General features: G+C 53.0%; 54 protein-coding genes (2 of these 54 only partly in view). 28 read left to right on the top strand and 26 right to left on the bottom strand.

All coding sequences use genetic code 11. The annotated features are described in order from the left end of the window. Together FJM65_RS07145 and hscA are read left to right on the top strand one after the other, a co-directional pair. Positions 1–83, top strand: the final stretch of a protein-coding gene (locus FJM65_RS07145; protein ID WP_140620826.1) for an FtsB family cell division protein. It extends 217 nt beyond the left edge of the window; only the last 83 of its 300 coding nucleotides appear in the window; the start codon falls outside the window, past its left edge; it ends in the stop codon at positions 81–83. A 256-nt stretch (positions 84–339) separates the two neighbouring features. Then, a complete protein-coding gene (hscA, locus tag FJM65_RS07140; protein WP_140620825.1) occupies positions 340–2,205 on the top strand; it encodes a Fe-S protein assembly chaperone HscA in 1,866 nt (621 codons plus the stop codon). Positions 2,206–2,306: 101 nt separating this feature from the next. On the opposite strand, the gene FJM65_RS07135 is transcribed toward hscA, so the two are convergent. Both FJM65_RS07135 and FJM65_RS07130 read right to left on the bottom strand, forming a co-directional pair. Next, positions 2,307–2,654 carry a hypothetical protein gene (locus tag FJM65_RS07135; RefSeq protein WP_140620824.1) on the bottom strand — a complete coding sequence of 116 codons (348 nt, stop codon included), beginning with the start codon at positions 2,652–2,654 and terminating at the stop codon, positions 2,307–2,309. A 5-nt stretch (positions 2,655–2,659) separates the two neighbouring features. Further along, complete coding sequence (locus tag FJM65_RS07130) at positions 2,660–3,727, bottom strand: Ldh family oxidoreductase (protein ID WP_140620823.1); 1,068 nt, start codon at positions 3,725–3,727, stop codon at positions 2,660–2,662. A 213-nt stretch (positions 3,728–3,940) separates the two neighbouring features. Between FJM65_RS07130 and FJM65_RS07125 the strand changes: the two genes are divergently transcribed. Then, positions 3,941–6,319: a tetratricopeptide repeat protein gene (locus tag FJM65_RS07125; protein ID WP_140620822.1), complete on the top strand. Its 2,379-nt coding sequence runs from the start codon at positions 3,941–3,943 to the stop codon at positions 6,317–6,319. Positions 6,320–7,060: 741 nt separating this feature from the next. Here FJM65_RS07125 and FJM65_RS07120 read toward each other — a convergent pair. Genes FJM65_RS07120 through FJM65_RS07110 form a run of 3 tightly spaced genes read right to left on the bottom strand, consistent with a single transcriptional unit; the run spans position 7,061 to position 9,607 of the window. Then, positions 7,061–7,999, bottom strand: coding sequence for a Ppx/GppA phosphatase family protein (locus tag FJM65_RS07120; protein WP_140620821.1), 939 nt, complete (start codon positions 7,997–7,999; stop codon positions 7,061–7,063). Positions 8,000–8,043: 44 nt separating this feature from the next. After that, positions 8,044–8,655: a hypothetical protein gene (locus FJM65_RS21500; protein ID WP_239022867.1), complete on the bottom strand. Its 612-nt coding sequence runs from the start codon at positions 8,653–8,655 to the stop codon at positions 8,044–8,046. 58 nt (positions 8,656–8,713) lie between these two features. After that, positions 8,714–9,607 carry a class I SAM-dependent methyltransferase gene (locus tag FJM65_RS07110; RefSeq protein ID WP_140620819.1) on the bottom strand — a complete coding sequence of 298 codons (894 nt, stop codon included), beginning with the start codon at positions 9,605–9,607 and terminating at the stop codon, positions 8,714–8,716. A 107-nt stretch (positions 9,608–9,714) separates the two neighbouring features. Between FJM65_RS07110 and dapF the strand changes: the two genes are divergently transcribed. From dapF to FJM65_RS07020, 18 genes are all read left to right on the top strand, one after another. Then, a complete protein-coding gene (gene dapF / locus FJM65_RS07105; RefSeq protein WP_140620818.1) occupies positions 9,715–10,491 on the top strand; it encodes a diaminopimelate epimerase in 777 nt (258 codons plus the stop codon). Between the two features lie 377 nt (positions 10,492–10,868). Then, positions 10,869–11,384 carry a GNAT family N-acetyltransferase gene (locus FJM65_RS07100; RefSeq protein ID WP_140620817.1) on the top strand — a complete coding sequence of 172 codons (516 nt, stop codon included), beginning with the start codon at positions 10,869–10,871 and terminating at the stop codon, positions 11,382–11,384. 393 nt (positions 11,385–11,777) lie between these two features. Continuing rightward, positions 11,778–12,029, top strand: a complete 252-nt coding sequence (locus FJM65_RS07095; protein WP_140620816.1) for a hypothetical protein — start codon at positions 11,778–11,780, stop codon at positions 12,027–12,029. A gap of 270 nt (positions 12,030–12,299) precedes the next feature. Next, complete coding sequence (secA, locus tag FJM65_RS07090; RefSeq protein ID WP_140620815.1) at positions 12,300–15,674, top strand: preprotein translocase subunit SecA; 3,375 nt, start codon at positions 12,300–12,302, stop codon at positions 15,672–15,674. A gap of 123 nt (positions 15,675–15,797) precedes the next feature. Beyond that, a complete protein-coding gene (deoC, locus tag FJM65_RS07085) occupies positions 15,798–16,469 on the top strand; it encodes a deoxyribose-phosphate aldolase (protein ID WP_140620814.1) in 672 nt (223 codons plus the stop codon). Continuing rightward, on the top strand, positions 16,453–16,968 hold the full coding sequence (locus FJM65_RS07080; RefSeq protein ID WP_181163662.1) for a sporulation protein: 516 nt from the start codon (positions 16,453–16,455) through the stop codon (positions 16,966–16,968). Before deoC ends, FJM65_RS07080 begins: the two co-directional genes overlap by 17 nt. 159 nt (positions 16,969–17,127) lie before the next feature. Further along, positions 17,128–18,318: a M20 metallopeptidase family protein gene (locus tag FJM65_RS07075; RefSeq protein WP_181163661.1), complete on the top strand. Its 1,191-nt coding sequence runs from the start codon at positions 17,128–17,130 to the stop codon at positions 18,316–18,318. A gap of 107 nt (positions 18,319–18,425) precedes the next feature. After that, the gene (locus FJM65_RS07070) at positions 18,426–19,220 is read left to right on the top strand and encodes a DUF2490 domain-containing protein (protein WP_181163660.1); all 795 of its coding nucleotides are present in this window, start codon (positions 18,426–18,428) and stop codon (positions 19,218–19,220) included. Between the two features lie 153 nt (positions 19,221–19,373). Then, positions 19,374–19,874: an Hsp20/alpha crystallin family protein gene (locus FJM65_RS07065; RefSeq protein WP_140620812.1), complete on the top strand. Its 501-nt coding sequence runs from the start codon at positions 19,374–19,376 to the stop codon at positions 19,872–19,874. A 174-nt stretch (positions 19,875–20,048) separates the two neighbouring features. Continuing rightward, positions 20,049–21,542 (top strand): Do family serine endopeptidase, encoded by a 1,494-nt coding sequence (locus FJM65_RS07060; RefSeq protein WP_140620811.1) that lies wholly within the window; start codon positions 20,049–20,051, stop codon positions 21,540–21,542. Positions 21,543–21,645: 103 nt separating this feature from the next. Continuing rightward, positions 21,646–23,223, top strand: coding sequence for an L-piperidine-6-carboxylate dehydrogenase (gene amaB, locus FJM65_RS07055; RefSeq protein WP_140620810.1), 1,578 nt, complete (start codon positions 21,646–21,648; stop codon positions 23,221–23,223). A gap of 624 nt (positions 23,224–23,847) precedes the next feature. Beyond that, positions 23,848–24,405, top strand: a complete 558-nt coding sequence (locus FJM65_RS07050; protein ID WP_140620809.1) for an RNA polymerase sigma factor — start codon at positions 23,848–23,850, stop codon at positions 24,403–24,405. A 34-nt stretch (positions 24,406–24,439) separates the two neighbouring features. Beyond that, on the top strand, positions 24,440–25,102 hold the full coding sequence (locus FJM65_RS07045; RefSeq protein ID WP_140620808.1) for a hypothetical protein: 663 nt from the start codon (positions 24,440–24,442) through the stop codon (positions 25,100–25,102). Continuing rightward, positions 25,095–26,237, top strand: a complete 1,143-nt coding sequence (locus FJM65_RS07040; RefSeq protein ID WP_140620807.1) for a hypothetical protein — start codon at positions 25,095–25,097, stop codon at positions 26,235–26,237. The genes FJM65_RS07045 and FJM65_RS07040 overlap by 8 nt, the downstream gene beginning before the upstream one ends. Positions 26,238–26,350: 113 nt before the next feature. Next, positions 26,351–26,776 carry a RidA family protein gene (locus FJM65_RS07035; protein WP_140620806.1) on the top strand — a complete coding sequence of 142 codons (426 nt, stop codon included), beginning with the start codon at positions 26,351–26,353 and terminating at the stop codon, positions 26,774–26,776. A gap of 29 nt (positions 26,777–26,805) precedes the next feature. After that, the gene (locus FJM65_RS07030; RefSeq protein WP_140620805.1) at positions 26,806–28,623 is read left to right on the top strand and encodes a MutS-related protein; all 1,818 of its coding nucleotides are present in this window, start codon (positions 26,806–26,808) and stop codon (positions 28,621–28,623) included. A gap of 111 nt (positions 28,624–28,734) precedes the next feature. Then, entirely contained in the window at positions 28,735–28,977 is a 243-nt protein-coding gene (locus tag FJM65_RS07025; protein WP_140620804.1) for a hypothetical protein, read from the top strand. A 45-nt stretch (positions 28,978–29,022) separates the two neighbouring features. Next, positions 29,023–29,559, top strand: a complete 537-nt coding sequence (locus tag FJM65_RS07020; protein ID WP_140620803.1) for a hypothetical protein — start codon at positions 29,023–29,025, stop codon at positions 29,557–29,559. 106 nt (positions 29,560–29,665) lie between these two features. Here the strand turns inward: FJM65_RS07020 and tsf are convergent, their stop codons facing one another. The 6 genes from tsf to FJM65_RS06990 all read right to left on the bottom strand — a co-directional run bounded on the left by tsf (position 29,666) and on the right by FJM65_RS06990 (position 34,908). Then, positions 29,666–30,499, bottom strand: coding sequence for a translation elongation factor Ts (gene tsf / locus FJM65_RS07015; protein ID WP_140620802.1), 834 nt, complete (start codon positions 30,497–30,499; stop codon positions 29,666–29,668). A 198-nt stretch (positions 30,500–30,697) separates the two neighbouring features. After that, positions 30,698–31,465: a 30S ribosomal protein S2 gene (gene rpsB, locus FJM65_RS07010; protein ID WP_140620801.1), complete on the bottom strand. Its 768-nt coding sequence runs from the start codon at positions 31,463–31,465 to the stop codon at positions 30,698–30,700. Positions 31,466–31,486: 21 nt separating this feature from the next. Next, positions 31,487–31,873 (bottom strand): 30S ribosomal protein S9, encoded by a 387-nt coding sequence (gene rpsI, locus FJM65_RS07005; protein ID WP_140620800.1) that lies wholly within the window; start codon positions 31,871–31,873, stop codon positions 31,487–31,489. Between the two features lie 7 nt (positions 31,874–31,880). Further along, positions 31,881–32,330 carry a 50S ribosomal protein L13 gene (gene rplM / locus FJM65_RS07000; RefSeq protein ID WP_140620799.1) on the bottom strand — a complete coding sequence of 150 codons (450 nt, stop codon included), beginning with the start codon at positions 32,328–32,330 and terminating at the stop codon, positions 31,881–31,883. A 723-nt stretch (positions 32,331–33,053) separates the two neighbouring features. After that, complete coding sequence (locus tag FJM65_RS06995; protein ID WP_140620798.1) at positions 33,054–34,541, bottom strand: M56 family metallopeptidase; 1,488 nt, start codon at positions 34,539–34,541, stop codon at positions 33,054–33,056. Between the two features lies 1 nt (position 34,542). Then, positions 34,543–34,908, bottom strand: a complete 366-nt coding sequence (locus tag FJM65_RS06990; RefSeq protein WP_140620797.1) for a BlaI/MecI/CopY family transcriptional regulator — start codon at positions 34,906–34,908, stop codon at positions 34,543–34,545. 176 nt (positions 34,909–35,084) lie between these two features. On the opposite strand from FJM65_RS06990, the gene FJM65_RS06985 reads away from it, so the two are divergent. Then, the gene (locus FJM65_RS06985) at positions 35,085–36,065 is read left to right on the top strand and encodes an NAD(P)H-quinone oxidoreductase (RefSeq protein ID WP_140620796.1); all 981 of its coding nucleotides are present in this window, start codon (positions 35,085–35,087) and stop codon (positions 36,063–36,065) included. A 165-nt stretch (positions 36,066–36,230) separates the two neighbouring features. Here FJM65_RS06985 and FJM65_RS06980 read toward each other — a convergent pair whose 3' ends face one another. The 5 genes from FJM65_RS06980 to recA all read right to left on the bottom strand — a co-directional run bounded on the left by FJM65_RS06980 (position 36,231) and on the right by recA (position 41,117). Next, positions 36,231–36,941 carry an RluA family pseudouridine synthase gene (locus FJM65_RS06980; protein ID WP_140620795.1) on the bottom strand — a complete coding sequence of 237 codons (711 nt, stop codon included), beginning with the start codon at positions 36,939–36,941 and terminating at the stop codon, positions 36,231–36,233. 237 nt (positions 36,942–37,178) lie between these two features. Continuing rightward, a complete protein-coding gene (locus FJM65_RS06975) occupies positions 37,179–38,210 on the bottom strand; it encodes a sensor histidine kinase (RefSeq protein WP_140620794.1) in 1,032 nt (343 codons plus the stop codon). A 3-nt stretch (positions 38,211–38,213) separates the two neighbouring features. Further along, on the bottom strand, positions 38,214–38,903 hold the full coding sequence (locus FJM65_RS06970) for a response regulator transcription factor (RefSeq protein WP_140620793.1): 690 nt from the start codon (positions 38,901–38,903) through the stop codon (positions 38,214–38,216). A gap of 186 nt (positions 38,904–39,089) precedes the next feature. Continuing rightward, positions 39,090–39,899 carry a DUF3108 domain-containing protein gene (locus FJM65_RS06965; protein ID WP_239022866.1) on the bottom strand — a complete coding sequence of 270 codons (810 nt, stop codon included), beginning with the start codon at positions 39,897–39,899 and terminating at the stop codon, positions 39,090–39,092. A gap of 171 nt (positions 39,900–40,070) precedes the next feature. Further along, the gene (recA, locus tag FJM65_RS06960) at positions 40,071–41,117 is read right to left on the bottom strand and encodes a recombinase RecA (RefSeq protein ID WP_140620792.1); all 1,047 of its coding nucleotides are present in this window, start codon (positions 41,115–41,117) and stop codon (positions 40,071–40,073) included. A gap of 158 nt (positions 41,118–41,275) precedes the next feature. Here recA and FJM65_RS06955 point away from each other — a divergent pair, with 158 nt between their 5' ends. Then, positions 41,276–42,427 (top strand): hypothetical protein, encoded by a 1,152-nt coding sequence (locus FJM65_RS06955; protein ID WP_239022865.1) that lies wholly within the window; start codon positions 41,276–41,278, stop codon positions 42,425–42,427. 436 nt (positions 42,428–42,863) lie between these two features. Here the strand turns inward: FJM65_RS06955 and FJM65_RS06950 are convergent, their stop codons facing one another. Beyond that, complete coding sequence (locus tag FJM65_RS06950) at positions 42,864–43,490, bottom strand: GNAT family N-acetyltransferase (RefSeq protein WP_140620791.1); 627 nt, start codon at positions 43,488–43,490, stop codon at positions 42,864–42,866. Positions 43,491–43,653: 163 nt separating this feature from the next. On the opposite strand from FJM65_RS06950, the gene FJM65_RS06945 reads away from it, so the two are divergent. Beyond that, the gene (locus FJM65_RS06945) at positions 43,654–44,526 is read left to right on the top strand and encodes an SDR family NAD(P)-dependent oxidoreductase (RefSeq protein ID WP_140620790.1); all 873 of its coding nucleotides are present in this window, start codon (positions 43,654–43,656) and stop codon (positions 44,524–44,526) included. 83 nt (positions 44,527–44,609) lie between these two features. Here the strand turns inward: FJM65_RS06945 and FJM65_RS06940 are convergent, their stop codons facing one another. The 9 genes from FJM65_RS06940 to FJM65_RS06900 all read right to left on the bottom strand — a co-directional run bounded on the left by FJM65_RS06940 (position 44,610) and on the right by FJM65_RS06900 (position 55,438). Then, positions 44,610–45,038, bottom strand: coding sequence for a hypothetical protein (locus FJM65_RS06940; RefSeq protein ID WP_140620789.1), 429 nt, complete (start codon positions 45,036–45,038; stop codon positions 44,610–44,612). Positions 45,039–45,239: 201 nt separating this feature from the next. After that, the gene (locus FJM65_RS06935; protein ID WP_140620788.1) at positions 45,240–46,205 is read right to left on the bottom strand and encodes an AAA family ATPase; all 966 of its coding nucleotides are present in this window, start codon (positions 46,203–46,205) and stop codon (positions 45,240–45,242) included. An 8-nt stretch (positions 46,206–46,213) separates the two neighbouring features. After that, the gene (locus tag FJM65_RS06930; RefSeq protein ID WP_239022864.1) at positions 46,214–47,584 is read right to left on the bottom strand and encodes a peptidylprolyl isomerase; all 1,371 of its coding nucleotides are present in this window, start codon (positions 47,582–47,584) and stop codon (positions 46,214–46,216) included. Between the two features lie 92 nt (positions 47,585–47,676). Continuing rightward, entirely contained in the window at positions 47,677–49,977 is a 2,301-nt protein-coding gene (locus FJM65_RS06925; protein WP_140620787.1) for a peptidylprolyl isomerase, read from the bottom strand. Positions 49,978–50,142: 165 nt separating this feature from the next. Further along, a complete protein-coding gene (locus FJM65_RS06920; RefSeq protein ID WP_140620786.1) occupies positions 50,143–50,553 on the bottom strand; it encodes an ATP-binding protein in 411 nt (136 codons plus the stop codon). Then, the gene (locus tag FJM65_RS06915) at positions 50,546–50,884 is read right to left on the bottom strand and encodes an STAS domain-containing protein (protein ID WP_140620785.1); all 339 of its coding nucleotides are present in this window, start codon (positions 50,882–50,884) and stop codon (positions 50,546–50,548) included. The genes FJM65_RS06920 and FJM65_RS06915 overlap by 8 nt, the downstream gene beginning before the upstream one ends. 19 nt (positions 50,885–50,903) lie before the next feature. Continuing rightward, complete coding sequence (locus FJM65_RS06910; RefSeq protein WP_239022863.1) at positions 50,904–52,973, bottom strand: GAF domain-containing SpoIIE family protein phosphatase; 2,070 nt, start codon at positions 52,971–52,973, stop codon at positions 50,904–50,906. A 272-nt stretch (positions 52,974–53,245) separates the two neighbouring features. Further along, positions 53,246–54,712 (bottom strand): IMP dehydrogenase, encoded by a 1,467-nt coding sequence (guaB, locus tag FJM65_RS06905; RefSeq protein WP_140620783.1) that lies wholly within the window; start codon positions 54,710–54,712, stop codon positions 53,246–53,248. A gap of 408 nt (positions 54,713–55,120) precedes the next feature. Further along, on the bottom strand, positions 55,121–55,438 hold the full coding sequence (locus tag FJM65_RS06900; RefSeq protein WP_140620782.1) for a rhodanese-like domain-containing protein: 318 nt from the start codon (positions 55,436–55,438) through the stop codon (positions 55,121–55,123). 116 nt (positions 55,439–55,554) lie between these two features. Here FJM65_RS06900 and pnuC point away from each other — a divergent pair, with 116 nt between their 5' ends. The 4 genes from pnuC to FJM65_RS06885 all read left to right on the top strand — a co-directional run. Continuing rightward, on the top strand, positions 55,555–56,262 hold the full coding sequence (gene pnuC / locus FJM65_RS06895; protein WP_140620781.1) for a nicotinamide riboside transporter PnuC: 708 nt from the start codon (positions 55,555–55,557) through the stop codon (positions 56,260–56,262). A gap of 210 nt (positions 56,263–56,472) precedes the next feature. After that, a complete protein-coding gene (locus tag FJM65_RS21190) occupies positions 56,473–56,649 on the top strand; it encodes a hypothetical protein (RefSeq protein WP_181163659.1) in 177 nt (58 codons plus the stop codon). A 105-nt stretch (positions 56,650–56,754) separates the two neighbouring features. Further along, positions 56,755–57,279, top strand: a complete 525-nt coding sequence (locus FJM65_RS06890) for an AAA family ATPase (RefSeq protein WP_140620780.1) — start codon at positions 56,755–56,757, stop codon at positions 57,277–57,279. Positions 57,280–57,289: 10 nt separating this feature from the next. After that, positions 57,290–57,671 carry the 5' portion of an aldose 1-epimerase family protein gene (locus tag FJM65_RS06885; RefSeq protein WP_140620779.1) on the top strand. It continues 494 nt past the right edge of the window, so only the first 382 of its 876 coding nucleotides appear in the window; it begins with the start codon at positions 57,290–57,292; the stop codon falls past the right edge of the window.

The raw sequence follows: 57,671 nt of genomic DNA, 5'->3' as shown, positions 1-57,671 counted from the left end.
TGGAGAAATTCGCCCGCGAAAAATACCTGATGAAGCGGCCGAACGAGGATGTGTTCATCATTGTGCCGACGGAGGAGGAATAGGAGGTATAGTTAAGAGTTGGCATCGCTGCTCTGAAGTATAACTCAATCGATCCCCCACGATGGCGCAAGCGTCCGCTTGTGCCTTACCAGCTTATAGACACTAAAACTTAGGCAGCATCAGCTGCACATTTAATACTTCAAGTATAAACCCAACGAACCTCATCCCCCTCAAAACAAATCCCTCCCCAAATAATTTGTAACTTTGTAGTATAGCGCCGCTGCCGGTTGGCGGCGGGCTCACGTAAATACAGATACTATGGCAAAAGTTGCAATAAACCTTTCTACCGGAGCTCTTCAGCAGGAAGAGGTGATTGTAGGTATAGATTTAGGCACGACCAACAGCTTGGTGGCCTACATCCATCCTGAAGATAAAAAGCCGATCGCGATCAACGACCAGGGCCGCGGTACCATTGTGCCGTCGGTGGTGCACTTTACGCAGCAGGGCGATACCATTGTGGGCACGGAGGCGAGGGATTACCTGACCACGGATCCGGCCAATACCATCTACTCCGTAAAGCGCCTTCTGGGCAAATCTTATAGAGACCTAGGCGAGCATAAAGACTATTTCGGCTACAAGATCATCGATGATGACTCGGAAGGGCTGGTGAAAATACGGGTGAAGGACAGGTTCTATTCCCCAATAGAGCTGTCGGCGGAGATACTAAAGGAGCTGCGCGAGCGGGCGGAGCACTCTCTGAAAACCCCTGTAAACCGCGCCGTGATTACCGTGCCGGCCTACTTTAACGACTCCCAGCGGCAGGCTACCCGCGATGCTGGCAAGCTGGCCGGGCTGGAAGTACTGCGCATCGTGAATGAACCTACTGCGGCAGCCTTAGCTTATGGCATCGGTATAGACCCGAACGAGGAGAAAACGGTGGCGGTGTATGACCTGGGCGGTGGTACGTTTGATATTTCCATACTTAGCATCCACCAGGGCATTTTCGAGGTACTCTCCACCAACGGCGATACCTACCTGGGCGGCGATGACTTCGACCGAGCCATTATCAACCACTGGATTCAGAACAACGAGCTGATCGCTGATACCGTGAACCAGGACAAGCACTTGTCGCAGGAGCTGCGCCTGAAGGCGGAGGAGGCGAAGAAGGCGCTGAGTTCGCAGGAAGTATACACCAGCACCATCAACGGCAAGATTGACTGCCACCTGGAGCGCCATACCTTTGAGACGCTGATCGCGCCGATTGTGGCCCGCACGATGGAAAGCTGCCGCATGGCCATGGCCGATGCTAAGCTGCAGCCGGAGCAGATCGATGCCGTGATCATGGTAGGCGGCTCTACGCGCGTGCCGATGGTATATGAAGCGGTGTCGGAGTTCTTTGGCAAGCCAGCCAACAACCAGCTGAACCCGGATGAGGTGGTAGCCCTAGGCGCTGCCATCCAAGCCGATATACTTGCCGGTAACCGCAAAGATATCCTGTTGCTGGACGTAACCCCTCTCACGCTAGGTATTGAAACCATGGGTGGCCTCATGGACCCGATCATTCCACGCAACTCTAAAATACCAACTAAAGCCGGCCGCCAGTACACTACCTCTGTAGACGGGCAGGTGAACATGAAGATTTCGGTTTACCAGGGAGAGCGCGATGTGGTGAAGGAGAACCGTAAGCTGGCCGAGTTCGACCTGAAAGGTATACCTGCCATGCCTGCCGGTTTCCCGAAGGTGGACGTGAACTTTATACTTAACGCCGACGGCATCCTGAAAGTGGAGGCGGTTGAACTGCGCTCCGGGGTGCGCCAGGAGGTGGAGGTGAAGCCGCAGTACGGCCTGACCGACCAGCAGGTAGAGCAGATGCTGATGGACTCCATCACGCATGCCAAAGATGACGTGGCCGCACGTATGGTGATCGAGGCCCGTACAACGGCCGAGCAGATGCTGTACCAGGTGGAGCGCTTCGTGGAGAAGAATGGCCAGCACCTGACGGAGGAGGAGATCAACCTGACCCGCGAGAACGTGCAGAAACTGAAGGACGTGCTGGCAGCCGGTGGTGACAAAGACGCGATCTATGCCGCCATAGACAGGCTAGAGGAGCAGACCAGCCCGTTTGCCGAGCGTGTGATGCAGATCTCTATCAAGCAGGCCATGGCCGGTAAAAAGATAGAGTAGAAAGTATAACGTGGTCCGGGAAGTATAAACCCGGGGCTGCAGCAAGTATAAAGCAAAAGCGCTGGCTATACTTTAGCCAGCGCTTTTGCTTTCATCAAGCCTTATCTTTCTATCGCCTGCAGCACAAACTGCAGCAGGTTAAAGTTGAAGTATAGCAGCGTAACAGCCACAATCACACCCACCATCACGTTGGCGTAAGGGCTATCCTCCTCCCGCACCTGCCGCACACCCCAGTATACATAGCTAACCAGCGCCAGCAGCGCATAGAGTAGCAACAGCACCGGGATGGCCAGCAGCACCTCTACTGAGGAAAAACGCCAGAAGTAGTTCAGCCCCAGCCAGAATAGATTCAGCGCCCAGGCTACCACCAGCATCAGCAGGCTGCGCTTACCGGAGGGCAAGCCGATACTTCTGAAAAACCGTGCCGCTGCCGTGCCTCCCGCTTTCATGCCTTTTATAGTTTAATGCTAAAGCGCTGCGCCAGGCTTTCCAGGTCGCGCTCTACGGGCGGCAATAGCGGAATGCCCTGAATCATACGTATTTCCTCCGTCACGCGCTCCGGGTCGCCGGGGATGAGGACGGCTCTTTCGCCGTTCACCACGTTTGCCGCACGGAAGGCGCCGATCCAGTTATCCATGTGTTGCTTAAACTCTTTGGCCGGGCGGAAGGCATCCACACGCATCGCTCCTAAAAAGTGGCCGATACCTTCTCCGGGCAGGTTTTCGGCTACGGGCAGGAAGGCCACAAACGGCGGCACCCACGGGCCATAGTTCGCCCCGGATAGCACCGCTGAAAGTATATCCACCACAGCCGACAGCGCATAGCCCTTGTGGCTGCCATGGTCGCGGTCGGAGCCGAGCGGCAGCAGCGCACCGCCGTCTTTCAGCTCATTCGGGTTCGTAGATTCATGGCCTTCTTTCGTCTGTATCCAACCGAGCGGTGCCTTTTTCTCCTTGCGCTGCAGGATCTCCAGCTTACCGTTGGCGGCAGCGGCCGTGGCTAAGTCGGCTACAAAAGGAGGCTGGTTACCGGCGGGCACCGCCACAGCAATCGGGTTGGTGCCCAGCATGCGGTCTGTGGAGAAGGTCGGGGCCACCAGGGGCGAGGCGTTGGTCATGGCAATGCCGATCATGTCCTCTTTCAGAGCCATCATGGCGTGGTAGCCGGCAATGCCAAAGTGGTTCGAGTTCTTCACGGATACCCAGCCGGAACCTACCTGATCAGCCTTTTGCTTGGCAATGGCCATGGCACGCGGCGCTACCACCAGCCCCAGGCCAGCGTCGCCGTCAACGGTGGCGGTGCTTGGCGTTTCGTGCACCACGCGGATGTTTGGAGTAGGGTTGATGCGCCCCGCCTCCCACAGCCTTACGTAGCCGCTCAATCGGGCCACGCCATGCGAGTCTACGCCGCGCAAGTCAGCGGAAAGAAGGACCTCGGCGGCCAGGCGGGCATCCTCTGCCGGGCAGCCCATGTGCAGGAATACCTCCTGCGTAAAGTCGAAAAGATGTTGGTATGGATACATGATCGCGTCTTCTGTTAAGAGTGGCAAATTAAGAAATTATCAAACCAAAGCCTTAGCTTATACATGGCTTTGCGAATGAGTACTTCCAATCATATTACTATAATTTAGAGGCTGTTCACCCAAAATATTTCATTTTTTATATACTTTAAGGGCTGATTTCTTAAAACTGGAACAAGCTTTGCCTTGGCCACAGAAAACCAAGCACCCACTCCCATGAAAAAAGCTATACTCTTTTTTGCCGTTGCCCTCGCCAGCTTTGCCGTTGAGGCGCAGAATAAGCTAGTGTTTGAGGAGAAAACCGCCGAGGCGTATGTGCTAAAGTATGGCACCGGCTCCGGCAGCAGCCAGGCACAGCTCAACAGCATCATTAACATACTAACCCAAAACCAGGTAACCACCCGCAACGGCCGGCCGCCACGCAAACCGGAGTTTGCACTTCGCTTCGAGCAACAGGCCCAAATTACCGACACCGGCGACAAGCTGCAGCTAAAGGTGCAGGTGGCAAAGGTGCAGGTAAGCGGCAGCACCGATTACAAAGGCTTTGAAATTGGCGATGCCCTGTTGCCGGACAAGTATAAAGCCAAGGTGCAGCTGTTGAATGCCCAGGACAAGGTAGTGCAGGTATACGACCGTACCGTGACTATAAAGCCAAACGGTGTGGCGCTGTTGCAGGAGCAGCTACCTGACACCGCCGCCAACCAAAGCTATAAGCTGCAGGTGGTGGAGGAGCAGGTGGAGTTTACTGCCGCGGATGTGCAGCAACTGCGGGAGCAGTTGGGTTTGGTGCGTGCCTATTATGCCGCCGATGACCGGGTGCTGCAGGCCCTGAAGGAAGTAGCGCTGGTGCGTCCGGATGACATAGACCGCCTGCCGCTGCAGGACCGCAAGCTGCACGAACTGGAGGAGCAGTATGAGTTCCTGAAAAAGGAGAACTATACCGAAAAGCTCCACCTGAAGCAGCAGGACCCGCAGCGCCTGAAGTATAAAATGGAGCAGCTGCAGCAGGTGTTGCAGGAGCGGCGCAAGGCGGTAAACTATACGCTGGCTACCATCCACGAGCATTTCTATAACCGCGGCTTAAGTTTGCTGAACAACGGAAACGCCTTGGTGGCGCAGACATATTTTGTCAAGTCGGTGGAGGCGAACCCGAACTTTGCCCCGGCCCACGTGCAGCTGGCTCGCATCGACCTGATGAACGGCTACATCCGGGAGGCCACCAACCGCATCCGCGACGTGCTCACCCGCATGCGCATAGACCCGCAGACCGAGCAGCTGGCGCAGTTGCTGGCGCAGGATATCTTTGCAGCCCAGGTTAACGAAGGCAACCGCTTTACCACTCGCGGCGAGTATAGCAGTGCTTTGGAGGCTTACGCCGAGGCCCGCGACCTGTGCAGCACCATCGGTGGTTTGCGTTGCAACCTGCAGGCTTTAAACGATGGCGAGGCCCGGGCGGCGAACGGTGTTTATAGAAGTATGGTGGAGAGCGGCAAGCAGTTGCTGTCGCGCAACGATTTGCAGGAGGCGGAGCGGTTGGCGCAGGAGGCATTGGGCTTTCAGCGGGAGTATGATTACGTGCTGCACAACGCCACCGAAGCAGGTGATTTGCTGGACCAGGTGAAATTTCACTACTACCTGGGTTTTATAGAGGAGGGCAAGCGTTTCCTGGCGCAGCAGAACCACCGCGCGGCGCTGGGGCAGTTTGAGGAGGCGCTGGCGCTGGAGCAGCGGTATACGTTCAGGCCGATGCAGGAATTGCGGCAGCTGTCGCAAAAGGCAGCCAAGCCGGTGTTGCTGGCCATGCTGACGGATGGATATGAGCAGGCGATGCAGAACAGGCTAGGCACCGCCCGCCAGACTGCCGCTGATGCTACGGCCATGCAGGAGCGCTTCGCGCTGGTGCAGGACGCGGAGGTGCAAAGCAAGTATAAATTACTGCGCGAGCGCATCTTTACCCAGGAGTGCATCAACACACAAACCACTTACGACAAGCATTACCAGAACGCGCAGGCGCTGGTGCGGGAGAAGAAGTTTATCGCGGCCGCCCAAGCATATGAGGCTGCCATCAGCGCAGCAGAGGGTATGGCCGAGTGCGGCGTGGCAACTTTTACGGCTACAGACGGCAGAACTGCCATTGCCGCAGCCGCCAATTACCAGCGCAAACTGGAGGAAGCCAACCGCCTGATTAGTGGAAAGAAGTATAGCGAAGCCATTTTGCAGTACGAAACCGCCCGCTCCTACTACCTGTCGCAGCAGGTAAACAAGTATGGGCTCGATCACATCTCGCTCTTCAACTTTGCAGTGAAGCACCCGGACCAGCCATTCACGGCAGCTGTGGTAGGTTTTTATGCGAATGAGGGGGAGGAGCAGGCTTCTATCCAGCTGTTGTCGTTGTTGCTGGAGAAAGGATACCGCAAAGGCAAAACCAGAAAAGTGCAGCAGCAGCTAGGCAAGCAGCTGGCGCTGAAAGATGTGCAGCAGGGGCAGACAGGAGAAGCAAAAATTCTGTCTGTAAAGTATAGCCAGAATAACCGTGATCTGAAAAAGCTGAAAAAGGCTTATGAGAAAGAGCGGAAGCGACTGGGGAAAAGGTAAGTAGTGGGGGTTTCGGGTTTTATACAGCTTCTCTGGCGCAAGCGTCCGCCTTATCTTGTCCCATATCTTTTCTGGAAATGGGGTTTTAGCGTTTAGGACTCTACAGCAAGAGTAGCATCAGCCTTTTGGCGGGCTCCGCAGGGGTGTTTAAACCTGCTCAGAAGGCTGTAGATGCTAACTCTGCCGCTTTTTTACAACCTAATAGTCCCTCAAAGAGGTAAACCCTGTCCCTATTCGTCCTAAAGGGGCCGAAACTGAAAAAGATATGGGACAAGATAAGGCGTCCGCTTGTGCCGCTCTCTAATAGCCGCTGCTTTCTGCACCCTGAACCAAGTTATTCTTTCTAGCTACGGCTCGTCCTCAGTCTTACAAGCGTCCTTTTCCATAGCTGGCTTTGGCGCCCTCCCAGGCCGGGAGGCCTCGCCTTCGGGCATCGCGCTGGGAGCTTTTCCTGCCCTCGTGCCTCGGGCTGCCTCGCCTCCGGCTCGTCACCGGAAAAACTCGCATAGGCGCTCAACCCAAAGGCTGGGATCAAGTTCGATAGCCACGGCTGACGGAGCTTGAACCAAGTCCCCCTTTGAAGGGGGTAGGGGGATGATAATCGATCCTGAGTTATTCCCCTCTCGGGAGGGGCAGGGGTGGGTTTACAACTGCAGGTGCTCCCTCTCCTGTTTTTAGGGGAGGGTTGGGGTGGGGTAAAAGGGGTAGGGGCAGTTGGATTTTATACTTGTAGGCAACTACTTACTCCCGCCTCTGCAGCATCTCATACAGCACCCCTTCTTTCAAAGCATAAGACGACACCCGAATCTCCTGCAGGTTATACTTCTGCAGCACGAAATCCACGGCTATACTTGCCAGCACGATCATGTCTACACGCATTTCCAGCATGCCGGGGATAGTGAGGCGCTCGTCGTGGTTTTTGCGGAGCAGGTCGTGGTGGATGCTGTAGTAGTCTGCGATGCTGATGCTGGAAGCCGGCGGTATACTTTGCTGGCGCGAGGTGTCGCCGTGGCGGAGGGCGTTGATGTCGCAGATGGTATCGAAAGTGCCGGAGGAGCCGACGAGAATGGTTGGTTTATACTTGGCCACGGCCTCGGTGAGGGGCTGCAGGCGCTCGTCCAGGTATGCTTTCTCGGCGGTTATACTTTTGGCGGGGATAGGATCTGCGGTGAAGAACTTATCCATGAGGCGCTGCGCCCCCAGCTCAAAGCTCTGTTTCCAGAAGATCTCGTGCTGGTTGCAAAATATAAACTCCACGCTGCCGCCGCCAATGTCCATAATCATAGCGGTTTGCTCGTCCAGCACGCCGGCGAAGCGCACGCCGTAGTAGATTAGCTCGGCCTCGCGGGCTCCGTTTATTACCTCTACCTGTATGTCGGTTTGCTTGAAGATGTCCTTTACAAAAGCATCGCCGTTGCTGGCGTTGCGCACCATGCTGGTGGCCATAGCCCGCACCGTTTTCGCTCCAAACTCATCTATAATCTTGCGGAATTCGCGCAGGGTTTTCAGGGCACGCTCCGAGGCCTCAGCCGTAATAGCTCCGTTGCTGATGCCGCCCTGCCCCAGCCGCACAGGCACTTTAGTCTTATAAAGCTCCGTAAGCTGGCCCTGTTCACCCACCTCCGTTACCAGTAGGTGAAAGGTGTTGGTGCCCATGTCGATTAGTGCGAGGCGGTTCATGCAGATTGTTGGTTGTTAATTGATAATTGTTGTGGAATCATATTTTAGATTATATCCTGTGGGATATAGTTAGGTTCGCTAAAGTTACCAGACCATTTAATGCTGTCAGCGGAGTAAGGAAGATTTTGCTTTTTATGATTCAGCACAACTTCTTCTTCTTCAGTAATTCTGCGAATGTAAAATCGTTTAATCTTTCTCGATATAAATAGAGAGTCAATTAGTGTGCGAGCTTCTTTCATTTTAATTGAGTCTTGCAAGCTAGCCAAAACTACAGCTTGCCGATCATTTAAATTAGTAAGAGTGTCAGCAAAATAACTTTCTATTTCTCTATGCGTCAGCAGGACAAAATCTTGAGGAGAGAGAGCGATGAAATCAGGTTTCGTAAAATCTACACCTGTTCCACAAAATCGGAATATTTGTTTTTTCTTGTGCAGGTAAATCTGCTCCGAATCATTGTCAACTATAAAGTTATAATCACCATAAAAAAGAGGAAGCGGTGGTGGAGTGCTACTTCCTTTCCATTGCGCCTGAAAGGTAGAATCTATCTTGGAAACAATATAGGGTGGGGTTTGCTTCGCCTGTGTATAATCCGGCTCGCTACAAGCCATGCAACTCAACAACAAAGTTGTAAGAAGAAGTATGGAAGGAATTTTCATGAGCTTACCCAAAGTTGGACCTATAACAGTGTTTGCAAATTCTTGAATACTCTAAGTCTTACTTCCCCACCGAACTAAACCGAAAGAACGTCCCAAGTGGTAGCCTTCTGTCTCCACCGTCCAACAAGTACAACTCGCCCAGTTCCTCGTTTTTCACTCTGTCCCCAAACGTATCGCGCATCAGATTGTCGAGTACCATGGCCGAGAAACCCATGGAGTAGAGGTTGATGAGCAAGAAATAGTCAGTGCCATCGAGCATCTCGCGGCAGAGTTTGATCATCTCGTTCAGCTCGTTCTCCAACTGCCACTTCTCACCGTTTGGGCCGCGGCCGTAGCTGGGTGGGTCCAGGATGATGCCGTTATACTTGTTGCCCCGTTTTACTTCGCGGCGGGCATATTTCATGGCGTCTTCCACAATCCAGCGCACGTTGTTGAGGTTGCTGGCCTCCATGTTGTCGCGGGCCCAGAAGTTGACTTGTTTGATAGAGTCGAGGTGGGTGACGTCGGCGCCGGCGGCTTTAGCGGCCAGGGTGGCGGCACCGGTGTAGGCAAACATGTTCAGCACTTTCGGCTGCGGCGTCTTCAGCTTTTTGGTGGTGTCGTAGATAAACTTCCAGTTAGCGTCCTGCTCCGGAAACAAACCCACATGCTTAAATGATGACAAACCGAGGCGGAAACGTAGCTTCAGGTCGTTATACTTATAGTTGATGAACCACTGCTCCGGCATCCCTTTCTTCAGTTTCCACTGGCCCTTTTCCTGGCTGCCTTTGTCGCGGGTAAATACGGCATTGGCCATGCGCTGCCACTCCTGCTCGGGCAGGTGCTTGTCCCAAATGGCCTGAGGCTCAGGGCGCGCCACGTAGTACTGGCCAAACCGCTCCAGCTTCTCAAAATTTCCGGAATCCACCAACTCGTAATCGGCCCAGTTTTCTGTAGTTAAAAAGGAATACATATCTTTGTCGTTTATTTCTGGCGCAGTGGCCGGTTAGCGGTAAAATTACGCATTATCCGCCTAACCTTAAAAAGGCACGCAGCCGCCCATTTATTTGTTACAGCGATATGGCAATCAGCTTTTATAAATACCAGGGCACGGGCAACGACTTCGTGATGGTTGATAACCGCAAGCTTAATTTCCCGGCAGACGATGAAGCCTTGGTAAAGCACCTCTGCGACCGCCGCATGGGCATCGGTGCCGACGGGCTTATACTTCTGCAGGACCACCCGGATTACGACTTCGAGATGGTATACTTCAACGCCGACGGGCGCCTGGGCTCCATGTGCGGAAACGGTGCGCGCTGCACAGTCCGTTTTGCCAAGCAGCTGGGCGTGATAGAGGACGTGGCCTGCTTCCTGGCCGCCGACGGTGAGCACCAGGCAAGTATAGAGCGCGAGGAAATCCACCTGAAGATGAGCGATGTGCAGGGCGTGGAGAAGATAGAGGAGGATTACTACCTGAACACCGGCTCGCCGCACTATATCCGTTTTGTAGACGACGTGGAGAATTTGGATGTGTACGAAGAAGGCCGCGGCATCCGCTACAACGAGCGCTTTAAGGCTGTGGGCACCAACGTGAATTTTGTGCAGCGCCTTTCGGAAGACGAGATCTTCGTGCGCACCTACGAGCGCGGGGTGGAAGACGAAACTTTGTCGTGCGGAACCGGCGTAACGGCCGCAGCGCTGGTGGCAGGCATGAGAGGTATGGAGAGCCCGGTAAAAGTGAAAGTGCTGGGCGGCGAACTGCGGGTGTCTTTTGAAAGAAACCCGGACGGCAGCTTTAAGTATATCTACCTCATCGGCCCGGCCAGGCTGGTGTTTACCGGCAGCATCACCGTTTAAAGTAGAGGTTTTCAGCAATCGTAAATCATCCCCCTGCCCCCTTCAAAGGGGGGCACCCGACAAGTGTAATTTTTAATTACCATACATTAGCAGAAAAGTCCCCTTTTAAGGGAGGGCCGTAAGTTCTCTCTTTTTTGTCATCCTGAAAGGATCTTGTGAGCCAGTAGCAACAGCTTATCAAACTTTCTACCAAGTTTCTTTACAGAATGACAGTAATTATTGGGGCTATTTTTTAGAATGAAACGACCCTACCTTCAAAGGGGGCAGGGGGATGACAGCTCCAAGTGAACAACTATAAAACAAGACTTCCGGCAAGTATAAATTGTCGGAAGTCTTTTCTTTTTTGTAGCTTGATGCAAGTATAAAAGTATAAACCTGTGTTCCTGAAAGCAGATCAAACCTACCTACGCGCACTTGAGCCAACCGACCTGGATTTCCTGTACTCGCTGGAGAACGACACATCCGTGTGGCACGTGGGCAACACCCTTGCGCCCTACTCTAAGTTTGTGCTGGAGGCTTACCTGGAGAATGCCGCCCTCGATATCTACACCGTAAAGCAGCTGCGCCTGGTTATCTGCAACAGCAGCGATGAAGCCATCGGCGCCATCGATCTGTTCGATTTCGACCCGCTGCACCGACGTGCCGGTATAGGCATAGTCATACTTGCCGATCACCGCGGTAACGGCCACGCCCGAGAAGCCCTGCACCTGCTGCTCGACTACTGCCAAACTAAGCTGCAACTGCACCAGGTCTACTGCTCCGTTACCGCCTCTAACCTACCAAGTATAAATCTCTTCGCCCAGGCTGGTTTCACAAAGGTAGGCTTGCGGAAGGAGTGGCTGCGTACATTAGATGGCTGGGAAGACGTGGTGGAGTTTCAGAAGGTGTTTTAGGGGGGGTATTTTCGCTGCTGCTGTAGTTTGGAGGGATAGCTAGATCCAACCACCTCTGGCGCCTCCTTGATTTAAGAGGGGAGGCTGTAATTGCTTTAGCTGAAGTATAAGTTTTATGGCTGCGGGCATTATCAGCAAAAGTATGAACCCACCCCTGGCCCCTCCGAGGAGGGGAATTATACTTGTTCCATAGCCAGGATAATAGCTATCGAACCTTATCCCAGTTTTTCTGTGAGGCCCCTCCCCCCGGCAGGAAAAGCTCCCAGCGCCGAGCGGGAATTAGTTTACCCCGAAGCATTTTGGGGAGGCCTCGCGGGCTAGGAGCGAGCCAAGCATGAAATGAAACTGTAGCCTTTGTAAGACTTAGGATGAACGGAAGTTAGAAAGGATAGCTTGGCTCCAGTTGCGGGAAACCGTGGCTATACGAGGCACAAGCGGACGCTTGCGCCAGAAAAGGGCAGGAAGCGGCGGCTAAAGTATAAAGGCACCCTGAAAGCCTTCGGGGCGCCAGAGAAAACTGAGACGTATAGCCAAAGCACAAAGTATGACTTTTCAAGCCAGTTGAGTTGCAACCTCAACATCATGATAGGACACAAGTCTGAAGACTTACGCCAGGAGGGGAAAGTAGAACCTGAGGATCAGTAGCTAACAAGTATAACCAGGAAAGCGAAAGTATAACCTCCCTCCAAAACGAACTTCTGCCACTCTGCCACATGTTACCTATTATGGCATAGCCTATTAAACGCTGAAGTAATAAATAGTAAAACAGCTATACTTTGTCGGTAAATATGGCAGATGCGCCAGGCATTCCTTGTTCTGGTATTGTTTTAGTGCAGAACGTTAGAAATATCGGAAAAACAGCTATTTTTGACGATATTGCGAACAGAAGATTTCATTTAAGAACAGCCTATACAGATGTTTGATTTTTTCGGTAAAACCGTTGCGAAACTATTCGGCACCAAGTCCGACAGAGATATAAAGGAAGTACTGCCTTACGTATCTAAAGTAAATGAAGAATATGCCAAGCTAACCGCGCTTTCTGACGACGCGCTTCGTCAGAAGACCTATGAGATCAAAGGCATTATTGATGAGCGCCTGAAGCCAATTGATGAGAAGATCGCAGCGTTGCACCAGCGTATTGCCGATGAGCCGGAGCTGAACATTGTGCAGAAGGAGGCTATCTTCTCGGAGATTGACGAGCTGGAGAAGGAACGCAATAAAGAGCTGGAAGTAGTGCTGATGGAAGTGCTGCCGGTTGGTTTTGCCATTGTAAAAGAAACGGCCCGCCGCTGGAAAGAGAACGGGAAACTGGTGGTTACCGCTACCGACATGGACCGTGAGCTGGCGGCTCGCAAGCCTAACGTAAACATCGACGGCGATAAAGCTACCTGGGATAACAGGTGGGTGGCTGCCGGCAACGAAATTACCTGGGACATGCTGCATTACGATGTGCAGCTGATCGGTGGCATTGTGCTGCACCAGGGTAAGATTGCCGAGATGGCGACAGGTGAGGGTAAAACACTGGTAGCGACGCTGCCTGCTTACCTCAACGCCCTGGCCAAGCGCGGCGTGCACGTGGTAACGGTGAACGACTACCTGGCCCGCCGCGACTCTGAGTGGATGGCCCCGCTGTTCGAGTTCCACGGCCTCACCATCGACTGTATAGACAAGCACCAGCCTAACTCGGAGGCCCGCCGCAACGCCTACAAAGCTGACATCACGTACGGCACCAACAACGAGTTCGGTTTCGATTACCTCCGCGACAACATGGCCCGCGAGCCGAAAGACCTGGTACAGCGCAAGCACCATTACGCCATGGTCGATGAGGTGGACTCCGTGTTGATTGACGATGCCCGTACGCCGCTGATCATCTCTGGTCCGGTGCCGCGTGGCGACGAGCACGAGTTTTACCAGCTGAAGCCGCGTATCTCCATGCTGGTGGATGCGCAGCGCAAGGTAGTGCAGAACTTCCTGACGGAGGCCAAGCGCCTGATCAAGGAAGGCAATACGCAGGACGGCGGTCTGGCCCTGTTCCGCGCTTACCGTGGCCTTCCTAAAAGCAAGCCGCTGATTAAGTTCTTGAGCGAGACGGGCGTGCGTGCTATCATGCTGAAAACGGAGAACTTCTACCTGCAGGATAACTCTCGCCAAATGCCGGAGGCCGACGAGCCGCTATACTTCACCATCGACGAGAAGCACAACCAGATCGAGCTGACCGAAAAAGGCATCGACCTGATCACGGGCCAAGGCGAGGATCCGAACTTCTTCATCATGCCGGACATCGGCTCTGAGATCGCCGAGATCGAGAACAACAAGGAGCTGCCACACGAGGAGCAGCTGCACGCTAAAGAGAAGCTGATCGCCGATTTCCAGGAGAAGTCGAAGCGTATCCATACTATCAACCAGTTGCTGAAGGCTTATACTTTGTTTGAGAAGGACACAGAGTATATCGTGACGCCGGACCACAAAGTAAAGATCGTGGATGAGCAGACAGGCCGCGTGATGGAAGGTCGCCGCTACTCAGATGGCCTGCACCAGGCTATCGAGGCGAAGGAAAACGTGAAGGTAGAGGATGCCACGCAGACCTACGCCACCGTTACGCTGCAGAACTACTTCCGTATGTACCACAAGCTTTCCGGTATGACGGGTACTGCCGAAACAGAGGCAGGCGAGTTCTGGGACATCTATAAGCTGGATGTGGTGGTGATCCCGACCAACCGCCCGATCGCCAGAAAAGACGAGCACGACAAAGTATACAAAACCACCCGCGAGAAGTATAACGCCGTTGCCGACGAGATCGTGCAACTGACAGAGGCCGGCCGTCCAGTGCTGGTAGGTACCACTTCGGTGGAGATCTCCGAGCTCCTGAGCCGTATGCTGACGCTGCGCAAGATCAGGCACCAGGTACTCAACGCCAAGCTGCACCAGAAAGAAGCGGAAATTGTGGCCGAAGCCGGTAAGCCCGGTACGGTAACCATTGCCACGAACATGGCTGGCCGTGGTACCGACATTAAGCTTACGCCGGAGTCTAAGTCTGCAGGTGGCCTGGCCATTATTGGTACAGAGCGCCACGAGTCGCGCCGTGTGGACCGCCAGCTGCGTGGTCGTGCCGGCCGTCAGGGAGACCCGGGTTCTTCACAGTTCTTCGTTTCTTTGGACGATAACCTGATGCGCCTGTTCGGCTCTGACCGCATTGCCCGTCTGATGGACCGTATGGGCCTGGAGGAAGGCGAGGTGATCCAGCACTCGATGATCACGAACTCTATTGAGCGTGCCCAGAAGAAAGTGGAGGAGAACAACTTCGGGATGCGTAAGCGCCTGCTGGAGTATGACGACGTGATGAACGCACAGCGTGAAGTGGTGTACAAGCGCCGCAGAAACGCCCTGTACGGCGAGCGCCTGGAGCTGGATATCTGGAACATGATCTACGATATCAGCGAGGACGTGGTGGTGAGCTACAAAAACGTGAACGACTACGAGAACTTCCAGCTGCATATCCTGCGCGTGTTCGGCATCGAGTCGGCCATTACAGAGGAAGAGTTCCGTTCTACGCAGGCCAACCAGTTGGCAGAGCGCCTGTACAACGAAGCCCTGAACCACTACCTGGAGCGCAACAAGAAGATCGGAGAGCAGGCCTACCCAATCATCTCCGACATCCACGCCAACCGTGGGCCGATGATCGAGAACGTGGCTGTGCCGTTTACTGACGGCAAGCGCCAGCTGGCTGCCGTAGCCAACCTCACAAAGGCCTTCGAAACCAAAGGGCTGGAGCTGATCCGCTCTATGGAGAAGATCATCACGCTAGGCACTATCGACCAGGCCTGGACAGACCACCTGCGCCAGATGGACGACCTGAAGCAGAGCGTGCAGAATGCCGTATACGAGCAGAAAGACCCGCTGTTGATCTACAAGTTCGAGTCGTTTGAGCTGTTCAAGCGCATGATCGGAAAAGTGAACGAGCAGACAATTCAGTTCCTGTTCCACGCGTTTATACCTGTGCAGGCACCACAGCAGATGCAGCAGCCGATAAAGCCACCGATGGCCCCTAAGCCGCCGGTACTGAAGGAGCAGAAGCAGGAGGTGCACTCTTCGTTGGAGGATGAGACAGGCCATACGTCGGCGCCTGCCCAGGAACCGGAGAAGATCATGCCGGCCCACTCGCAGAAAGTGGCTGGCCGCAACGAGCGCGTAAGCGTGCAATATACAGACGGCCGTGTGCTGAAGGACGTGAAGTATAAAAGCGTAGAGGATGACCTGCACAACAACCGCTGCGTATTGATAGAAGACTAAAACAGAGTGCCGGCAGCGCTCAACTTGCTTGGGTGCTGCCGGCACTTATTCTTGAAATAACTTTAAAGGTGTTAGGTGTAAGAGAATCAATGATCTTACGTCTAACATCTTTTGTCTACAGATATGGCAGGAGAAGACATTGCCTCTTACATAGACCACACGCTGCTGCGCCCCGACGCGACAGCCGATCAGGTACAGCAGCTATGCGACGAGGCCCGCAACTATGGCTTCGCCGCGGTATGCGTGCCACCTTGCTACGTGCAGCAGGCCCGCGAAAGGCTGGGAGTGGGCACACAGGTAAAGGTAGCCACTGTCATAGGCTTTCCGCTGGGGTACCAGCACCACAAGGTGAAGTTCCTGGAAACGCACCAGGCCATAGAGGATGGCGCCAACGAGATCGATGTGGTGATGAACATCTCATACTTCAAGTCCGGCAAGTATAAGGAGGTGGAGAACGAGCTGAGTGACCTGGCCAAATTCTGCCACATGAAGGAAGCGGAACTCAAAGTGATCATCGAAACGGCCCTGCTGACCGACGAGGAAATCACGAAAGCGTGCAGCATTTGTACTAGCGCCGGCGCCGACTTCGTTAAAACATCCACAGGCTTTGCATCAGGCGGAGCCAAAGTAGAGCACATAAAGCTGATGCGCCGCATCCTTTCAAGCCGCATGAAGATAAAAGCCTCCGGCGGCATCCGGTCGGCGGCAGAGGCCGAAGCATTGATAAAGGCAGGGGCTGATAGGTTAGGCTGCTCGGCCAGCATTCAAATAGTAACACATGAACAGAATACTTAATTTATTATTGGCTTTGCTCGTGATGGCGGGCGTGTCTTGTACATCCTCCAAAGGCAGCGGCCGCGTGGGCAGCGAGGCAAAAGTAGGCTCCGGCAAAACAGAGAAGGCCATGGAAGACCTGAGCCCGTACCGGCCAACGTATGAGGTAGAGGAAACCGCTCCCGTAGCCTACGTAGAGCCGAAACTGCATAACAACAGGCAAGTGGCCGTGCTGATGGACACTGTGGCCAGCGTGAACAAGAACATCCGGTACGCGCAGGGCTACCGCATTCTGGCCTATAACGGCTCGCAGCGCCAAACCGTCATGGACCTGCGTAAAGCTATCATCACCAGGGTGCCCGACGTGCAGGACTACCTGACCTACCAGCAGCCAAACTTCCGCCTGTTGGTCGGCGATTTCTTTAACCGCGTGGAGGCACAGCAGGTGCTCAACCAGATCTCCGACCTTATCCCGAACGCGCAGATCGTGCAGGATAAGATCAACATCCGGAAGCAATAGCAATTGCAAGGCAAAAGCTTTAAAAGCGTTGCGGTGTAAGAGCTGCAACGCTTTTTATGTTTGATGTGATGCAGTATAATCGCTACCTTGTTTTACCGCCATGCTGCGCAGCCCTGCGCTGGTATAGCTATCGGAAGTACAGTTTTAACAAATGATACTATGTCGATATCCATAGATAGTATAAAACAACTTGCCCAGGCCTATGCACCCGAAACGGTGCAGGTGCGCCGCCACATCCACGCCAACCCGGAGCTATCGTTTGAGGAGCACAACACCGCCGCCTACGTAAAACAGGAGCTTGCAACGTATGGCATAGAGGCCGAAAGTATGGCTAACACTGGTTTGGTGGCACTGATAAAAGGAAAGAACCCGGAGAAGAAAACCATAGCGCTGCGAGCTGATCTGGATGCCCTGCCCATTGTGGAGGCAAACGAGGTGGCGTACAAATCAAAGAACGAGGGCGTGATGCACGCCTGCGGGCACGATGTGCACACGGCCTCGGTGCTGGGTACGGCGCGTATACTGCAGGAACTACGCAAGGAGTTTGAGGGGACGGTGAAGCTGGTGTTTCAGCCCGGCGAGGAGAAGTTTCCGGGAGGGGCCTCTCTGATGATAAAGGAGGGCGTGCTGCAGAACCCGGCGCCGGCAAGTATGATCGGCCAGCACGTGTTCCCGATGCTGCCTGCCGGTAAGGTAGGCTTCCGTTCGGGCATGTACATGGCTAGCGCCGATGAGATCTACATCACCGTGAAAGGCAAAGGCGGCCACGCGGCCATGCCCGAGATGAACATAGACCCGGTGCTGATCGCCTCTCACCTGATTGTGGCGCTGCAGCAGATCGTGAGCCGCCATGCCAGCCCAAAGGTGCCCACGGTGCTGTCGTTTGGCAAAGTAGAGGCAAAGGGTGCCACCAACGTCATACCTAACGAGGTGAAGCTGGAAGGCACCTTCCGGACCATGAACGAAGTATGGCGCAAGGAGGCGCACCAGAAAATAAAGCAACTGGCCGAGGGCCTCTGCGCAAGTATGGGCGGCAGCTGCGACATCGATATTAAGTTCGGCTATCCTTTCCTGCAAAACGACCCTGCGGTGACAAGTATAGCCCGCAAGGCCGCAGAGGCCTACTTAGGGACCGAGAATGTGGTGGACCTGGACCTGTGGATGGGAGCCGAGGACTTTGCCTACTACACCCAGCAGGTGCCAGCCTGTTTCTACCGCCTCGGTACCCGGAACGAGGAGCGCGGCATTACCTCCGGCGTGCATACCCCAACGTTTGATATTGATGAAGCCGCCCTGGAGACAGGCATTGGTTTAATGGCGTGGGTGGCGCTGCAGGAGCTGGAGGGATAGGTCCGGTTAAAGAATCCTGGCCATAGACTGATCCACCCCTGCCCCTCCCAAGGGTAATGATTGGTAAATAGGGGATGAGCATTCCTTCAAACAGAAACGCAACAACTATGAAAAAACTATACGTTATACTACTGCTACTTCTGCCAGCGCTGGCGCAGGCGCAGAGCAAGGTTACCGCGCCAACCTCCGTTTGGCCGGAGCTGCAGGTGAGCCTTGGCGTGGGCGAGGAGGGGCAGGTGTTCTTTCGCAACGGCTACCGCATCAACACTGACAGTGACTTTAACGACCTGAAAGACTCCGGCCTGCTGAGCAGCTTTGAGCGGATAGAGTTGAGCGTAGGGTATGAGCATGTGCTGTCGGAGCACTGGCGCGGCGGAGCCCTGCTGCGCTATGCCATCGAGGACTATCCCAAAACAATGTTTTACACGCTGTTTCTGCGCCACAACGGCCAGGTGAAAGGCTTATACTTTAACAAGCAGCTGCTATTCGAGTATGTAGACCAGGAAAGCATGGATGCCTTTGGGCGCTTCAGGCTTTCGGCGGAGCTGGGCAAGCGCCTGCCGCTGGGAAGCAGGTTCATCACCCCAAGTATAAACTATGAGGCCATGCTCCGCTCCAATCTGGGCAAGGCGTATGAGGGCCGCGCCCAAGAGCGCACCATTGACCGTACCCGCCTGCGCCTGGGCCTGAACTATGAGCTGACGGAGAAGCTGCGCATCAATCCATACTTTATGCGCCAGACCGATTACTATTATGTAGAGATACCGCCTATATATGACGATCAGGGGCAACTGCAGCAGGATGGCTACAGAACCAAGCGCAACCGCATAACACCGGTGGTGGGGCTGGAGCTGAAATATGCCTTTGGCCGTGCACCAGAAACTGCCAGTATTACCTATTAAGTATGCCTTAACTGTAAAACAGTCAGCCTATTGCCTTTTTGAATGCTTTGTTTAATGACATTATTTCATGTTTTTACATGATGATTCTGTTGGTATGGTTTTTACGATACTGTGTTTGTGAATCAAGAACAGCAATTAAAAAGGAGGTATAAAATGGCACTTACAAGATACAACGGCATGAACGAAAACATGCCCAACACATTTAGCGCAATGCTGGACAGGTTCTTTAACGAGTCTGTAAACTCCAAGAATATTTCCGGCTTTACCCCGCACGTAGACGCCTGCGAGACAGAGCGCGGCTTTGAGATAGAGGCGGCGTTGCCAGGCGTGAAGAAGGAGGATATTTCCATTGATTTTCAGGAAGGAAGGCTGACCATAACCGGTGAGCGCAAGCTGGAGAAGAAGGAGGAGAACCGCCGCTACCACATGCTGGAAACGCAATACGGCTCGTTTAGCAGAACCTTTTACCTGCCCGACAACGTGAACCCAGACAAAATTACAGCCGAGTTCAAAGACGGTATCCTGCTGGTTAGCATCCCGAAAGACGAGAAAAAGGTGATGAAGCGCCAGATCAGCATCGCGTCCGGGGCAGAAACAGAAGGCAAGAAAAAAGAAAAAGAACTTGCCGGAAGCAGCAGCGCCAAAAAAGCGTAAATAAAAGCATTAGCAAAAAGAGGCCAACGAATTTGGCCTCTTTTTTGTTTATTAGAAGAGGGTAAACCAAATATCTGACGGTTATCCATATACTATCGTATACAATTTTAGCGTTTACCTTATAGAATATAGTAAAACAACAATATAGAATATCTAGTAAAGTAAAATTATCTTATGAAGACGAAACAGTTTATACTTGGCGTTGCGCTCTCGGCCGTAGTTGGCGGTGGTGTGGCTGTGGGTAGTTACAAATTGCTGGAGGATGAAAACAATGTGGTGCAGCAAGAGCAGCAGTATCCTTCGGTGCGCTATACCAGCGACATGCGCAGCAGCAACACCGTAGTGCCGGAGGGCCTGAACTTTATCAAAGCTGCCCAGGTGTCTACGCCGGCAGTGGTGCACGTGATGACGGAGTACAGCGTACGCTCCTCCGACCGCTACAGCAGCCCGATGGACCCTTTCCTGCGTGAGTTCTTTGGCGATGGCTTCGGGCAGAACGTGCCGCGCGGCCCGCAGATGGCCTCCGGCTCAGGCGTGATCATTGCTTCCAACGGCTACATTGTAACCAACAACCACGTAATCGACAAAGCAGATAAGATTGAGGTAGTGCTGGACGACAAGCGTAAGTTTGAAGCCACCTTGGTAGGCACCGACCCAACCACTGACATTGCCCTGCTAAAAGTGAATGCTGATAAGCTCCCTACCATCCGCTACGGAAACTCTGATGACCTGCAGATTGGCGAGTGGGTGCTGGCCGTGGGTAACCCCATGAACTTGACCTCTACAGTTACTGCCGGTATTGTGAGCGCTAAAGGCCGTAACATTAACATCCTGCGCACCAGCGCCAACCGCGACATGAGCATTGAGTCGTTTATCCAGACCGATGCGGCAGTGAACCCTGGTAACTCCGGTGGCGCCTTGGTTAACCTGAACGGCGATCTGGTGGGCATCAACACGGCCATTGCCTCCCAAACAGGCCAGTTTGCCGGCTATTCTTTTGCCGTGCCGTCAGCTATTGTAAGCAAAGTGGTGGACGACCTGCTGAAGTATGGGGAGGTGCAGCGCGCCTTGCTTGGTGCCACCATCCAGGAGATTGACGCTACGTTTGCCAAAGAGAAAGGCCTGAAAACATTGGACGGCGTGTATGTGGCCGGTGTGGAAGAAGGCAGTGGCGCGAAAGAGGCTGGTCTGGAGGCCGGCGACGTGATTACTTCTGTGAATGGCGTGAACGTGGGCAAATCGTCGCAGTTGCTGGAGCAGATTGCCCGCTACCGCCCTGGCGACAAGGTGAAGGTGGCGTACATACGCGACGGCAAGAACAAGTCGGCCAACGTAACGCTGAAAAACATGGACAACAGCACAGAGCTGGTGAAGCGTAGCAATGCCAAGGCCATCACGTTTGACGGAGCCAGCTTTGAGCCTGTAACGCGCCAGGAAATGAACAAGCTGGGAATAGACGGTGGCGCCAAGATCTCCGGCGTGCGCGACAGCAAGTTCCGCGATACAGGTATGAAAGACGGCTTTATCATCACCCGCATCGATAAGTATGAAGTGCATGAGCCAGCCGACGTAGAGAAACACCTGAAGAACTTTGAGGGCGGCGTTGTGTACATCGAGGGCATCTATCCGGACGGCCTGAAAGCATACTACCCTATCGGAAAAGGGTAATAAGTACGAACACATAAACAGAAAGCTTCTGCAGCCTTGCAGAAGCTTTTTTATTTTTTAGCTTTGTGTAAGAGCGATTTAAAAACATTAAGAAGATAAAACCATGAAGCAAACCGTTGACGAGTTGCCGCTGAACAAAGAACTGACTGATGTGCTGCATCAGCTTGGAATAAAGCAAGTGAATCCTGCCTACAGCACCGGCCTTGCCTGGGGCGGCCAGGAAGGGCGTAAAGCCCGTACCGTTACCTCGCCGGCAGACGGGGCTACCATTGCCACTGTAAACATGGCCAGCGCCGAGGACTACGACAAAGTAGTGACCACAGCGCAGGAGGCTTTTAAAGTATGGCGCAAGGTGCCTGCCCCGAAGCGCGGCGAAATTGTGCGCCAGATCGGCGATAAGCTGCGCGAGCACAAAGAGGCGCTGGGCAAACTGGTGAGCTACGAAATGGGCAAGATTTACCAGGAGGGCCTGGGCGAAGTGCAGGAAATGATCGACATCTGCGACTTTGCCGTGGGCCTGTCGCGCCAGCTGCACGGCTTTACCATGCACTCGGAGCGCCCGCAGCACCGTATGTACGAGCAGTACCACCCGCTGGGCATCGTTGGCGTTATCTCGGCCTTTAACTTTCCGGTGGCTGTTTGGAGCTGGAATGCCATGCTGGCTGCCGTTTGCGGCGACGTGATCATCTGGAAACCTTCTGAGAAAACACCGCTGACCGGTGTGGCCTGTCAGCACATCATCCGGGAGGTGCTGGCCGAGAACGAGCTGCCGGAGGGTATTTTCAACCTGATCATCGGGGATGCGGAAATTGGCAGCCTGATGAGCCACGACAAGCGTGTGCCGCTGGTTTCTGCCACAGGCTCTACGCGTATGGGCAAAAAGGTAGGCGAGGCCGTGGGCGCCCGTTTAGGGAAATCCCTGCTGGAACTGGGCGGCAACAACGCCATCATACTTACCGAGAGCGCCGACATGGAAATGGCCCTGCGCGCGATTGTGTTTGGCGCAGTAGGTACCTGCGGGCAGCGCTGTACTTCTACCCGCCGCCTCATCATCCACGAGAACATCTATGAGCAGGTAAAGGAGCGCCTGCTGAAAGTATACCCGAACCTGCCGATCGGCCATCCGCTGGACGCCACTACGCTTGTTGGCCCGCTGATTGACAAAGACGCCGTAAATGCTTTTACGAACGCCCTGGAGAAGGTGCAGCAGGAGGGAGGCAAGCTGCTGACAGGCGGCGAAGTACTGAGCGGCGACGGCTACGAAACCGGAACCTACGTGAAGCCAGCCGTTGTAGAGGCCGAAAACCATTACGAGATGGTGCAGGAGGAGACTTTCGCGCCAATCCTGTACCTGATCAAGTATAGCGGTGATGTGGAGAATGCCATTGAGCTGCAGAATGGCGTGCGCCAGGGCTTGTCTTCGGCTATCTTCTCTACCAACCTGCTGGAGACCGAGGCCTTCCTGGGGCACTGGGGCTCTGACTGCGGTATTGCCAACGTGAACATCGGTACGTCCGGTGCCGAGATTGGCGGTGCCTTTGGCGGTGAGAAAGAGACAGGCGGTGGCCGCGAGTCCGGTTCGGATGCCTGGAGAGTATACATGCGCCGCCAGACCAACACCATCAACTACAGCCGCGAGCTGCCACTGGCGCAAGGCATCAAGTTCGACATCATGGACTAACAGCTCAGACCTCACAGTGTCTTCCAGGCTTGTGAGTGTCTTACTAGCTACAAAGTATAAAGCGCCGGCTCTACCACAGAGCCGGCGCTTTTTTATAGTACCTGTGCATAAAGTATACATGTGTCAGCCAACCTCAGGGTTATACATTAGTTTCCCTTTTTTGCTCATGAGGCCCCACGGTTTCTACAGTTCTTCCCCATACTTGTGTTCCGCCGCAGTTCCGTTGCCCCTGCCCATACTTTAGATTTTGCTCAGGAATCAAAGTATAAACCACACTTATCCACAAATGTGCATAACCTGTATGTGGATATGTGGAAAAGCTATGTTTATACCTCACTGCCAGCTGTGGGTAAGGCAGCATCAGAGGCAACCATTTCCTGTGTTATCGCATCTTGTAAAGTATAACATCAAGAAGATGAAGAAGATAGGATGTTGCAACTTTTTCCACACAGGTATGTGGATAGTGTGGATAAGGTATAGGAACGAAAATCTTCAGGAAAAATTTTAGCGTTGCGTGCAACTTCGGGTAAACGGCTGTGTCTTTAGTGCAGAGAATGAAATAAGAGGCGCATGAAAGTTTAATACGCTGAGAGAGCGCGACGAAACCGGTTAAGCAGTAAGACTTTGGAAAAAATTGGCTACCAGGATGTGAATCAGGAGGTGGTGCAACGCTGCAAGGGCGGCGACCATCGGGCGCAGTATGAGCTGTATAAGCTTTACGCCAAAGCCATGTTTAACGTGAGCATGCGCATCACCAACGATTATGCCGAGGCCGAAGATGTGCTACAGGAGGCTTTTGTAAGCGCTTTTAAAAACCTGCACAGCTATAAGGGCGAGGCAAGCTTTGGCAGTTGGCTGAAGAAGATTGTGATTAACGCGGCCATTAACGCTGTGCGCAAGCGCCGCTCCGAGTTGGTGCCGATGGATGAGCGCACCGTGGCCAATGTGCCCGACGAGGTAACCGAGGACGATGCGGAGTGGCAGGTGGAGCAGGTGCGGCGCGCCATCCAGATGCTGCCCGACGGCTACCGCGTGGTGCTGAGCTTATACTTACTGGAAGGCTACGACCACGCCGAAATAGGAGAGGTGCTGGGCATTTCGGAGTCTACCTCTAAGTCGCAGTACAGCAGGGCGCGCAAAAAATTGCTGGAGATATTAAAAGAGCCGCAGTTTGTGGCCTGAAAGTATAAAACAGAAAGTATGAAGGAGCTTTACCATGAAAGATAGGTTAGAAAAATTTGTTCAGGATAACCGCGAGGAGTTCGATGTGTTCGAGCCCCGAACGGAGCTGTGGCAGCAGATATGCCAGGAACTGCCTCAAAAATCACCCGAAAAGGAGGCCAAGGTTATCAAGGTGAGCTTTGGCGACCGCGCCAGCTTCAGCGCCGACTACTTCTTTATGCGTGTGGCGGCGGCCATAGTGCTGCTGGTGGGCTGCGGCCTTACCCTCTTCCTGATGAAGCAGCAGACGCTTGATACCGCCGGCACGCTGGCAGCCAACCAAAGCATCACGACAGAGGCACCCGAAGGCATAGAGGCGGTGGCACCCGAGCTGCCGGAGATTGAGGCCTACTACGCCAGCCAGATAGAGGAAAAGAAAACGGAACTGAGCGAGTATGACCTGAAGGTGCTGGGCCTGGACGAGCATCAGCTGGTGGACAAGGAACTGGCCGACCTGGACAGCAGCTATGCAGCGCTTAAAAAGCAGCTGTACACCGCACCCAACACCGATGAGATTATAGATGCCATGGTACAAAACCTGTGGCTGCGCACAAAAGTCTTAAACCGCCAACTGGAGATACTTCAGCGGCTACAGCAAAATCAACAAGAAAAAGAACCTACCCAAGAACCACAAAACGATGATACCACAAATGTATAACTCTCTACGCCTTATGCTGGTGCTGATGCTGGCACCAATGCTGGCCATGGCACAGGCCAAAGACGAAACCACGTGCCCGGACGTTAAAATCGACCTTTCGGGGCTGCGCGTGCTGGACGAACTCGACCTGGAAAGTATGGCCGACCTGAAACAGCTGAAACAGCTGGCCGTGCTGGAAAGTATGCCCGACCTGGCCGGGTTGAAGGACCTGGCAACTATCGGGAAAGCCGGAAACTTTAGCGCAACCGCCGCCGCCTTTGATGCCGAAAAGCGCAAGACCATCAACAAGTCCTTTAAAGTAAGCGCAAAGGATGCCCTGCGGATAGAAAACCAATGGGGAAAGGTGCACGTGAACACTTGGGATAAGAAGGAAATCCAGGTAACAATAGAGGTGATTGCCCGCGCCAGCTCCGATGCAAAAGCCCAGGAAATGTTAAACAGGGTGAAGATACAGGAGAGCCGCGAGGGCAGCACCTACACCTTCCGCACTCAAAAAGAGTCGATGCGCATGAACGGTAACAAGAGCCTGGAAGTGAATTACACCATCAATATGCCCGCTGAGAACGCCATTGCTGTAAAGAACAGGTTTGGCGATGTATACCTGGCCTCTATGAAAGGCAAAGCGGACATAGACTTGCAGTATGGCTCTCTGAAGTGCGACCGGCTGGCCAACACGGCAAACACGCTTAAGATTACTTACGGGGCAGGCAATTGCGGATACATTGGCGGTGGCAACATCAGCGTGGCTTATACCGAGATGAAAGTGGGCGGTGCCGGCGGCCTGCAGGGCTCCTCCAAGTTCAGCGACTTTAGCCTGGGCGGCCTGGAAGATGCCATGGAGATGGACGTGCAATATGGCTCGTTCCGGGTAGACAACATCAGCAAAAGCGTTCAGAAAATATCGCTGGATGGAGGCTTTACGCCGCTCTACCTCAACTTTGCCGACAACACTAACTTCAACTTCGACGTGAATGTAAGCTTTGGTAACTTTAATGTAGATAAGTCGTTGGTTACTATAACATCCCTCGAAAGAGACCATACGTCAGCCGAATACAAAGGCAAGTTTGGCAACGCTTCCTCAAAGGCGGTGGTAAGCATCAACTCAAAGTATGGCGATGTAAAGTTTACGAAATAGATCGATCTTGTTAAAGACAGTTTGTTTAAGGTGAAGGAAAAGCTGGCAGTGCCGGCTTTTCCTGTTTTTAGCCGTACCAGATTATCCCTCTTTATTTATATGTATATTTGGCTATGGCAAAAGAGAAAGAACTACTAAACTCGGATAAGGCGCCGGAGCCGGTGGGGCTGTACCCGCATGCGCGGCGCGTGGGCAATTTGCTGTTTCTGTCGGGGGTGGGGCCACGCGAGCGCGGGACTAAGCAGATACCAGGCGTGGAGCTGGACGAGCAGGGCAACATCCTGCGCTACGACATAGAAGCACAGTGCCACTCGGTCTTCCGGAACGTGCGGGCTATCCTGGACGCTGCCGGCTCCAGTTGGGACAGCCTGGTGGATGTAACCGTGTTCCTGACGAACATGAAAGACGATTTTGCCACCTACAACCGCCTCTACGCCGAGTACTTTAAAGATAATCAGCCCTGCCGCACCACCGTGGAGGTAAACAGCCTGCCCACGCCCATTGCCATTGAGCTGAAGTGCATCGCTATGGTTGATTAGCAAGTATAAGTAGCGGAAAATAAGATACTGTGAGCGAAAGCAGAGAAAGTTTATACTTGGGCAGGGCGTCGGCCTTTGCCGGGCAGGAGAAGAAAGCCGCCTCCACTTCCAGCGCCGTTTCGTGGCTGCGGGTGGCGGTGTTTGTGGCTGGCGCAGCGTTGGCCTACTACTTCTTTAAAAGCGACAACCATACTGCCGGTGCGCTGGCCATACTTGGTTTTTATCTACTCTTTGTGCTGGTGATGCGCTGGCACAGCCGCCTGAACTTTAGGTACCAGCAGCTGCGCCTGCTGCGGCAGGTAAACGAGCAGGAGGTGGAGCGGCTGCAAGGCAAGCTAAAGAACTTTGATGCCGGCCAGGAGTTTGTGGATGACCATCATGCCTATACTTCCGACCTCGACATTTTTGGGCATAACTCGCTGTTCCAGCTGCTTAACCGCTCCGTTACCAGCATCGGCAAGTATAAGCTGGCTGCGTGGCTGCGCAAGGCCGCAGCGCCGCAAGAGGTGCTGAAGCGGCAGGAGGCTGCGGCAGAGCTGGCATCAGACAAAAACCTGGACTGGCTGCAAGAGCTGCTGGCGCTGCCCATGCACTACAAGCACGATGCAGAATCGGCGGCGGGGTTTATAGACTGGTTCAGGGATAAAGCTTTTTTCCGGCAGCATGGCTGGCTAAAACCGCTGCTGTTTATACTTCCCATACTTACACTGGCGGCCATTGCGGCTTGGTTCTACGGCTTTAGCGGTTGGGTGGCAGTCGGCTTTCTTGTGATCCAGTTCCTGCTGGCCTACAAGTTCCGGGTGGAGCGCGACGAGTACTACGAGAAAAGCATTGGCATTTATGAGGCCATGCGCAGCTATACCAAGCAGCTAGAGCACCTGGAGGAGCATCAGTTCAGTTCGCCCAGGCTACAGGCGCTGCAGCACGAGCTCACGAAATCCGGCACCCGGTCTTCGGTAAGTATAAACAAGCTTGCCAACATCATCGATTTCTTTTCCTGGCGCCTTAGCACGCTTATGGCTTTTTTCCTGAACAATGTGCTGTTGTGGGATTTTGTGTGGATGTATAGACTGGAAAGCTGGAAAGAGCAGCACCTGCAGCAGCTGGAGCATAGCCTGGAGACGTTGGCGGAGTTTGAGGCGCTGGCCAGTATTGCGGCCTTTCAGCACGCGCACCCGCACTTTGCCGTGCCGCAGCTTAGCCAAACGCCTTTCCTGTACCAGGCTTCTGCATTGGCGCACCCGCTCATCTTCTCGGTTAAACCTGTCGCCAACGATTTCGGAATGCAGGGCATTGGCCATACCATCGTCATCACGGGGTCTAATATGTCGGGGAAGACTACTTTTCTGCGCACGGTAGGTATAAATATGGTGTTGGCGCTGATGGGGGCCCCAGTTTGTGCCAAAAGTATGACCGTGGCACCCGCGCAAGTATACACCGCCATGCGCACCGCCGATAACCTGGCCGAGAACACGTCCTCATTCTACGCCGAGCTGAAGCGCCTGCGTGTGCTACTGGAGCTGACGGAACAGGGAAACCAACCGGTCTTCTACCTCCTCGACGAGATTCTGAAAGGCACCAACTCCCGCGACCGCCACCTCGGGGCCATGTCGCTGATACGGCAGCTGCACAAGCGCAACGCCTCCGGCCTCATCTCCACCCATGACCTGGAGCTGGGCGCCATGGAACAGGAACTGCAGGGCAGCGTAGAGAACTACAGCTTCAACAGCGACATTATCGGCAACGAGATAAACTTTGATTATAAGCTTACTCCCGGCCTTTGCCGCAGCTTTAACGCCAGCAAACTCATGCAGCTGATGGGCATTGAGATAAAGGAGGAAGCCTGATTTTTTGCCAAAGGACAAAAGCCTGTACTGCAAATTCCCCTCTCGGGAGGGGCAGGGGTGGGTTTATCTCCTTCAGAATTTATACTTTAACACAAAAGCTAAAATAGAACCATGAGAGTAGTAGCCGATATACCAAACCCGCACGTGAAGATCACGCTGCACTCCTACAACGGCAAGTATATCCTGAAGCTGGAGAAAGCCAACCTGGAGCAGATCTACAAAATAGAGGAAACCGAAGTGATGGGCGACGAAGGTGTAAAAGCTCTGATTGATGAGGAGTTTATCGAAGGCGTCCTCAACCGTTTTCAGGACATGCGCGACATTTTTGTGAGCACGGTAAGGCGGAATGGGTGAGGGAATATTTACTTTTCTTACCACTGTTGGTGTTGCTCGATTTGTATGAGATATTTAATTACATTATTCGTAATTGTACTTTCCGTAAGCTGTGTGCCACAAAAAGGAGTGCGGGAAGTGAAGGTCCTTTTAAAAGCAAAACCACCATTTGCCAACCAGGGAGAACAAGAAGATTATTGGGCACAAGAGTTGTTCAAAAATGAATATAAAAAGACGCTTTACCCCAAGTTTACTGGCCAAATAGTAACCAACGGTTCTAAAGTTCATTTTGGAAAAGAAGGGTTTGTCGAATTCTCTAACTTAAGACCTGAATATCAACTTATATTCGAAGAAGGATTATTTTATCCTGATTTACTCGGGGCTACTAGCTTGAGCATAGGAAATTTTGAAGAGCTTGATTTTCTATCAGATGATCCAAGAGTAAAAAGATTTAGGTTTTGGCTTTATTATCCAGATTCTGCGAATCCACAGGTTTTCTTTTTAGAATTAACCAATGAAAAGGCAGGCAGGCGATCAAATTGGGTAACATTTATCGACAAAGCCCAATTAACCTTTATAAAAGCGGGATGGATAATTTTGTAGAATTAGTATGAACAAATTATAAAATATAAATTGATTTGGCTCAGTGTTACCCAACAAAAAAGCCCCTGAGAAATCAGGGGCTTTTTCTTTATACTTTCAGCTGAACTTAAGCGATAGCTACGCGCTTGAACTCGCTAACTGTCATGCCTTTGCTTGTGTTGTCAAGCAGCTTGGCTACAGAAACAGATGGGTCTTTCACGAAGTCCTGGTTCAACAGGGTGTTGTCTTTGTAGAACTTGTTCAGTTTGCCCTGCGCGATTTTTTCCAGCATTTGCTCTGGCTTGCCTTCGGCACGCGCCTGCTCTTTGCCAACCTCAATCTCACGCTCAACAGTAGCAGAGTCAACGCCGTCTTTGTCCACCGCGATTGGGTTCATGGCAGCAATCTGCATTGCCACGTCTTTGCCTACTTCCTCTACGTCAGCACCGTTTGTGTTTACAAGGCCAACCAGTACACCCAGCTTGCCATTAGAGTGGTTGTAGTTTACAACTTTCTCAGCTTTCACAGTCTGGTAAGAAACTACGTCGATTTTCTCACCGATTTTACCCATCAGGTCCGTGATGTGGTCCTGCAGCGAGCGGCCGTCAGCCTGAGGAGCAGCAAGCAGCTCTTCTTTAGTAGCAGCGTTTGTAGAAACAGCAGTTTCCATAGCGGCTTTCGCCAGGTTCTGGAAGTCCTCTACTTTAGATACTGGCTCAGTTTCGCAAGCCAGGGCAATTACTTTACCGTTAGTGCCATCTTCGCTTACATGCGTCAGCACGATACCCTCAGAGGTAGCGTTGTCAGCGCGCTTGCTGGCAATTTTCTGGCCTTGCTTGCGCAGAATATCTTTAGCTGCCTCAAAGTCGCCGTTAGCTTCAGTAAGCGCCTTCTTGCAGTCCATCATACCGGCTCCGGTTTCCTGACGGAGTTTGTTAACGTCTTGTGCTGTAATAGCCATCTTTCTTATAATTAGAAATTAAAAATTATAAATTAGAAATTATTGCGAGAGGTGCTTTCCCGTTTCGACTTTCATGAAACCCCGTACCCGGAGTCTGTTGTCTTACGTATTGTGTCTCTCCTATGCCCTAAAACAAACTGAACATTGAAGCGGAGTATGCCCAATGTTCAGTTTGATAAGTGCAATATGAATTAGGTTTTATTGCTCGTCAGCTTCCTGCTTCGCCTTAATTCCTTCTTCTTCAGAACGCTTGCGCTCAGTTTCTTCTTTGTCCACTTTGCGCTCAGACAGACCTTCTTCGATAGCCTTGCCTACGATCGATACGATCAGGGCTACAGACTTAGAAGCGTCGTCGTTTGCAGGGATAGGGAAGTCTACCAGCTCTGGGTTAGAATTCGTATCGCAAACCGCGAATACTGGCAGGTTTAGTTTCTGAGCTTCTTTTACCGCGATGTGCTCACGCTTCACGTCCACGATGAACAGAGCAGCTGGCAGGCGAGACAGGTCGGCAATACCGCCCAGTACACGATCCAGTTTCTCACGCTCACGAGACAGCATCAGCTTCTCACGCTTCGCCAGTGCCTTAGACTGCTCCGGGTCTTTCATCATCTTATCGATGGTAGACATTTTCTTCAGAGACTTACGCACCGTAGCGAAGTTTGTCAGCATACCACCCAGCCAACGCTCGGTAACGTAAGGCATCTTCAGGCGACGCGCCTCTTCTGCCACGATCTCTTGCGCTTGCTTCTTGGTAGCTACAAAAAGGATTTTACGACCAGACTTTGCGATGTTCTTGATAGCGGCCGTAGCCTCATCCAGCGCAACCAAAGTTTTGTTCAGGTCAATGATGTGGATACCGTTTTTCTCCATGAAAATGTATGGAGCCATTTTCGGGTCCCACTTGCGGGTAAGGTGGCCAAAGTGAACACCTGCCTCAAGTAATTCTTTATAGTTAGTACTTGCCATGTTGTTGATACACCTTTAATATTAACGTTTGCTGAACTGGAATGAACGACGAGCTTTGCGCTTACCGAACTTCTTACGCTCCACCATACGTGGGTCACGCGTAATGAAGCCCTCTTTCTTAAGAGCTGATTTCGTCTCGGCGTTTTCTACTACCAGTGCTTTAGATATAGCAAGTCTAAGTGCTTCAGCCTGGCCGCTTACACCACCACCTCTAAGATTGGCTTTCACATCGTACTTGCCAATAGCTTCCAAGGTTCTGAACGGCTGATTCACAATAGTTTGAAGTACTTCGCTAGGGAAGTAGTCCTTGATATCTCTACCGTTAATAGTGATATTCCCTTGCCCGGCCGTCATGTAGATACGAGCCACCGAGGTTTTTCTTCTACCAGATGTATTGATAACTTCCATTAATTAATTAGATGTTGAGGGTTAATTCTTTAGGCTGCTGAGCTGCAAATGGGTGCTCGCTTCCTGCAAAAACATGAAGATTACGGAACAGCTCGCGGCCCAGTCTGTTTTTAGGCAACATGCCACGAACAGCGCGCTCTACAAGCAGCATAGATGATTTAGCCTTAAGCTCACGTGGAGAAGTCTTCTTCTGACCGCCTGGGTAACCAGTGTGCGTCAGGTAGTACTTCTGATCCCACTTACGGCCTGTGAAACGTGTGTCATCAGCGTTGATGATGATCACGTTGTCGCCGCAGTCAGCGAAAGGAGTGTACGAAGGCTTGTGCTTGCCTTTCAGGATCTTGGCAACCTCAGATGCCACACGACCCAAGCTTCCTTGCCCTGCATCAACAATCACCCAGCCTTTGTTGGCTGTCTTCTTGCTGACAGTAAGGGTCTTATAACTTAAATGATCCATTTTTAGTGGTTGTAAGCGATTTATTTATTTAAATTATGAACTTTCGGTTCTTGGAAAATGGACACAAAGATAGAAGCTATTTATTTGATATGCAACAGATAGTGCGAAATATGCTGGGATACAGGGAAATAGTATGTTTATGGCAGGGAAAGGTGCAGGATTGCTACTTTATACTTTCATTGCTGCTGCTTTCTGCAACTGCACAATAGCTATCCTTTCTCGCTACTGATCATCCTCAGCCTTACATACCTATCGTATCATTTTATACTTGGCTCCCTCCAAGGCTGGGAGGCCTCGCCTTGGGGGTAGGGGCCCTCGATAAGGGCATCGCGCTGTCTACATTTCCTTTGCTCCTGCGTCGCAATGCCTGCGGCACCGGAAATCTAGAAGGCGCTCAACCCAAAGGCTGGGATCAACTTCGATAGCCACGGCTGACGGAGTTTAAACCAAGTCCCCCTTCGAAGGGGGCAGGGGGATGATAATCGTTTCTGAGCAATTCCCCTCCTCGGAGGGGTTAGGGGTGGGTTTATACTTCTGCTGATGATAACAGCAGCAATGAATCTTACACTCCAGCATCCGTAATTTCAGATTCCCCTCCTTAGGCAAGCGAGAATGGGAGTTCGAAGCTTGCGAGCGTAGCTCTGAGGGGCAGGGGTTGAAAACGGAACAGCTTTAAATGCAACCGCCCGGCAGCTAAAACTGCCAGGCGGCTGTACTTTATACTTATTGCTTGCTTCTAACAGGCGGCGGTGGGGGAGGTAGCTGCGGCAATGCGCCATACTTGGCTTCTGCAGCCGGTATCCTGGGGTTCCTGTTGTAGGCGTACTCCTCTGTTTTTCCATTTTTGAGGAACACCACAAACGAAGTCAGGTCGTATTCTTTTCTGTTGTTGAACTTAAAGCCGACGTACTTCACTTGTGGGTTGCGCTTCAGAAAAGCTTTGTGATCTTCCGGAAGGTTAGCCGCGTTTTTATAGTACTCGTCGGTTACACCCATGATATAAGTATAAGGCTCCTCCTCCTGCTGTTCAACTTTAATTTGCGTGCCAGGTTTAGCTGGAGATTCAGCTGAAATCTTTTTGTTAAACTCTATTACCTCCGGAGCGTCCTGGTTCTTCTTGGTTGTGATGGCGACCACTCCTTTGGCTTTCTCTGCGCCTAGCAGCTTTTTCGCGCCTTCCCCTTTGAGCACATTTATACTGTGAACCTCGTTAGGGTCCAGGTTTTTAATGGCATCATCGGCAGTCTTAACGCCATCAACATAATACACAACCGAGTCGGAAACAGTGGCTGTGGAGCCAGCAGATTCCTGGTAGGAGTTATTTGTCGGCGCTTCCGGGGCTTTGGTATAAGCCGTGGCCAGAAAGGTAGGGGCGGCAACCAGAGGAATAAGGACAACATAGCGCGCGACATGCCTCAACGAGGTTTTGTTTTTGTTCATCATAACGATTCTTGTTTTAAGTGATGGGAAATGGAATTGGTTAGCAATCTGCGGCTCCGTAGGGCCTGTAATCTTCAGGAGAAGGTATTGGTAGGCTTTTCGGTCGGCGCCGGCGCTTACCACCTGCCGGTCGGCAATAAACTCCAGGTTCTCTTTCAGCGCCTTCTTCAGGAGCCACACGCCTGGGTTAAACCAGCAGAGGATGGTGCTCAGCTCGGCCAACAGCACATCCAGCGTATGCCAGCCCCGCACGTGCGCCAGCTCATGCCGAAGTATGGCGTTCAGCTCCTCCGGCTTGTGCTGCCGAGGGTTCAGGTAAATGCTTTGCCAGAACGAGAAAGCCTCGGTGATACGTTGCGTAGCCCTGAACGGGGTGCCGTGATGCCTGGCAGGGGCAGAGGAAGTGTGGATGTTGTAAAGCGCGGTAAACTGCAGCGCCATTCTGCAAGCCATAAACACAGTGCCCGCCCAAAACAGGTACACAGGCAGCTGCCAGTAATCAAAGGCGCTAGCTTGGGCTGGTGCAGCGTTGGTAACGGCCCAGGCAGGCAGTGCGACGGCGTAAGACGTTACCTGTGCCAGCTCCTGGTGGCGGCTGAACAGCTCCGACAGGTCCAGGAGCGGGTACAGCGAAGAGAACACTAGCCCGAACACCAGGAACAGGCGGTTTAAAGTATAAAAGGTGAGGGGCCGCAGCACAAAATGGTAGGCCAGGTAAAACAGCAGCAGCGCCACGTTTACTTTCAGGAGGTATAAAATCAGCTCAGGCATATCATTCCGGTTTTTTGTTCTCGATCATGTTGATAATCTCTTTCAGCTCCTCCGCGCTGATCTGCTTTTCTTTGGCAAAAAAGGCCACCAGCTCTTTGTAGGAGTTCTTGAAGTAATCGCCCACAAAGCCTTTCATGAAGCGCTTTTTGTAGTCCTCCTGCTTTATGAGCGGCAGGTAGCGATAGGAGTTGCCGAGTTTCTCGCCCTGCACATATCCTTTTTTCTCCAGGTTTTTAACCGTAGAGGCGAGCGTGGTGTAAGGTGGCTTCGGCTCTGGCATGTGCTCCAGGAACTCCTTTATAAAGCCTCCTTCCAAAGACCATACAGTTTGCATGGCCTCCTCTTCTTGTTGTGTCAGTTTCTCCATCGTCTTACGTTGTTTTCGTATAGTTACGAATGTTTCGTAATAAAAGCTACGAAAACTTCGTAAATATTTTCTGCAAGTGTGTTTGCAGCCTTGCAGCGGCTATTTTATTTTTGGTGGGCAACCTCTTTCCCTAATCAGCGTCTGTCTGAACACCACATACTAATAACTGCATCAGCATGAAAGCCATACTTGTAAAACAGCCGGGCGGACCGGAGCAACTTGTTCTCGGAGATTTTGAAAAGCCGCTCCCGAAGCCATACGAACTGTTGGTAAAAGTGCACGCCACCGCGCTTAACCGCGCTGATACCCTGCAGCGGCAGGGCAAGTACCCGCCACCCAAAGACGCCAGTCCGCTGCTGGGGCTGGAGATGGCCGGGGAGGTAGTGGAGGCAGGCATTAACTGCACCAGGTATAAAAAAGGCGATAAAGTGTTTGGCCTGTTGTCCGGAGGCGGCTATGCCGAGTATGCCGTGATAGACGAAGCCATGGCCATGCCGGTGCCGGAGAATTTAAGTATGGAAGAGGCCGCAGCCATACCTGAGGTGTTCCTGACGGCGTGGCAGGCGCTGGTGTGGCTAGGCAGGCTGCAGGCCGGCGAGCGGGCGCTGATCCATGCCGGGGCGAGCGGCGTGGGCACGGCGGCCATACAACTGGCGCGGGCCTTGAAAGCGGAGGTGCTGGTAACGGCGTCGGAGCAGAAAATACAGGCTTGCCTTGATTTAGGAGCGCACAAAGCGATCAACTATAAAGAGGTTCCTTTTGAGGATGAGGTGCTGGCCTATACAAACAGCGAGGGCGTGGACGTGATCGTGGACTTTATAGCCGGGCCATACTTCAACCAGAACCTCAACTGCCTGCGCCTGGATGGCCGCCTGGTTATACTTGCCAGTCTGGGTGGCGGTAAGGTGGATGGGGTAGACCTGCGCAAAATCCTGACGAAACGCCTGCACGTGATGGGCTCCACGCTGCGCTCCAGATCCAAAGAGTACCAGATAAAGCTGACAGAAGATCTTGCCCGTTTTGCGCTGCCGCTGTTTAAGGAGGGGAAGCTAAAGCCGGTGGTAGACTCGGTATACGATTGGAAAGACGTGGCCGAAGCGCACCGCTACATGGAGCAGAACAAGAACATCGGAAAGATCGTGCTGCGGGTTGAGTAGGGTATAGGATACAAGGCAATTTTATTTTCATTCTTAGCAAAGGGGCCGTAGATTTTCTACCGCCCCTTTGCTAAGTATAGGAAAACACTTATTGATGAGGTGACATTTGAGATAAAATCACTCGGAATGTTAGTCTTACCTCTAGTATCTAAAGTCTTGTGTCTATTAATGTGCCCGCAGCTGCTTTACCAGCACGGCAAAGTCTTTAGGATAGGGGGCCTCTATTTTTACAGGCTCGCCATCTAACAGCGTAAAGCCAATGTTAAACGAGTGCAGCGCAAACCGCTTGATCAGCGGCAGCTCTTCTGTTTCTTTTTTAAGGTTATAGCCGCGCTTCAGCTGGCTCAGGAACACGTTCTCGCCGCCGTACAAGGTATCGCCCACGATAGGGGCGTTTATAGAAGCCAGGTGTACGCGTATCTGGTGCAGACGACCGGTTACAGGCATGCATTCCACTAGCGTATGGCGGGCGTATGTTTCCAGGGTGGTGAAGTATGTTTCTGCGGGTTTGCCCTTGGGCGTCAGGTGGGCCACGCCTTTGGCGTTTGGCAAAATGGATTTGCTCACCAGCTCGTCTTCAAACTTATGCACGCCCCATGCCACAGCGTGGTATACTTTGTATACCTGCCGGTGCTCAAACTGCATGGATAGGTGGCGGTAAGCCTCCGGGTTTTTAGCAAAAGCCAGGCAGCCCGAGGTGTCTTTATCCAACCGGTGACAGGCCTGCAGGTCCGGGTTGTGCTGGCGGGCAAGCTTCAGCAGGTGGGTGGTGTTGGGCGTGCGGTCCTCCAGCGTCGAGAGGAAGGGCGGCTTATTCACTACCACATAATCCTCATTCTCAAATATGATCAGGTCTTTAAAAACCGGGTACTTCATCCGTTAGTATACTTTGTTCAGGCACAGCCATACATTGCGGCCGCGCATCCTGCAAAGATACTTAATATAATTGTTTGATGGCTTAATTGTTAAACTGTTGGGTAAGTTGGCAGAGCTCTTTTGCTGCGTTCGCTATCTAAAGAGCACTCCTGTGAAGTATGATACGAGCGGGAAAGCTTGACGCACGGAAGGGCAGCTTTAAAGTATAGCCATCCAACAATTTAACAATAAAACAATTTAGACTTTCGCCTTCTGCAGCTTGAAGCGTAGGGTGGTGCCTTTGCCCACCTCGCTTTTTACGGCGATAAAGGAGCGGTGTGCCTCCACGATGTGCTTGCAGATGGAAAGGCCAAGGCCGGTACTGGTGGTGTCGCGGGCGCGGCTCTTGTCGATGCGATAGAAGCGCTCGAAGATGCGGTTGATGTGCTCCTGCGCTATGCCTTTGCCGTCGTCTTTCACGGTAATGGTATACTTCCGTTTTCCTTCGTCAAACGTTACCCAGATGTTGCCGCCTTTCCGGCCATACTTTATGGCATTATCTATCAGGTTCAGGAACACCTGGCGGATGCGGTTAGGGTCGGCATAGAGCATGATTGGCTCGTCGGCCTCCACGTGCAGGGCGATCTGCTGCGCGGCAGCTTTCTGCTCCAGCTGCTCGGCCACCTCGCGCACCAGCTGGGCCACATCAAAATTACGCTTGGCCATCTTCACCACGCCTTTCTCAAACTGCGAAATGCTGATCAAATCGAGCACCAGGGCATCCAGGCTGTCGAGGCTTTTGGCGGCTTTTTGCAGAAACTTGTCGCGCACGTTGGGGTCGTCCACGGCGCCATCCAGCAAGGTATGGATAAAGCCCTGCGCCGCAAAAATGGGCGTCTTCAGCTCATGCGACACATCCGCCAGAAACTCGCTGCGCATATTTTGCAAGCGCTTCAGTTCATCAATCTCCTGCTGCTTGTGCTCCGCGATCAGGTATATCTCGTCCTTTATCTTCTTCAGCGGGTCGGCGGTGAACGTGGAGCGGCTCTCGGCCTTTTTAAAGTCCTGGCGCTTTAGCTTCTCCAGGCTGGAGTATACATGCTTTACCTCCCGGAACACCAGCGCCTCGTAAGACAGGTGCACCAGCACAAAGCAGCAGACAAACACCAGTATAAGCGCCACTAGATAGCCTTGGGAGGAAAAGGAACCGGCTAAAGCAAGAAAGGCGGTGAGCACAAGTGCTACCGCCAGTGAGGTTAAAAGGGCAAGCGTGCGGGAGTTTAGGTTCATGTATTAGTCGGTGTTAAACTTATAGCCAACACCTTTGATGGTTTTAATGTTCTCTTCGCCTACTTTCTCGCGTACTTTGCGCACGTGCACATCCACGGTGCGGGCAATTACATACACGTCGTTGCCCCAGATGTTGCTCAGCAGCTCTTCGCGCGTGTATACTTTGTTGGGCGTGGCAGCCAGAAAAGCCAGCAACTCAAACTCCTTTTTGGGCAGCGTGATCTTCTCGTTGCCTTTGTACACGGCAAAGCTGGAGCGGTCTATCTTCAGGTCCCCGGCCTCAATTATCTTGTCCTGTTCTTCCTGCTGGGCCTCGCGGCGGGCGAACGCAGCCAGGCGGCTTAGCAGGGCGCGGGGCTTTATCGGTTTGGTGATAAAGTCGTCGGCACCGGCCTCAAAAGCAGCTACCTCTGAGAACTCTTCGGAACGTGCGGTCAGGAAGATGATGTGCGTATGGCGAAACTCCTCCATATCGCGTAGCTGGCGGCATGCGGCGATGCCGTCCATCACCGGCATCATCACGTCCATCAGTATGATGTCAGGTTTCACGCGCTTCGCCACTTCGATGGCTTTTTTGCCATTGTCGGCGGTCTCCACCTCATATCCCTCGCGGGTAAGGTTGTACTGCAGCAGCTCCACGATGTCCGGATCGTCGTCTACCACTAAAACTTTGTAATGCGATGCTGTATGCACGTTTCAGAGAGTTAGTTCAGCACTTTTTGTAGCACCATCCCTTTGGCAGTAAGCGCAACATCGATGGTGTTTTGTTAGTGTAAATATACCATACTTTGTGGCAGTTAGTGGCGGCGTAAACAAATCATAACGAATTGTTAACATTCGGGCAAAAGAAAAGCCAGCGGGGGCAGCTGGCTTTCTGAGTTATTTGCTGGCAAAGAGTAGCTTGTTCTTCAGGTTCTTATAGTCGTAAAGGTTTATTTTTACAGAGCCCACAAACATCTCGGCCTGTATCAGCACCGGTATCTTGTTCTTATCATCCGATAAGTATACTGTAATGGAGTTCTCCCCGTTAAACAAGTCGTTTTTGGGCATGCGCGGTACCAGCTTAATGGCCCTGATAGTGCCGGCTTTGGTGTTCACCACCTCGCGGCCACGGTACTCTACCTCCATGTCAAAGTTTTCCTCGTCAAAAAATCCCTGTACGGTGGTTTTATCGCCCACGTGCATGTTGTCGAAGTCCAGGGTGCGCAGGTAGTAAAAGCCACTCACAATGTCCTGCACATTATCGCTCACCTTATAGGTTTTGCGCTCTCTCTTTGATTTTTTCTTTTTCTCCACATGCGCTTTATTGGCATAGTGGTCAAAGTCCACGGTTTCGTGCTTGCGGTAATTGCCTTCTTCTATGTTTCGGAAAGAGCGCTGCGGCACAATGGCAGCCGTGTCGATGTATGACTGCCAGGTATCCCGAATGCGGATGAACAGATCGAAAGAACCGTTGGTTTTGCCGTATACCGTAGCTTTATAACAAGGCCGGTTGTTAACAGTATGAATTTCTGGCGATACGTTAATGACTGCCTCTGCAGCCGTAATAGGTCCGTAATGTACCTTATACTTTAAAACCTCGCCAGTGCCAAAGCTCTCGTTGGGCAGGTAGCGCATACTGTCTTTGGTGGCAAAGCCAAAAATAACAAGTGTAATAAGTATGAGTACAGGGAAAAACTTCTTCATCATAAGTGCCTTCCTTTAGGTTGTGGTTGTCAATACCTGTTTTTAATCAAGTTTTGTACCAACTGCTTCTCAAGCCTTAAGTTATGGAATCTCCTTTAGCTATTCAACTGATTTTAAACAAAAAAGGTGCTACCATGGTAGCACCTTTTTTTATTTCAGGTCAGGAAATAGATTTCACTCGCCTGATGCAGCGGCATCGTCCAGGGCGGCGGCTACTTTCTCCGGCTCGCCTTTCACGATCGCTCTGATCTTACCTTCGATCTCTTCCATCAGCTCCGGGTTGTCCAGCAGGATCTGCTTCACACCGTCGCGGCCCTGGCCCAGTTTGTCGCCGTTGTACGAGAACCAGGAACCGGATTTGTTCACGATGCCCAGCTCAACGCCCAGGTCCAGCACCTCGCCAACTTTAGAGATGCCTTCGCCATACATGATGTCGAACTCCACCACCTTAAACGGAGGCGCTACTTTGTTCTTTACTACCTTCACGCGGGTGCGGTTACCGGTAATGTTGTCAGCGCTCTCTTTGATCTGGCCCACACGGCGGATATCCAGACGCACAGAAGCGTAGAACTTCAGGGCGTTACCGCCGGTCGTTGTCTCCGGGTTGCCGAACATCACGCCGATCTTCTCGCGCAGCTGGTTGATAAAGATACAGGTACATCCCGTTTTGTTGATCGTACCGGTCAGCTTACGCAATGCCTGCGACATCAAACGCGCTTGCAGACCCATCTTACTGTCACCCATGTCGCCTTCCAGTTCGCCTTTCGGCACGAGGGCGGCCACGGAGTCAATTACAATAATATCAATAGCGCCGGAGCGGATCAGGTGGTCGGCGATCTCTAGCGCCTGCTCCCCGTTGTCCGGCTGCGATATCAGTAGGTTTTCTGTGTCGATTCCTAATTTCTGGGCGTATACCCTGTCGAATGCGTGCTCTGCATCAATAAACGCTGCCAGGCCGCCTTTTTTCTGCGCCTCGGCGATGCAGTGCATGGTAAGCGTGGTTTTACCGGAAGATTCAGGTCCGTAGATCTCTACGACACGGCCACGTGGCAAACCGCCGATACCCAACGCAATGTCCAGACCCAGCGAACCAGTGGAAATGGCCGGAATGTCCTCCACCTTGTTGTCGCTCAACTTCATTACGGTGCCTTTGCCGTAGGTTTTGTCGAGCTTGTCCATGGTCAGCTGCAGGGCCTTCAGTTTTTCGTTGCTTACGCTCATGTGTTTTCTTAATTAGCTTTATATTGAAGGTGAAATTACTAATTCGAAGCCAATCTGCAAAATAGTTTGCAAGTATTTTGCTAATTTTTTTAGCTGTTTGGCGCCGACTGATTATAACATAGCTGCACCTGTTTTTGTGCCATACTTAGCGCTTTTTTATGCACTTCCTAAAAGTTTTTTTTCTGCTGATTCTGTTGATTGTAAGCCGGTTTGCAGGGGCGCAAATAAATAACCGCGCCCTGCTGCAGCCTGTGCAGGTGCAGGAGCAAAATGCTAACGAGGTTAGGATGGAGCTACAGGTGCTGGGCTTCTTCCGGAACAACGAGTATTTCAACAAAATCGCTGACGGCTATACTTTATTTGGCTACCAGCTTAACCCTAGACTTACCTACCAGCCAACAGGCAATGTGGTAGTGCAGGCAGGTGTGCTGCTCTGGAAAGATTTCGGGGCAGCGGGCTACGAAGACATTGCGCCCACTTTTACTATAAAGGTGCAGCAGGAGCGGTGGCAGCTGCTGTTCGGCACATTGGAGGGCAACCTGGGCCATGGCTACATAGAACCGCTGTACGACTTTGAGCGCCTCCTCCTGAACCGGCTGGAAAATGGTGTGCAGTATAAACTCAGCACGCACCGCCTGCGCCTGGATGCTTGGGTAGATTGGGTGAACTTGCTGTACCGCGGCGAAGACGACCAGGAGCGGATACATGGCGGCGCTACTATGGCGATACTGCTTTTGGAGCGTCCGGGCCGCGAGAACGCTGCGGATAGTTTATACTTGTCGCTGCCGCTGCAGTTTACGGCACAGCACAAAGGTGGCCAGATTGATGCCTCCGACCTGCCGCTAACCACTGTAGCCAACGCCGCCGTTGGCCTGGAACTGGAGAAGAAGTATAACCGGCGCGTGCTGCAGCGGCTGTACACCAGAAATTACCTGGTGGGATTTAAGGATTTTTCTTCGGTGGGGCAGCTGCCGTTTGAGCAGGGCCACGGGCTATACTTAAATGCAGGAGCCGATACCCGCTACCTGAACACCATGCTGAGCTATTGGCGCGGCGACGGTTACATTTCTGAGCTCGGCGGGAAACTCTTCCAGTCGGCCTCCACCACGTTTAAGCACCCCGACTACCTGGAGGAGAAGCGGGAGCTGCTCATGCTGAGGCTGATGAAAGACATTGATTTGGCAGATGGGTTGGACCTGGTGCTGCGCCTGGAGCCGTTGGTGGATTTCCATGACCCGCAACTGGAGTTCTCCAGCGGCCTCTACCTCAACTTTAACACCAGCTTTTTTCTGGCAAAGGCAAAGCAGTAAGCAGTAAGACAATATAGTATACAGCTTAGCTTACTAGCGAAAACTTAAAGTGCTGGCGAACTTTGAACGCTTCTGGCGCAAGCGTCCGCTTGTGCCTTTGTCCCACCGCTTTCTGCAACTGGAGCCAAGCTATCCTTACTAGCTGCCGTACATCCTCAGTCTTACAAACCTACTGTTGCATTTTATACTTTGGTGCCCTCAAGGCCGGGAGGCCTCGGCTTGGGTAAAATCTCTCTCCTTAGACAAGGAGGGGCAAGGGTGGTTGGTTGGAACCGGTACTGCAGAAACGCGGACAAGGATGTTCGCATCAGCCTAAGTTCCGGACTAGGAAGTCCGGAACAGCTGCGTGGGGGAAAGTAATAGTATACCTCCCTCTCCTGTTTTGGGTAGGGGCTCTCGATAAAAGGAGAGGGCTGGGGTAGGGTTTTGAAGAAGCCTATGCCACAGCCGTAGAACTTGCCTCCTGCTGCTGTGCGTTCTCGAAATCCAGACGGGTAATGCCGTAGTAGCTTAGGTCCAGTAGCGTGTCAGAGTCGGTGCCACGGTAGTCGCAGCGCAACACGCCTTCTTTCACAAAGCCGCAGCTTTCGGCCAGGGAGCCGTAGCTTTCGTTGGTGTTGGTGCAGCGCAGGTATACTTTGTTCAGCCCCAGCGGGCCAAAGGCGAACCTGATCACTTCCTGCAGCGCCTCTTGTGCCAACTGGCGTGTAGCGGGCCAGGCGGTAAAGTATAAGCCTAGCTCAGCTTTCGGAATAGAGCGGTCCAGGTTTTTTAGGGCAATGTCGCCAATGTAATGGTTGTCCTCTTTTTGCCACACGCCAAAATCAAAGGTGCGGCGGTTGTCCCAGTCGGTGCGCAGCTGCTGCACTTGTGTGCGGGCATCATCCAGCACTCGTACCCGCGCCAGGCGACCCGAGAAGGCAGGATTTAAATAGGCTGCATTTTCCTGCATCAGGCGCATAAAGTCTTGTTCATCGCCCTCCTGGTAAGGGCGCAGCAGAAGGTGGGCGGTGTCCAGCTGCGTGTCGAAGGTTTCGGGCAGGGTATTGTACAGGTAGCTCATGGTGTGCTTAGCTTATGTATGGTTAGGTAGGCAGAATCACTCTATCCTGTCATACGCTATCCGCTAGAAAACGTGTTGCAGCATGCCCTGTTTGTTTCCGGTTAACCACTCCTGTTCTGTAAACGTTACAACATACTATCAACATCATAAAAAGAAACATATTATGGGAAACAGACTTGAAGGAAAAGTGGCTATCGTGACTGGCGGTGGCTCAGGTATAGGCGAGGCGGTTTGCAAAAAGTTCGCGCAAGAAGGAGCCAAGGTGATTGTGGCCGGCTTTCCGGAGGACCCGGTAGAGGAGGTGGCGCAGGAGATACAGGAGGAGGGAGGCACGGCCACACCTTACACCGGCGACCTGTCGGTGCTGGCCAATGCCAAGAGTTGCGTGCAGCTGGCGGTAAAGCAGTATGGCAAACTCGATATCCTGGTAAATAACGCCGGCACCTTTCCGGAGACAAACATGCTCACCGACTTTACAGAAGAGGCGTTTGACTACCTGCTGAAAAACAACATCCGGTCGGCTTTTGCCATGAGCAAGGCGGCGCTGCCGGAACTGCAGAAAACCAAAGGAAACATTGTAAGCGCCGGCTCAGAGTCAGGTGCGCTGGGCCTGGCCCAGAACGCCCCTTATGGCGGCACAAAGGGCTTTATGCATGCCTTTGCCAAAGGCTTGGCGGCAGAGCAGGCACAGAAAGGCGTGCGGAGTAACATTGTGGCGCCAGGCCCCATCGATACAGGCTGGACGCACAAGGAAACCGGGCCCATGGATAGCCAGATGGAGCAGATGGTTACCAAAGGCACGCTGATGGGGCGCCGCGGCACCCCGGAGGAAGTAGCCAACGTGTACTTGTTCCTGGCTTCTGATGAGGCGTCTTATGTTACTGGCGCGATCTTCCCGGTAGATGGAGGCACACTGATCGCCAAAGGACCTGCCGGCGACCAGGCGGCCGAAAGTATGAAAGCGCAGCCGGACGGCAAGCTAAAGCTGAAGCACTCGAAGGAGAGCCATACTTCTATCCGAAGCCAGGATAAGTAGCGCTGCACAGCCTTTTGTAAAAAGCGAAAGCCACTCCATACTTGCGGAGTGGCTTTCGCTTTTTATTTTACAAGGTATACTTCTTAGGCATTCAGGTACGGGTAATTGAAGTGCTTCGGGCTGTGCAGGTTCTGCTGAATCATCATTACATCCAGCGTATGCGCTGTCTCCTTAAAAAACTCCAGGCGGCGGTACAGCATCTCTTTCTGCAAAATGGTGCCGGTGGCGGTTTTTATGTATGCCTTCTTTTCTTCCAGTACGCGGTGCATTACCTCGTTTGCCTGCGTTTCGTGTTGGCTATACCAGTCTTTAAAGTCGAACAGGCGGGCAGCCCCGGAGGTGGAAGACTGAAAATCCAGGCCGTGCAGGCGCAGCAGGTCAGCCAGCAGGTTTATCTCCAGCGGAATAGAAGTGTTGTACGGCATGGAACGCACTTCCAGTTTGCTGTTCAGGGCATTGGCTATACGTGCCAGGTTATCTTTAAAATGAAAGAATAAAGCAGCCGCTTCCATAATTCTTGTTCGTAATATTGAGGATAAAGTATAGGCGCAAAATTACACCAATATGAGTGAATTGCTAAATTGTTTGATGGTTAAATTGTTAGTCGGTTAGAATCAGGATTAATAGAATGGGTAGCGTATCTGGAATGACTAACCAAGTAAGTACACCTGCAGGTCAACAATTTAACCATATAGCAATTTAACAATTAAAACTTACATCAGCTCCCGGATGAGGTGCTCTTCTGTAACGCCCTCTGCCTCGGCCTTAAAGTTACGCACAATGCGGTGGCGCAGGATGGGCATGGCCACTGCCTGCACGTCTTCTATATCAGGGCTATACTTGCCGTTGAGGATGGCGTTGCACTTGGCGCCGATAATCAGGTGCTGCGAGGCCCGCGGGCCAGCGCCCCACTCCAAAAATTGGTTAGCCTGCGGAGAGGCCATGGGCATGTTGGGGCGGGTTTTGTGCACAAGCTTCACGGCATACTCCACCACGTTATCGGTTACCGGCACGCGGCGCACCAGCTGCTGAAAAGCAAGTATGTCGTCGGCGTGAAGGATTTTTTGGAGCTGGTTAACGGCGTCACCCGTGGTGTTCTTCACAATCTGCAGCTCCGACTCGTAGCTTGGGTAGCCCAGCGTGATGTTGAACATGAAGCGGTCGAGCTGCGCCTCGGGCAGCGGGTAAGTGCCTTCCTGCTCAATGGGGTTCTGGGTAGCCAGCACGAAGAATGGCTTGGGCAGGTCATATTTGCGGCCCGCCACTGTTACGGCATGCTCCTGCATGGCCTCCAGCAGGGCAGCCTGCGTTTTGGGCGGCGTGCGGTTGATCTCGTCGGCCAGCACAATGTTGGCAAAGATTGGCCCGGTCACGAACCGGAAATTGCGGTCCTTGTCCAGCGTTTCGGCACCCACAATGTCGGAGGGCATCAGGTCGGGCGTGAACTGCACCCGGTTAAAGCTCATGTCGAGCGTGGAGGCGATCGTTTGGATGAGGAGCGTTTTAGCAAGCCCCGGCACCCCCACCAGCAGGCAGTGCCCCTGACAAAAAACAGCTGTAAGCACGAGCCTTACCACTTCATCCTGACCTACAATTACTTTTGAGATTTCAGAAGTAAGCTCACGGTAGGAGCGGTGCAGGGCGTCGGCTGCTTCTTTGTCAGAGGTGAACTGCGTCATAAGCTGTTTTATTGCACTGGTTTCTGGAGCAGGTTACAGTCCTGGTACTCCGGGTCTATTTCGATGTAAACTGAATTTATGTTTTTCTTGAACCACTCGTTTACCGCTTTGCTGCGCTTTTGGTTTAGGGCGGCGCTGGCTATCTTCTGGTAATCGTCGTCCAGGTTGGCCTGGTGCGGCTGCGTTTTCGACTTCAGGTAGATAATGCGCATGGCCTCTTTGCCATCTGGCGTAGTATAAGCAATAGGCTCAGAAATATCGCCTACTTCCATGGTGTCAATCACAAAGAAAATGGCCGGGTCTACCTGGTCCATCGGGATGTAGGTAAAGCCTGTGGCACGGTTCGACAGCATACCGCCGTTGTCTTTGGTGTTCTCATCGTCTGAGTACTCTTTGGCAGCCTGCGCAAAGGTAAGGCTGTCGTTCAGCACCATGTTACGCACACTGTCCAGCTCCTCTGCGGCGGCATTCAGGTCTACCGTTGCTGTGCCGGGCTTTATCAGGATGTGGCGCGTGTTGAACTCCTGGCCGCGGCGCTCGATCAGCTGTATCAGGTGGAAGCCAAACTGCGACTCGATCACGTTAGACATCTCGCCGGGCTGCAGGCGCAGGGCCGCTGCCTCATACTCTGGCACCAGTTCCTTTTTCTTGAAGAAGCCCAGTTCGCCGCCCGCTTGTGCTGATCCGGGGTCTTGTGAATACTCCTTCGCCAGCGTGGCAAAGTCCTCGCCGGCAAGTATACGCTTGCGCAGTTCCTCCAGTTTCTGGCGCGCCTCCTGCTTCTGCTGGCGGCTGATCTCGGCTTCCTTCACAATCTGCCCGATCTCTACCTCTGTGGAGAAGTATGGCAGGCTGTCTTTGGGGATATTGTTGAAGTACTTTTTGATTTCTTTGGGCGTAACGGATACCTTCTCTGTGATCTGGCGCTGCATCTTCTCCATTACCAGCTGCTCGCGCACGGTTTTGCGGAGCTCGTCCTTTAGCTGGCGCAGGCTTTTGTTATAGTACTGCTCCAGGCGGTCGGTGCCACCCACCTGGCTGGCCAGGTAGTTGATGCGTTCATCCAGGTTGCTGCTCACCATTGCCTCGTCTACCACCACAGAGTCTACCTCGGCGCGGGCCAGCAGCAGCTTGTCCTGCAGCAGTGAGGTGAAAAGCTGGCACTTCAGTTCTTCGCTAGGCTGCTGTTTTGTCTGGGCCAGGTACTGCAGGTAACCAAACTCCAGGTCGGAGCGCAGGATCACGTTGTTATCTACTTTGGCAATAATGCCATCCACCTGCACCTGTTGCACAGGAGCCTGGGCAAAGGCCGTGGCAGATGTTGCAAGAAAGCAGAGCGCGGCAAAGGCCGAAAGGGCCAGTTGATGAATATTTTTCAAGGTTTCTATCTTAATTTATACTTATGCTCGGAAATAACGCACAAGTTACTTCTTTATTCTGAAATACCCGAAAGGCAGGCCAAATTCGGCGGCTATTTGCGCACCAGTTTCTCTACCTCATCCTTCTTAATCTCTACCGGATACTTGTTGCGCAGTTCCTGCACCCACTGCTCCTCCAGGTAGGCCTGGTAGTCAGAGATAACAGGGCCGCGCACCTCGCTGAGCTTCTTATAAGCCGGCTCCAGCACATCCTTTATAATGATGAGGTACTCGCGCCCGTTCTGCTGCAGCGTGTACGTTCCTTTTTGCCATTCCACAGCGTCCAGGGCCTTGTTGTCGCCGCGCTCGAACTTCTTCTCGGCTATCTGCACCCCCAGTGGGTTGCTCTTGTTCAGGCTCTCGGCGAGTGCTGCCAGTTCCGGGGTATACAGTGCAAAAGAGACGCGGCGGTTGCGGCGGCGGCCTGTTTCGGTGTTGTCAGGGCCGGCTTGCTTGCTTTGGCCCAGGCTGTTCGTGCTTACCTGACTGGCCGGCACCCCCTGCTCCTGCAGGTAGGCGGCTACTGCCTTGGCGCGGGTCTCTGCCAAGTTGCGGTTTTCGCGGGCGTCGGTGTGGCCGTTCACGTCCAGCGTCAGCGTTTCGTTCTGCTGCAGCATGGCCGCTAGTTTTTGCAGCTCGGCTTTGGCCTCGGCGCTTAGCTCGGTTTTGTTCTGCTCAAACAGCACATCGTTTAGCTTGGCAAAAGAGACAGGGTAGCGGCGTTTCTCCAGCTGCTGCTGCGCCTGCTGCAGTAGCTCTTTGTTGGCCGCGCTGATCACGATGGCGTCGGCGCGCTCGCCCCACTTATACTTCTCGCGGTTCTGGTTAAAGAAGTTGCGGAGGCCTACGGTATCCTCAATGGCTTTGCTCCATACTTTCTCATCCATCAACTGGAACAACAGAATACCGTCGTGGTACTCCTGCACCAGCATTCTGTAGTCGGTATACTTGTTCTCTAGGTTGTTTTTCTCGTACTCCAGCAGGCGCTCCTCGGTAAACTGGTCGTATAGCAACTGCATGGCATGGGCGGCATCGCCGGTGCTGCGGGGCTCCTGCTCCTGCTGCACATAAGTATAAAAGTCGCCGATGGTGTATGGCTTTCCCTGAATGGTAAAGAGGGTTTCTTTCAGCTCTTTCGCGTTCTCGTCGTATGTCCACTTGCCTTGCAGCAGTTCCTCTGTGGCCTTAGCCATGGCGGCTGCCTTAGCCTCTGGTTGTTCGGTAAAGCCGTTCTCCTGCCGGATGCGCTTCAGAAAAGCCGTCTTGTTCAGCTCAGAGCGGGAGTCTTTGGCTATTTTATTGCGCAGGTGCTGCTCCATCTCCTCATAGCTCGGCAGCGTGCGCTTCTCTATCAGTTTTATGATGTGCCAGCCGTACGGCGTGTAAACAGGCTTAGAGATGTCGCCGGGCTTTTCCAGGGCAAAGGCGGCGTCTTCAAAAGAAGGTATCATGCGGCCGGTGCCAAACCAGGGGAGTTCACCTTTGTTGGCGGCGGTGTTCGCATCCTCCGAGAACTCAGAGGCCAGTTTGCCCCAGTCCTCGCCACGCTGCAGGCGGCGGTAAATGGCCTCTACGCGCTGCTTGGCTGCCAACGAGTCGGCGGCAGGGGTGCCTGCGGCAGAGCGAACCATGATATGGGCTACCTTGGCCTCTCCCCGGGCGGCACGCTTGTCGTTTACCTTTACCAGGTGGTAGCCGAAGCGCGTGCGCACCGGCATGGATATTTCGCCCACGGCAGTTTTATAGGCGGCATCCTCAAACGGGTACACCATCTGCAGGGCCGTAAAGTAGCCTAGCTCGCCTTTGTTGTCGGCTGCAGAGGGGTCTTGGGAGTACTGCTGGGCCAGCTTGCCGAAGTCCTCACCCTGCTGCGCACGCTGGCGCAGCTCCATCGTGCGGTTATAGGCTTCCAGGGTGTCCTCCGGTGCAGCATCCGGGGGGAGCGTGATCAGAATATGCGAGGCGTTTACCTCCTGCTTCATGCGCTCGTAAGCCTCTTGCACCAGCTTGTCCGTTACGCTTTTCTCGGTCAGGTATGGCTGCGCCAGCTGCTCTTTGTACCCCTCCAGCTCGCGCTTAAAGGCCTTGGTGGTGTCCAGGCCGCGGTTCTCGGCCTCCAGCACTTTCAGCTTAAAGTTGGCGTACAGGTTCAGGTAATCGTTTACGCTTTGGCGGGTGTAGGCATCCTCGTTTCCGCCATTGTTCTTCTCATACACATAGCGGAACTCAGACAGGGAAACGGGCTGTGCGCCAAGCGTAGCGATGGCAGGTTCTTTACTGTTGTTCTTCTTGGAGGCGGTACAGCCGGCTATTGCCAGGGCGGCTACCGCAACAAGTAGGTGGTTGCTGCGCATAGGTTGCTGTAAAATCAAATTTTTATACCCTTGGCTAGGCAGGCAAGGGATGCAATTTTAGCTAAATTTTTTGACAGATAAGACAAAAACTAAAACCATAATCCAATTGCGATGGCTTTTGTTCCCGGATAACGGGCAGCGCCGCGCAAAAGTATGTAAGTATCTTTATTTGATTTTCTTGTAGAGCAGGCAGATGTTCTGGGAACCGTCCGAGAGGAATTCCACTTTATCCATGATGCGGTTGACGAGGGCGATGCCCACGCCTCCCTTTTTGCCCATGCGGATGTACTCTTTAATGTTGGGCTCTTTGTAGTTGGAGCTCTCAAAGGCGCGGCCCTGGTCTGCAATCTCAAACCGGACCTGGTCTTTTATGGTCTGCACCTTCAGGGTGAGGTATTTTTCGGGGTCTTCGTGGTTGGCGTGGATGATGAGGTTGGCGCATATCTCATCCACGGCCAATACGATCTGATTCATGAGGATGTCTGAAAGCGAGAGGGCGGTCAGGTACTCCGTCACGAAATCACGAATTGGCTTCAGGTTTTTTTTAGTACAATTTACCCGAATGGTATTATTCATTTGCAATGGTCCTTGCTTCCTCGTAATCAGACACGATGGTCATGAGCAGATCCAGGCCCAGTATTTCGAATACGTTGCGCACCTTGTCCTGCATGTTGAAGAAGATAAGTTTGATCTGGGCATCCTCGAACCGCTGCAGGTGCGAAATAAACACACCAAGGCCTGCGGAGGAAATGTAGTTAAGATCCTGGCAATTTACCAGTACCTTGCTATACTTCATGATTTCCGGGTCCGACAGTTCTTCGTCCAGAAGTACAGAGGAGCTTGCGTCCAGCTCACCGTTCAGGGTCATTATGACGGTGTTGTCTTTAATTTCTTGTGTAATTTTCATCGGCATACTTTACGTTTAATCATGTGTTAGGTTGAGTAGGCTTGAACTTTATCACGAGCAGCGTCTGGTCGTCGTAGATGTTGCCGGGGCCGGTAAAGTCGTTTAAGTCGTTGATGATGGCATACTTAATGTCTTCGGCCTCCAGGTGATAAGTTTCCTTTAGCATGTGCTGCAGGCGTTCTTCGCCATACTCATCGTTCTGGGCATTGCGGGCCTCGATTATCCCATCGGTATAAATCACCATCACGTCGCCCGGGTTGTAGTCATAGTACATTTCCCGGATGTGCCCTGCGTAGTTCCTGTTGTCCCGGATGATGCCCAGCCCCAGTCCCTCGGTGGAGAAGTAGAACACATCGTCCATCATGGAGTTATAGTATAGCGTGTGGCAGTGGCCGGCCCGCGCAAACATAAAGCCCTTCATCCGGTAATCAATGATGTATAGCGAAGAAGTAATGAAAGAGGTTCGCTCCAGGCACCGGCTCAGGGCGCTGTTGGCCTGCTTCATAAACTCACTCGGGGCCATGTCCTGCTGCATCAGCCCATGAAAAATGCCTTTCATCTGGGCCATGTGAAAAGCCGCCGAAATTCCCTTGCCCGACACATCGCCGATGATAATGGCAATCCTGGACTCGCTTAGCTGCAAGAAGTCGTAAAAGTCGCCGCCCACTTCCTTGGCCGCCACCGAGTGCGTGCTGATCTCAAACCAGCTGTCGGTCGGGAAGGTTTTCGGGATCAGGCTCTCCTGCACCTGCGTGGCAATCTTCAGTTCCTCTTTGTAGCGCTCGTTCTGCAGCGACTCGTTTACCAGCCGCAGGTTCTCGATGGTGAGGGTGGTCTGGCTGGTAAAGGTGCGCAGCACGTTCACGGTCTCCTGGTCAAAGCCTCCTTCCACGTCTTTGAGCAAGTATAAAACCCCGGACAGGTGCTTGGCCGTTTTAAGCGGAAGTATGGCTACGGATTTCCAGGGCAGTGCCAGGCCCCTGAAGCCCGGGTTGCGGCCCAGGTTGTTGTTGATATAATCCAGGTTGTTGATGTTGTAGGCCTTGAGCAGGTGCCGGATGCTGTTTATCTGGGGCTCCTGGATGTTGAGCAGGTGCGTGGTTTGCGGCTCGCTGTTTCGGATAACCTCGAACCAGGCGGCGTTGGCATCAGAGGCTTTGATGGTGCTCTCGAAGAGCATGTCGTATACCTGCGCTTCGCTCTGCCCCTGCTGTATCGACAAGCTCAGGCGCTGGAAGTTAAGCAGGTCCTCGCTCTTCTGCTCAAACACGCTGGAGGTAGGCAAACTGAACAGCGACACCAGAAAAGCCGCCAGCGTATACATGGTCACAAACATCATGGCCAGCAGCAGGAAACCCACCCCACTGTAGTCTATCACCAGGTCTGTCCGTTCGGAGGTGTTCAGGAAGAAGCGCACAAAGATGTAGCAGCTGAGCAGCACGGCGCCCAACAGCACCAGCGAGCGGCTCTTGTTGTTGAACGTGAGGTAGGCCACCCACTTCATGTTGGTGCACAGGAAGAGTATGTAAAAGCCCATCAGGGCCAGCAGCGGCAGAAAGACGTAGTTGGTGTAGTCGAAGTTGAAGAGCGTGAGCAGCAGCGTGGCGGCCAGCAGCAGTTCAAACCAGTCCCAGGCAATCTGCAGGAACTTGTTTTTGTGGTACAGCAGCAGCTGCCGCCAGATATAGAAGGCCTTTGCCAGAAACAGCACCAGCAACGCAAAGTTTACCTGGTACACCAGGTGCAGCAGCAGGCTCGACTTCACGTCAGCGTAGTTGTTGTACACCCTGTAAACCAGGTACAGGGCCACGCTCAGGTAAGCAGTCACGCCGGCTTTGGAGAACAGGTTCCAGAGGTAGCCGATAAAGTCCATGCCCTTCAGGGTTTCCGTCTGCAGCCGCTGAAACAGGAACACCGACACGATGAAAATGACGATGAGCAGGTTGCGGAAAAAAGGCAACGCGAATCGTGGAGCATCCGTGCCTGCCAGGGTGCTCTCGGCGGTTAGCAGCACATATACCAGCAGCAAAAGCCAGCTGATGAGTGCAGAAATAGCCAGTAAGGATTTTGCGTTGGTTTTATATAGCATAAAACGGGAGTCCGCTCTTGTTCTAAGCCATGCCGGAGTATGGTGCTCCTTAGCTTCTTTTGTAGTGAAAGGTAAGAAAAAATTCTGCTCTTTGGCCAAGTTATCGTGTCCTGATTGGGAAAATCACCTTGCATAACGTAAACCGGGCGCTATAGGTTGGGTTTTGCACGGTGGAGGCCGGCACAAAAAGCAAAAGCAGCCAGTAGTGCTACTGGCTGCTTTCGGGGAGCTGCAACGCCTGTAAGTATGGTGCGTGCAGCTAGGTGTTTTATTTAACGGCTGTAGTTCGGCGCCTCGCGCATGATCTGCACATCGTGCGGGTGGCTTTCGCGCAGGCCGGCCCCACTGATCTTTACCATTTTGGCATTCCAGAGGTCGCTGATGGTAGGAGTGCCGCAGTAGCCCATGCCTGCCCGCAGGCCGCCGGCCATCTGGTAAATCACCTCGTTCACGAAGCCTTTGTATGCCACACGGCCCACAATGCCTTCCGGCACCAGTTTCTTGGCGTCCTTCTCGTCGCCCTGGAAGTAGCGGTCTTTCGAGCCTTCCTCCATGGCCTCCACAGAGCCCATGCCGCGGTATGTTTTATACTTTCGTCCTTCGTAAATCAGCATCTCGCCCGGAGCCTCTTCGGTACCGGCCAGCAGAGAGCCGATCATCACGGTGCTGGCGCCGCCTGCCAGGGCCTTTACCAAATCACCGGAGAACTTAATGCCGCCGTCAGCAATAATCGGAACGCCAGTGCCCTCCAGACCTCTGGCTGCCTCCATCACGGCCGAAAGCTGCGGCACCCCGATTCCGGCAATAACGCGGGTGGTGCAGATGCTGCCCGGGCCCACGCCAACCTTCACGGCGTCGGCACCGGCATCGGCCAAGGCTTTGGCGCCTTCGGCGGTGGCAATGTTGCCGGCAATCAGGTCTACCTGCGGGTAGTGGTCCTTTATCTTGCGCACGGCCTCCAGCACCCCTCTGGAGTGGCCGTGGGCGGTGTCCACGCTAATCACGTCTACGCCTGCCTCTACCAGCGCCTTCACGCGGTCCAGCACGTCAGGGGTTACGCCCACGGCAGCGCCTACGCGCAGGCGGCCATACTCATCTTTGCAGGCATAAGGGCGGTCTTTCTTTTTCAGGATGTCCTTGTAAGTGATAAGGCCTGCCAACTTGCCGTTTTCATCCACCACAGGCAGTTTCTCTATCTTATACTCCTGCAGTATGTCCTCGGCTTTGGTCAGGTCGATGCCCTTGGGGGCCGTGATCAGGTTTTGGCTGGTCATGATGGCCGACACCGGCTGCGTGAGGTCGCGCTGAAAGCGCAGGTCGCGGTTGGTGATGATGCCGGTGAGCGTGCCGCTATTGTCCACGATTGGAATGCCGCCGATCTTGTTTTCAGTCATGATCTGCACGGCGTCGCCTAGGGTGGCGTTTTCGTTCAGGGTAATCGGGTCCAGGATCATGCCGCTCTCGGAGCGTTTTACCCGGCGCACCTGCTCGGCCTGCTTCTTGATCGACATGTTTTTGTGGATGATGCCAATGCCGCCTTCCTGTGCCATGGCAATGGCCAGCTCTGCCTCTGTAACGGTATCCATGGCCGCCGAAACCAACGGAATGTTGATGCGGATGTTGCGCGTTAGCTGAGAGGAAGTATTTGTCTGGTGTGGGAGAACCTCGGAGTATGCCGGGAGAAGAAGCACGTCATCGTATGTGAGCGCCTCGAATAAAATCTTCTGATCGGAGAGCATGGCAAATAAATTAGGGGTTATTATTTGCCGCGTAAAGTTACAGAAACTTAAGGAGATATTTATGCAAGTACCCGTGGATTTTTTTAAAGCACCTGCCTGCAAAGTATGGTTTTCAGGAAGTATAAATCTATTTCTGGCCTGATAAGAGGGTAGGGGCGCTTCATTTCACTCCAGAACTGGAGCTATCAATTCCCTGTCATTATGTTAAAAATCTTGGTGGAAAATAGATTAAGCTTTTGCTGCAGGCCCACAAGATCCTTTCAGGATGACAAAAAGAGAGAATGAAACGACCTTAGGTAAAAGGAAGATCTACTTAAAAGAAGAGTGGCAGGAGGTCAAGGCAGCTAGCTACAAAGTATAAAAGTACAGCCGCAAGTATAAAATTTAACCTTCTAACTCCGCTAACTGTTAATACGTGGCCATGGTGGGGTCTACCTGGGTGGCCCAGGCGTGGATGCCACCTTTCAGGTTTAGCAGGTTGTCGAAGCCGAGGCGCTGGGTAAGGTAGTTGATGGCCTGGGCGCTGCGGAAGCCGTGGTGGCAGATAACCACTACCGGCACATCGCGCCGGATGCGGGAGGCCTGCCGGGGGAGGTCGCCGAGCGGTATGAGTTCGCCGCCGAGGTTGCAGATCTCAAACTCTTCGGGCTCGCGCACGTCTACCAGCTGTATGTGGCTGCTGTGTGCCAGCCGTGTTTTCAGCTCCTGTACAGTAATCTCATCCATAGCGCAAAGGGTAAATAGGTATAGTTTTAGCGGCACGAACAGCGTTTGGTTGCGCCGGGGCCAAAAATAACAAAGCTTTTGTTTCCGGAGGTAACCGGAAGGTGTAAATTGCGGCGATGGAAATCTGGCAAAGTATAAACCTCGACTGCTACAGTCTGCTGCTATCCGCAACGGCGGGCAGTGCCGCCGAGGTGTGGCAGCAGTTTGTGGCAGGCATGCGGCAGACCTCGCTGCTGGAGTATATAGCCGTGGTGGCAGGTATCATCAGCGTGTGGTACTCTAAAAAAGAAGACATTCTGGTATACCCAATCGGCCTCATCAGCACCACCATTTATGTGTACCTCAGCTTTAAGTACCATTTAATAGGCGAGGCGAGCGTGAATGTATACTATACCGTGCTCAGTGTTTACGGTTGGGTGCTGTGGGCCAGAAAGAACAAGCAGGAAGAGCATGTGCTGCACATCTCGTTCTCAGACCGGAAACAGTGGCTGCAGCAGCTGGCTTTTTTTGTCGCCTTATACCTGATTATCTTCTTTAGCCTCTCCTACCTGAAAGGGGCTTTTTACGGGGGCGTTATTCCGTGGGCCGATGCCTTTGCCAGCGCCACCGCCTACACCGGCATGTGGCTGATGGCGCGCAAGAAAGTGGAGAGCTGGTACTGGTGGGTAGCCACGAACTTCGCCTCGGTGCCTTTATACTTCGTGAAGGGGCTGGTGTTTACCTCGGTGTTTTATGTGGTGCTGTTGCTGCTGGCCTTTGCCGGGCTGGCGGAGTGGAAGCAGAAAGCCAGCCGCCGCCGTGAACAAGTAGCCAGGGCCGCCTAACCTGCTTAGCGGGTGAGCTCTACATTTCTGGCACTGTATGTGCAGCGGAAGTATAAACCTGCCAGGATTCTGCAGATACTTATAGCATAGTGCTACTTTATCCTGTAGTTGTTTAATTATATTCATAGGGATACCGCGTAAAAGAAGAACCAGCCTTTGCTGCGATCCCGATTGGGCGTAGTTTTTTGAAAACTCTAACACTGCAGCACCATGAAACAACGTAAACTGGAATTACCTGATGAACTGAAGTTCGAAAACAGAATGAAGTGGGGCTACGAGTCGCCGGATGAGCGCCCCAAGTTTGTTTTCTTAAGACAATGCGGAGAAACCAAGCCTAAGGTCGTGGAGGTGTACAATTTCTATGACTACAGTTTCTCTGATAACTGACTACGCCCGTAAGCGAGGCAGTAAAACAAGAAGAGGCAGCCATGGCGGCTGCCTCTTCTTGTTTTATGTAGCCGGCCGCTCGTTATTTTTCCCGACCTTTGTGCTATGATCAAAATCGCTATAACCGGGCCGGAGTCTACGGGCAAGTCTACGCTGGCCGAGCAGCTGGCGGCGCAGTACAACACCGTTTGGGTGCCGGAGTATGCCCGCACCTACGTGGGCAACCTGGGCCGGCCGTATACTTTAGCGGATATTGAGGCCATCGCCCGCGGCCAGCTGGCCCTGGAGCAGGAGCTGCAGCAGCAGGCCAGGGGCATACTTTTTTCTGATACCGACATGCTGGTGCTCAAGATCTGGAGCGAGCACGCCTTTGGCCACTGCCCCGCCTGGATACTGGAAGAATTACAGACGCAAGACTACAACCTTTGCCTGCTGATGGGCGTTGATTTGCCCTGGGAGCCTGATCCGCAGCGCGAGCACCCGCACCTGCGCCAGTACTTTTACGACTGGTACAAGCGGGAGCTGGAAGCGCTGCAGGTGCCCTTTGCAGAGGTAGGCGGGCAGCACCAGGAGCGGCTGCAACTGGCCACGCGGCACGTAGAGGCGCTCCTGCATAACCATCAACCTTAAACAACAGAACATGCTATACTTCCTCGAAAACGACAACTACAAAGTGGGTGTAGATACCCTGGGCGCCGAGCTGCACCACTTCATCAAAAAAGACGAGAACCTGGAGTTTATCTGGCAGGCCGACCCCAACGTATGGACAGGCCATGCACCCAACCTCTTCCCGATAGTGGGGGAGCTGCCGGGCCAGCAGTATACGTTTGAGGGCCAGCAGTATGAGATGAAGCGCCACGGCTTTGCGCGCCGCAAGGAGTTTGAGCTGGTGGAGGAGCACCACGACAAGCTGGTTTTTCAGCTGACCGAGGATGAGGAGACGCTACTGCAGTACCCGTTCAAGTTCAGGCTGCTGATAGCCTATGCGCTGGAGTGGAACAAGCTCTCCGTTACCTATCACG

The sequence above is a fragment of the Pontibacter mangrovi genome, assembly GCF_006385705.1.
In the GTDB taxonomy this organism is placed as follows: domain Bacteria; phylum Bacteroidota; class Bacteroidia; order Cytophagales; family Hymenobacteraceae; genus Pontibacter; species Pontibacter mangrovi.
This window is presented reverse-complemented; position numbering and strand designations above follow the sequence as displayed.

Coding starts and splice junctions, on each gene's coding strand:
- FJM65_RS06940 (WP_140620789.1), bottom strand. CDS start 45,038: ATGGAAGCGGCTGCTTTATTCTTTCATTTTAAAGATAACCTGGCACGT.
- secA (WP_140620815.1), top strand. CDS start 12,300: ATGTTTGATTTTTTCGGTAAAACCGTTGCGAAACTATTCGGCACCAAG.
- FJM65_RS06990 (WP_140620797.1), bottom strand. CDS start 34,908: ATGGAGAAACTGACACAACAAGAAGAGGAGGCCATGCAAACTGTATGG.
- FJM65_RS06925 (WP_140620787.1), bottom strand. CDS start 49,977: ATGCGCAGCAACCACCTACTTGTTGCGGTAGCCGCCCTGGCAATAGCC.
- FJM65_RS07065 (WP_140620812.1), top strand. CDS start 19,374: ATGGCACTTACAAGATACAACGGCATGAACGAAAACATGCCCAACACA.
- pnuC (WP_140620781.1), top strand. CDS start 55,555: ATGGAAATCTGGCAAAGTATAAACCTCGACTGCTACAGTCTGCTGCTA.
- dapF (WP_140620818.1), top strand. CDS start 9,715: ATGGCAATCAGCTTTTATAAATACCAGGGCACGGGCAACGACTTCGTG.
- FJM65_RS07040 (WP_140620807.1), top strand. CDS start 25,095: ATGTATAACTCTCTACGCCTTATGCTGGTGCTGATGCTGGCACCAATG.
- FJM65_RS07110 (WP_140620819.1), bottom strand. CDS start 9,607: ATGTATTCCTTTTTAACTACAGAAAACTGGGCCGATTACGAGTTGGTG.
- FJM65_RS07060 (WP_140620811.1), top strand. CDS start 20,049: ATGAAGACGAAACAGTTTATACTTGGCGTTGCGCTCTCGGCCGTAGTT.
- rpsI (WP_140620800.1), bottom strand. CDS start 31,873: ATGGAAGTTATCAATACATCTGGTAGAAGAAAAACCTCGGTGGCTCGT.
- rplM (WP_140620799.1), bottom strand. CDS start 32,330: ATGGATCATTTAAGTTATAAGACCCTTACTGTCAGCAAGAAGACAGCC.
- FJM65_RS06915 (WP_140620785.1), bottom strand. CDS start 50,884: ATGAAAATTACACAAGAAATTAAAGACAACACCGTCATAATGACCCTG.
- FJM65_RS06945 (WP_140620790.1), top strand. CDS start 43,654: ATGGGAAACAGACTTGAAGGAAAAGTGGCTATCGTGACTGGCGGTGGC.
- deoC (WP_140620814.1), top strand. CDS start 15,798: ATGGCAGGAGAAGACATTGCCTCTTACATAGACCACACGCTGCTGCGC.
- FJM65_RS06975 (WP_140620794.1), bottom strand. CDS start 38,210: ATGAACCTAAACTCCCGCACGCTTGCCCTTTTAACCTCACTGGCGGTA.
- FJM65_RS06965 (WP_239022866.1), bottom strand. CDS start 39,899: ATGATGAAGAAGTTTTTCCCTGTACTCATACTTATTACACTTGTTATT.
- FJM65_RS06935 (WP_140620788.1), bottom strand. CDS start 46,205: ATGACGCAGTTCACCTCTGACAAAGAAGCAGCCGACGCCCTGCACCGC.
- FJM65_RS06900 (WP_140620782.1), bottom strand. CDS start 55,438: ATGGATGAGATTACTGTACAGGAGCTGAAAACACGGCTGGCACACAGC.
- FJM65_RS07080 (WP_181163662.1), top strand. CDS start 16,453: ATGAACAGAATACTTAATTTATTATTGGCTTTGCTCGTGATGGCGGGC.
- FJM65_RS06890 (WP_140620780.1), top strand. CDS start 56,755: ATGATCAAAATCGCTATAACCGGGCCGGAGTCTACGGGCAAGTCTACG.
- amaB (WP_140620810.1), top strand. CDS start 21,646: ATGAAGCAAACCGTTGACGAGTTGCCGCTGAACAAAGAACTGACTGAT.
- FJM65_RS06995 (WP_140620798.1), bottom strand. CDS start 34,541: ATGCCTGAGCTGATTTTATACCTCCTGAAAGTAAACGTGGCGCTGCTG.
- recA (WP_140620792.1), bottom strand. CDS start 41,117: ATGAGCGTAAGCAACGAAAAACTGAAGGCCCTGCAGCTGACCATGGAC.
- guaB (WP_140620783.1), bottom strand. CDS start 54,712: ATGCTCTCCGATCAGAAGATTTTATTCGAGGCGCTCACATACGATGAC.
- FJM65_RS07135 (WP_140620824.1), bottom strand. CDS start 2,654: ATGAAAGCGGGAGGCACGGCAGCGGCACGGTTTTTCAGAAGTATCGGC.
- FJM65_RS07075 (WP_181163661.1), top strand. CDS start 17,128: ATGTCGATATCCATAGATAGTATAAAACAACTTGCCCAGGCCTATGCA.
- rpsB (WP_140620801.1), bottom strand. CDS start 31,465: ATGGCAAGTACTAACTATAAAGAATTACTTGAGGCAGGTGTTCACTTT.
- FJM65_RS06920 (WP_140620786.1), bottom strand. CDS start 50,553: ATGAATAATACCATTCGGGTAAATTGTACTAAAAAAAACCTGAAGCCA.
- FJM65_RS06985 (WP_140620796.1), top strand. CDS start 35,085: ATGAAAGCCATACTTGTAAAACAGCCGGGCGGACCGGAGCAACTTGTT.
- tsf (WP_140620802.1), bottom strand. CDS start 30,499: ATGGCTATTACAGCACAAGACGTTAACAAACTCCGTCAGGAAACCGGA.
- FJM65_RS07070 (WP_181163660.1), top strand. CDS start 18,426: ATGAAAAAACTATACGTTATACTACTGCTACTTCTGCCAGCGCTGGCG.
- FJM65_RS06910 (WP_239022863.1), bottom strand. CDS start 52,973: ATGCTATATAAAACCAACGCAAAATCCTTACTGGCTATTTCTGCACTC.
- FJM65_RS07035 (WP_140620806.1), top strand. CDS start 26,351: ATGGCAAAAGAGAAAGAACTACTAAACTCGGATAAGGCGCCGGAGCCG.
- FJM65_RS21500 (WP_239022867.1), bottom strand. CDS start 8,655: ATGAAAATTCCTTCCATACTTCTTCTTACAACTTTGTTGTTGAGTTGC.
- FJM65_RS07020 (WP_140620803.1), top strand. CDS start 29,023: ATGAGATATTTAATTACATTATTCGTAATTGTACTTTCCGTAAGCTGT.
- FJM65_RS06950 (WP_140620791.1), bottom strand. CDS start 43,490: ATGAGCTACCTGTACAATACCCTGCCCGAAACCTTCGACACGCAGCTG.
- FJM65_RS07120 (WP_140620821.1), bottom strand. CDS start 7,999: ATGAACCGCCTCGCACTAATCGACATGGGCACCAACACCTTTCACCTA.
- FJM65_RS07025 (WP_140620804.1), top strand. CDS start 28,735: ATGAGAGTAGTAGCCGATATACCAAACCCGCACGTGAAGATCACGCTG.
- FJM65_RS06955 (WP_239022865.1), top strand. CDS start 41,276: ATGCACTTCCTAAAAGTTTTTTTTCTGCTGATTCTGTTGATTGTAAGC.
- FJM65_RS07130 (WP_140620823.1), bottom strand. CDS start 3,727: ATGTATCCATACCAACATCTTTTCGACTTTACGCAGGAGGTATTCCTG.
- hscA (WP_140620825.1), top strand. CDS start 340: ATGGCAAAAGTTGCAATAAACCTTTCTACCGGAGCTCTTCAGCAGGAA.
- FJM65_RS06980 (WP_140620795.1), bottom strand. CDS start 36,941: ATGAAGTACCCGGTTTTTAAAGACCTGATCATATTTGAGAATGAGGAT.
- FJM65_RS07125 (WP_140620822.1), top strand. CDS start 3,941: ATGAAAAAAGCTATACTCTTTTTTGCCGTTGCCCTCGCCAGCTTTGCC.
- FJM65_RS07045 (WP_140620808.1), top strand. CDS start 24,440: ATGAAAGATAGGTTAGAAAAATTTGTTCAGGATAACCGCGAGGAGTTC.
- FJM65_RS21190 (WP_181163659.1), top strand. CDS start 56,473: ATGAAACAACGTAAACTGGAATTACCTGATGAACTGAAGTTCGAAAAC.